Origin of the sequence: Cognatishimia activa, assembly GCF_026016445.1 — a bacterium.
GTDB classification, from domain to species: Bacteria; Pseudomonadota; Alphaproteobacteria; order Rhodobacterales; family Rhodobacteraceae; genus Cognatishimia; species Cognatishimia activa_B.
Map to the genome: position 1 here is coordinate 2,631,730 of NZ_CP096147.1, position 55,641 is coordinate 2,687,370.

Genomic DNA, 55,641 nt, shown 5'->3' on the forward strand with positions numbered 1-55,641 from the left:
AATCCCATGATCGTGGCGATGATTGCAGGCCTTTCTTGGTCTTCGATGGGCTGGGGCATACCGGTGGTCATGAATGAATTCTTATCAACGCTAGGTGCTGCCGCGACGCCCGGAGCGCTGTTTGCAATTGGCGCATCCCTTGCCAGCAAATCAACTGAACGCATGCACGTTGCCGGCTGGTTGAGCTTCTGCAAATTGATCTTGCACCCGCTGGCTGTGACAGGGTTCGCATTGTTTGTATTCTCACCAACACCGTATGACGCCGGGATAATCATTGCGGCATCCGCCCTGCCCGTCGCTGGCAACGTCTTTATGCTCGCGCAACACTATGGGGTTGCTCCACAACGTGTTTCAGCCTCCATCCTGATTTCGACGGTGATCTCTATTCTGACCTTTTCGATGATCGTTGGTTGGGCAACTGCCCTTTAATTGAAGTTCCTGCCGCAAATAGCGCGCCTCTCGCCGCGCTAGCCCTTGCCGCCTTAGGGGGTTCTGCGATAGCCCTGCCTTCGGACAAAGTAAGGATCACCATGGAAAGCCTATCTGAAAACAAGAGTTTCGGTGGTACCCAAGGCGTCTACAAACACGCCTCTACCAGTTGCAATTGTGACATGACCTTTGGTCTGTTCCTGCCTGAAGAAGCCAAGGACGGCCCGGTGCCGGTTTTGTGGTTCCTCTCTGGGCTGACCTGCACACATGAAAACGCCATGACTAAAGCGGGCGCTCAGGCTTGGGCGGCGGAGCAAGGCATCGCTGTGGTCTTTCCTGACACCAGCCCGCGCGGTGATGATGTTGCTGACGATGACGCCTATGATTTGGGCAAAGGAGCTGGCTTCTACGTGAATGCCACGCAAGCCCCGTGGTCACCCCACTTCCGCATGTGGGACTATATCGCGTCTGAACTTCCCGCCCTGCTGGAAGAGAAGTTCCCCCTTGATATGAGCCGTCAGGCAATCACCGGTCACTCTATGGGCGGCCACGGTGCTTTGACCTTGGCATTGTCTCTGCCCGGTCGCTTTAAATCAGTCTCTGCCTTCTCGCCGATTTGCAACCCAACTGGATCGGATTGGGGCCGCAAGCAATTGAGCGCATATCTGGGCGCCGATGAAGCGCTTTGGATAGGCCATGACGCTTCGATACTGATGCGTGAGAGAGGCTTTGATGGGCCAGTTTTGATTGACACTGGAACCGATGATCAATTCATGGACCTCCTGAAGCCTGAAACACTCGCGGCCGCCGTTGCAGAACGCCGCCAGGAGGCCAATCTACGTTTGCAGAAGGGCTACGATCACAGCTATTTCTTTGTCTCAACGTTCATGGAAGAGCACGTCGCCTTCCATGCTGATGCTTTGTACGGAGAGTAATCCATGAGCCACTTTGATCTTATCGTAATCGGCTCTGGCCCAGCGGGACGTGCAGCTGCGATTCAAGCAGGCAAACTGCAACGCAAAGTCCTGGTAATCGACCGCAAGGATCGCCTCGGCGGTGTGTCCGTCCATACCGGAACCATCCCTTCCAAAACTCTCCGCGAAACAGTGTTGAACCTCTCAGGTTGGCGGGAGCGGAGTTTCTACGGTCGCTCCTATCGGGTAAAGGATGAAATCAACGCTGACGACCTGAAAGCACGTCTGCACATGACACTCGACTATGAAGTCGACGTGCTGGAACACCAGTTCAATCGCAACCACGTGAGTACGCTGAACGGCGTTGCCAAGTTCATCGGCCCGCGTGAGATCGAGGTCGCAACTGAGGCGGGTGAAACCACCACTCTGACAGCTGACAACTTCTTGATTGCAACCGGGACAAAAACCTATCGCCCGGAAACCGTCCCATTCAACGGTACCAACATTTTGGATAGCGACGAGTTTTTGGACATGGCCAAAATCCCGCGCTCTTTGGTTGTTGTCGGGGCCGGTGTGATTGGCGTTGAATATGCCACCATGTTCTCGGCGCTAGATGTGCGCGTCACCCTGATCGAACCGCGGGACAGCTTCCTTGACTTCATCGATAAGACGCTGATTCAGGATTTCACCCATCAGATCCGCGAAAACGGTGTCGATCTGCGGTTGGGGTCTGCAATCGAGAAGATCGAAGAGCATGGCGAAATGGTTGAGGTGAGCCTTGAAAATGGACGGCATGTGCGAGCAGAGATGCTGTTGTTCGCAGCGGGCCGCATGGGCGCTACTGAAAAACTCAACCTGTCAGCAGTTGGACTCGAGACCGATCATCGCGGCCGCATTTCTGTGAACCGCAAAAACTACCAGACTGACATCCCGCACATCTATGCGGCAGGTGATGTGATTGGACACCCAAGCCTGGCGTCAACGTCTATGCAACAGGGCCGCGTCGCGGCATGTCACGCGTTGGAAACCCCAACTCTGCCAGAAAGCCCATGGTTCCCATATGGCATTTACTCCGTGCCGGAAATCTCTACCTGTGGCATGTCCGAGGAAGAGCTTCAGGAACGCGGCATTGCTTATGAAGTCGGCGTAGCCCGCTTCCGCGAAACATCGCGCGGTCACATCATGGGCCTTGAGCACGGGATGCTAAAGATGCTGCTCTCGCTGAAAACCCGTCGACTGCTGGGCGTTCAGATCGTAGGAGAAGGCGCAACCGAACTGATCCACATCGCGCAGGCGGTTATGAATCTGAAGGGCACAGTAGACTACTTTGTTGAGAACACTTTCAACTACCCAACGCTCGCAGAAGCGTATCGTGTGGCGGGGCTTGATGCATTCAATCGGATGCCCATCCCTGACGAGTTCAAGGTAAAGCGCGAAGAACGTATGGAAGAAAAGAAAGCCACCCGTGCGCGCTTGAAAGCCGAAGCGGAAGGTAAATCGTGACAGAGATCTACGTGGATGCGGACGCTTGCCCGGTGAAAGCCGAAATCGAGCGTGTCGCAACGCGCCATAAGATCAAAGTCTATGTTGTCAGCAATGGCGGCTTGCGCCCCTCGGCCAATCCATTGATCGAAAACGTCATTGTCCCCGAAGGGCCTGATATCGCGGATATGTGGATTGCAGACCGTGCCAAAACCGGTGATGTCGTCATCACAGGTGACATTCCGCTGGCTGCCAAATGCGTGGAAGCTGGCGCGAAAGTTCTGAAACACAACGGCGAGTCCTTAAATGAGCGCAATATTGGGCAAGCCCTCGCAGTGCGTGATCTGATGAGTGATTTGAGATCTGCGGACCCATTCCGGCAGGGCGGCGGGAAGGCTTTTTCAAAGTCTGATCGCAGCCGATTTCTGGATGCATTGGAACGCGATATTCGCGCGGCAAAAGCCAAGTAAGCAGGATTTAGAAAATGCCTATTGAAGCTGTAATATTTGATGTCGGCAACGTTCTGATCGAGTGGCAGCCAGAACGTGCCTACGATCGCCTGATCGGCGAAGAACGCCGCAAAGCCATGTTTGCAGAGCTGGACATGCATGACATGAACAATGACATCGACCTAGGGGCCCCTTTCAAAGAGCGTATTTATCAATTCGCGGAAGAAAACCCGAAATGGCGCGATGAAATCCGTATGTGGCATGACAACTGGTTTGACCTCGCGAGCCCTGCCATTGACCACTCTTGGCGCCTACTAAGAGCGTTGCGCGCAAAAGGCGTTCAGGTATTTGCCCTCTCCAATTTCGGCGTCGACAATTGGCCCCCTGCTGTCGAGGTCTACCCGGTACTCGGTGAATTTGACCGCGAATATGTATCAGGCCGTATGGGTCATGTGAAACCGTTCAACCGGATTTATGAAATGGTTGAAGAAGACTGTCAGGTCGAACCAGATCGTCTTCTTTTCGCTGACGACCGTGAAGAAAACCTGGTGACCGCGCGCGCACGTGGCTGGAAAACCCACCTATTTGAAGGACCGCAAGGCTGGGCAGACCGCTTGGTAACTGAAGGTCTGTTGACCGCGACGGAGGCGGCTTAGGCCGCCATAGCAGCAGGCGGCGTCCGCTTTTCGCGGATTGGAAGATGCACTATCGCGCTAAAGGCCCCCACACCTACGCCGATCCACCAGACCGCTTCATAGCTTCCATAGACGTCATACATGCGCCCGCCCAGCCACACGCCCAAGAAACTACCCAGTTGGTGGCTGAAGAAGACAATGCCATAGAGCGTGCCCATGTAACGCAGCCCATAAAGATGCGCGACGAGACCTGAGGTGAGCGGAACAGTTGCGAGCCAGAGCGAGCCCATCACAATTGAAAATATGATGACGGTTGTTGGCGTCATCGGCAACATTATGAACGCCGCGGCCGCTATTGTTCGACCTGTATAGATTGCCGCCAGTAGATACTTCTTGGAGTATTTTTTACCGAGATAGCCCGCATACAGCGTGCCGCCAATATTAGCTGCACCGATTAGGGCAATCGACCATGCACCAAGCTGTGAGGTGGTGCTTATGCCAACGGAGGCAAGTACGCCTTTCGGGTCAATGGCAGCACAGACCTCCGTCACAAACGCCGGGAAATGCGCGGTTACAAAGGCGAGTTGGTAGCCGCAACTGAAAAATCCGAGAAAGATAAGCGTGTAAGACGGATCTTTGAATGCACGCTTCAAAATGGTCCCCATGCTTTCTTCAAGTTCCGCTTTTGAAGCCGCAGGCGCACGCATCATTGGGAGCGTAATCAAGACTGCAAGGATACCGGCTGCAAAGATCAGAAATGTGTTTTGCCAACTCAGGAAGCCCAACATCCATTCAGCAACCGGCGCACCAAATACCTGCCCAGCGCTGCCTGCCGCCGTTGCAATCGCAAGCGACATCGAGCGGTTTTCATCAGAACTCGCGCGTCCGACGACCGCCAAGATTACACCAAAACCCGTACCCGCGATACCAAATCCAACCATCACTTCATAAAACTGATGCGCTTCAGGTGAAACAGCGAAGGAAGACAATACCAATCCAGCTGCGTAGACCAGAGCCCCCATTATGATCGCCTTGCGATCCCCGATGCGTTCTGCAATCGCACCGAAAATCGGCTGACCGATACCCCAGGCAAGGTTTTGAATCGCAATGGCCAGAGAGAATTCAGACCGCAGCCAGCCAAACTCTTCGGCAATTGGGATTTGAAACACCCCAAAGCTTGCACGGATCGAGAAGGACACGAGAATGATGATGCAACCGGCGATCAACACCGGTGTCATTAGAGGCGCGCGTTCCTGCATGGTACTCTCCTTGGGCAGCGCCCGCATGATGGGAGCGTCGGCTCAAGTGAGTCAATTCAGGAATTGTGCGCCTGATAGTCAAGATCTGTGATCTGTCAGCAATTATGCCCTATGGGCGCGGAATTGGCCCTGTATCTTTGGGCACGGCATATCCGCGCTGAAACCCTGGGCGGTCAGCCAATCTTAGGTACCAGTCGCGGACAGCTGGAAAGTCATTTAAATCGATCCTCTGAAATTCAAACCGAGATACCCAAGGCCAAATCGCAAATTCGCAAACCGAGAGATGTTTCAGTATAAAATCGCGGTGTTCAAGATGCGCATTCAAGATGCCATAGAGCCTTTGCGCCTCTTTGCCGAACCTTTCCTCCGCGTATGGCGCTTTGCCCGGATTGAACTTCAGGAAGTGGTGCGCCTGCCCCAGCATCGGCCCTTGCCCACCCATCTGCCACATGAGCCATCGCATCATTTCCCAATATTCCGGATCATGCCGCTCTGGTGTAAATTGGCCGGTCTTTTCGGAAAGATAGAGCAGTATTGCACCGCTTTCATTCACGACCGTCCCGTCATCGTCCACGAGCACCGGTATTTTGTGATTTGGGTTCAGCGCCAAAAAGGATGGATCAAATTGCTCGTCTGCGCTGATATCGACCGATTGCACCGTGTAGGGCAGGCCCATTTCTTCCAAAGCGATGGATATCTTACGGCCGTTCGGCGTGGACCAAGTATATAGCGTGATCATTGTTGTTCCCATCCGCTGAGCGCAGTTTGGTTATTGGCCGTGATATTGCCCGCAAATTTAGCGCACGAAAAGCAGACGTAACGGCGCAGCCTATATCGCGGCTTCCAACCCTCGCTTACAAAAGCTATGCAACAGTTATGACTGCGATACAGGACATCTACGACAACCTCGTTGCCACGGGCGAATTGACCCGCGACCCGGCGCAAGAGGCCGTTCTCCCCGAATTCGAACGCGTGCGCGCCGGCCTTGCTGAGCCTGCTCCGAAGAAAAAGGGGTGGTTTAAGAAAGCCAAACCAGAGGCCGTCAAAGGACTTTATCTTTGGGGTGGCGTTGGGCGCGGAAAATCCATGTTGATGGATATGTTTGTTGAGGCTGTTGAGGTCCCTTCCCGGCGCGTACACTTCCACGCGTTTATGCAGGAGATTCACGCCGGCATGCATCAGGCCCGTCAGGAGGGCGTCAAAGATGCGCTTGCGCCTGTTGCAGCTAAAGTGATCGAAGATGTTCGCCTGCTGGCCTTTGATGAAATGCAAATCACAGATATCACGGACGCCATGATTGTCGGACGTCTGTTTGAGATGCTTTTTGAGGCGGGCGTCACAATTGTCACCACCTCAAATCGTGTGCCTGATGATCTCTATAAAGATGGCCTCAACCGACAGCTCTTTCTGCCCTTCATCGACGTCCTGAAAGAACAGATGGTCATCTGGGAAATGGTCTCCCCTACGGACTACCGTCAAAATCGCCTGACAGGTCAACAGGTCTATTTTGTGCGTGGCTCTGGTGGCGCAAGGAAGCGTTTGTTGGAGCTTTGGAAAGACCTTGCGGGAACCGGTGCTCCGCCGCTCATTTTGACGGTCCAAGGCCGCGAGGTTGAGATCCCCAGGTTCCGCAACGGGGTGGGTAAAGCAAAATTCTATGACCTTTGTGGCAAGATGCTTGGCCCGGCCGACTACTTGGCAATTGCAGAGGCTGTACGCGTTCTGGTGATCGAAGATATCCCTCATCTCAGCCGCCACAACTTCAACGAAGCAAAACGCTTCGTGACATTGATTGACGCGCTTTATGAAGCGAAAGTCCGGCTGATTTGCACAGCCGCCGCGGAACCAGAGATGCTCTATGTTGAAGGCACAGGCACCTTTGAGTTTGAACGAACCGCCAGCCGACTGCGAGAGATGCAGGACGCAGATTGGGGCAAAGATACCTAAGCACGAATCACTGAATTCAAACGAATCGGGGGACGCCAATTGGCATCCCCCGGTCCCGATAGTCTTGCCTGTACTGGGCTTAAAGGCGCTGCTCGGCCACCTCTATCCCACTGCCTTTATTGAAAAAAGTCCTGCTGTAGCGACTATACGCCCTGTCAAACGAATCGGTCAAGTGGCTCCGAATCGGTTTTTTGATCTCGAGCACATAACGATTCGCAGAAGTGAGTCGTTTCAATCACTTAGCGCGGCAAAAAAATTCACTACCCGTTCTCGCGCAGGACCACCCCAGCCAGATAGAGCGAACCGCAGATCAAAACGCGGCTGCCCGGTGCGACTTTCAGAATGTCACGAAGCGCCACTTCAACGTTCTCAGCAATCTGAGCTTTCATGCCGACCTGAGTGGCAGCAAGCGCCGTCGCTTCTGCAGGTAGCGTGTTTGCTTCTCCTGGAATGGAGACGGCGGTCAGGCTCTCAACTTCTTTGGCGATGGGGGAGAGGTAGCCGCTAACGTCCTTAGTGTTCAGCATACCGCAGATCAGATGTGTGTCGCGCTTTGGAAGCGATTTCAGAAGCTCTGCAATCGCAATACCCGCAGCGGCATTGTGGCCACCATCAAGCCAAAGTTCAGCGTCGCCTGCGGCCTCAACCAGCGGGCCGGTTTTCATACGCTGCATACGCGCAGGCCATTCAGCATTTGCCATGGCTGCCTCGCAAGCCACCTCATCTGCCCCAAGATGACGCAAGACGGCCAACGCGGCACCCGCGTTTATAACCTGGTGCGCACCCAGAAGCGCGGGCATTGGAAGGTCCAGCAAACCACGCTCGTCCTGATAAATCAGACGTCCACGCTCCGTGCTAACATGCCAATGTTGCCCATAGGCCAGTAGCGGCGCGCCAAGACGTGTCGCAGTGGCTTCGATCACTTCCATAGCCTCATCTTCCTGAGGGCCAACAATGCATGGAACTCCACGTTTAATGATACCCGCCTTTTCGGCGGCGATCTTTGCAAGGGTGTTCCCAAGAAACTGTTCGTGATCGATCGAGACCGGCGTGATCACGGTGACTTCGGGTTCGATCACATTGGTTGCATCCAACCGCCCGCCAAGTCCAACTTCCAGCAAGGTGTAATCCGCCTTTTTGCGCGCGAAGGCGAGCAATGCGGCACAGGTGGTGATCTCAAAATAGGTGATGTCAATGCCACCATTCTTGGCGTAACACTCATCCAGCACCTCAGAGAGGTGGTCTTCCGAAATCAGCTCTCCCGCAAGACGGATGCGCTCATGAAAGCGCGCAAGGTGAGGAGAGGTGTAAGCGTGCGCAGTTCGCCCCATCCCCTCAAGCCCTGCACGGATCATGGCTTGCGTAGAACCTTTACCATTGGTGCCCGCAATATGGATCACAGGTGGCAGGTCTTTCTGCGGATTATCCAGCGCTTTCAATAGACGCCAAACGCGATCCAATGTCAGATCAATGACCTTTGGATGCAGGGACATCATGCGCTCTAGAATGGCATCGGAAGATTCGGTCGTCATGGCGTGTCTCAAATCAATTTCTGGCAGAATCGCTATATAAAAAACGCGCCCGGCTCAATGCGGGGCGCGTCATAAATGGTCGAAATTCCGTATAGGTTACTCGGCTTTTGCGGCTTCAGCAGGTTCTCCCGCCGCATCTGTGCCGTTTTCAGCGCTCGGGGCAGGTAAATCGCCTTTCACGGCAGGTGGCAGTTCCAGCAGCATCCGCACGATTGTGATCAGCTCTTCGCGCATCTCATTACGGTCTGTCACGCGATCCAGCATACCATGATCCAGCAGGTATTCTGCGCGCTGGAAGCCTTCTGGCAACTTCTCGCGAATAGTCTGTTCGATCACGCGGGCACCGGCAAAACCGATGAGAGCATTAGGCTCTGCGATTTGTACATCGCCAAGCATTGCGTAAGACGCCGTTACACCGCCCGTCGTCGGGTGGGTCAGTACAACAATGTAAGGCAGCCCTGCCTCTTTCAGCATTTGAACCGCGATGGTCGTACGCGGCATTTGCATCAGGCCCAGAATACCTTCTTGCATCCGCGCACCACCGGCAGCGGAAAACAGAACCAATGGGCGCTTCATTTCAACCGCGCGTTCCGCAGCTGCAACGATGGCGTTGCCAACATACATGGACATAGAACCGCCCATGAATGAGAAGTCTTGCGCACAGGCCACAATCGGGGTTCGTCCGATTTCACCCTCAGCGACCAGCATCGCTTCTTTTTCGCCGGTCTTCTTCTGAGCCGCCTTCATGCGTTCAGGGTACTTCTTCTGGTCTTTGAAGTGCAGCGGATCCGCGATTGGCGCAGGCACGTCGATCTCTGTGAAAATGCCGCCATCAAACAAAGACAGAAAACGATCGCGTGGCGAAATACCCATATGGTGACCGCACTGTGTGCAGACATTCAGATTTTCTTTCAGCTCACGATGGAACAGCATCGTCCCGCATTCACCACATTTCGTCCAAAGATTCTCTGGCACTTCGCGGCGCGAGAAGATGGAGTTGATCCGAGGACGGACGTAGTTGGTGATCCAGTTCATAAAAAGCCCCTGAAGACGCGTAACAGAAGTGAAATAAGCCGCAATTCAGGGAAATGCAATTAGCGCCTGATGGCAATTCGCGCCCCAAGCCACAAACACAGCAAAATTGGCCCTTCCAAGATCAAAGCAGCGCGCACCAAATCAACATCTTGTGGGCCATAAGGAACATGTAAGAGCGCCAGACCATCCCAATGGTGTTGCATGGCGACAATCATGATCGCCACGATATTGTTCACGAAATGCATAGCAATCGCTGGCCCAAGGGAGCCACTTCGCGCCGTCAAATCAGCGGCCGCGATGCCAAATGCGGTCGCCCACAAGGCGATGAGCATTGCATTTTCACCATATACTTCTGGGCTGAAATGCAAAAAGCCAAAAAAGATGCTTGGCAGGACCATCCAGACAAGAGGGCTTGCAAACCGAGCGGCCAATTGGCTTTGCAGATATCCGCGAAAGATAAGCTCTTCGGTTGTGACTTGGATAAACAGCCCTAGGAGTGCAGGCAAAACCAGTGGCAGCCACGCGGGAAAACCCAGATGCATTAGTGGTTGCTGGCCTGCAGGCGACGGCAAAACCAAAATGACAGCGACCAGCAGCAACACAATCCGGAACACGCGGAAGAAATCACGGAACGCAGGCTGAATTGGCCCTAAAAGACTCGTGAACGACCTATCATGCACGAGACGCACAACCACCCAGAGAGCCGCAGCAGGCATGATAAACGAGAACAATGTTACAAGCATCGCTCTCGCTGTGTTGCCGGTGATCAGCTCGTATTCAAGGCGATCCCACGCCTCAATAGACTGCAGTATCTGGAAAAGCCCGAGATTGAACGCAATTACCGCGATAAATAAAATGACAAGCCCCACAGATAAACGCGGCAGGCTCGCGCTGGCGCGGGCCGGGGCAATCATATTCTGATGGGCATCATAGGCAGACATGCCACAGCTCTAACGAGGTTTCAGCCATTGGGCTAGAGCTGACATTTACGAAACTTGCCGCCGTCGTTTTGGTCCGCTATCCAATCCAGACCTCTGGAAACGTAGCTAAATGTCCGCCATACCGTCAAAGATCAACATCGGTTTACTCTTCATTGCAGGTCAAATTCTGTTGGCCTGTTTGCCGGAGGTGAGTTCAACCGAACAACCGAGCGCCTGGACCAAATCTCACCGCTTAGGAAATGGCGACATCATCGCAACAGCCCCAGTTGGCTATTGCGTCAACCGCAGTGCAAGACCGACGGCTAACTTTGTCCTCATGGTGAATTGCGACGTTCTAACCGATCAAGCGCGGACGGCCCCTAAATCACGAGGGATATTGACGGTTAGCAGCAGTGGAAGACTAGGCGATCAGGCACAAGTCATTGATTTAGAAAAGTCTTTGGGCGAAGGAAGCACTCAATCCACAAAGGTGCCCGGTCTGGTTGTTCGACAGATGACTGAACAGACCACACCCCGGCTTCCCGGTGCTGCGCCGAACCATTGGCGAGGACTTCTCCAGTATAATAACCGGATCGTAAGCTTTGCAGCCTACGGACCAGAAGGTGGGTCTGTGACCGGCTCAGCTGGGAAACGCTTGCTTGAAAATTTGGCGAAAGAGACCGTGTCAGCAAGCCAACCTTCGGGTCAATAAAGCCGGTCTAAATTCTGGGCTCCTGCGGAAAAAGTTAAAATCTGCCGCTTTTGACGCCTCTAGACGTTTGTTTCAAATAAACCAATCGGCTACACAATACAGAAAGAAGTCGTGAATTGTTTCCAAATCGCGATCAGTAGGTGACTCGGAGCAGTATGGGTACTCGATCAGGTAAACTTTGGCAGCGCATGGTGCAGCGTGGGGTCACACGGTTTTGGGCGCAAGCGGCGCGTGAAGCATCCAATTCGAATCTAAGGGTTCTACGTCGCAGACGCTTGCTCGCACGAAAACTCCGCAATCATTTGGACACGTTGATATCGATAGCAGATGGACGCCTTGCGCTTCCAATAATCGGGTCCAATACCTTTCCCAAGCCTCATGGGACCGATTGGGCATGGCGCCCAACGGTCTGGCGCGACAGCCTGCCATCCAAAGGCATGGTGGCCGTTAAGTCCAAAGAAGGTCTAGGGCAGGAAGTGACACTTTTTCATGACTGCACAATTTCAGAACTTACTTTGCGCCAGCTTCGAAACACCCGCGCGAAAGATCTAGCGCCTTTTGGCCTGCGCATGGATGTTTTTCGCTTTGACGGCTCCTTCCTGTCTTTGGTTGTCGATTTTCCCAAAGAGGCCCTCCAGGACCTCAATCGTCAGTACCTGATCCGTATGGACACCATCGTTGAGATGGAAAAGCCGCTGGAAATCTTCGCCCGTTTCAACATCAAGCACGGCCCGAACACAGAACAGATTGTGAGAGAACTGCCCCTTCATGAAGAAGAAATCATGGTGGAATTCGATCTCGCCTATTCGAAACTCAATGAAAAGAGGATCGACAAAGCCTGGGTCGATTTGATCTTTGAAGGTCCAGAAATGAACCAAGTCATTTTGCGCGATGTCACCTTTAGCCGTCGCCCACGTGCCGAGATGTAAGGACTAAGAGATGAGCAACTATAGCATCAGCAAAACCCGTCTCTTTGAAGGCATCTGGGAAGGCATTGTTTCATCAGAAGACAAAACCGCCGATCAGCCGCATCTTGAAGCGAGCCATCTGGAAAAACCGCTTGAAAACCTAAAGCTTGTACAAGTTGGTGATGGGCGGTGGACCCTGCGCATTCCGATCCCAGCGCATATTCTGGCCGACGGCGTTCAGACGATTTTGATCCGGGATATCATGGCTCAGGAAACTCTAGAGGTGATCACCATCATCTCAGGAGAAGCCATTGCAGAAGACATCCGCGCAGAGATGGACCTTCTGCGCGCAGAACTCGATATGCTGAAACGTGCCTTCCGTCGTCACTGCCTTGAGACAATGTAGGAAGGTCAACCTCGGATCGCTTACGCAACGTTGGCCATGACAGCCCTCTTCAGAAACGGCAAAGTCTGACTCCGACAAATGGAGACAGCTATGACTCGCTATCCAAATCTATTTGAACCACTCGACCTTGGTTTCACGACACTGAAGAACCGCGTGTTGATGGGATCCATGCACACAGGTTTGGAAGAAACCAAAGATTGGAACCGAGTCGCAGAGTTTTATGCGGAGCGTGCTCGAGGCGGTGTCGCTCTAATGGTGACCGGCGGCATGTCTCCGAGTCCTGAGGGAGGGGTGTTTCCCGGAGCCGCTGGGCTGTTCAGCGACGAAGACATTTCCAACCACAAGATCGTAACGGATCGCGTACATGAAAACGGCGGTAAAATCGCTATGCAGATTTTGCACGCAGGTCGCTATGCCTATGGTCCAGATTGTGTAAGCGCCTCACCGGTCAAGTCGCCTATCTCCCCTTTTCCGCCAAAAGAATTGGATGAAGAGGGTATCAAAAAGCAGATCAACGACTTCATAATCGCAACCGTCCGCGCCAAAGAAGCAGGCTATGATGGCGTCGAGATCATGGGGTCTGAAGGATATTTTCTGAACCAGTTTCTTGTCACGCATACCAACAAGCGCACAGATCGCTGGGGCGGCGATTATGAGAACCGAATGCGTTTGCCTGTAGAGGTCGTGCGTCGATGTCGCGAAGCAGTTGGGCCTGACTTCATCATCATCTACCGCATCAGCATGATCGACCTTATCCCAAATGGCTCAACCCATGCCGAGGTCGTGCAGCTCGCTCAGGCCATAGAGAAAGCGGGGGCCACCATCCTGAATACGGGGATAGGCTGGCACGAAGCTCGCATCCCGACCATAGCGACCAGCGTCCCGCGCCGCGCCTTCGCCTGGGTGACAAAGAAGCTGATGGGCAAAGTGTCTATTCCGGTGATCACCAGCAACCGCATCAATACGCCGAAAGTGGCCGAAGAGGTTCTCGCCGAAGGCTGCGCAGATATGGTCTCAATGGCGCGCCCGTTTTTGGCCGACAGCCAGTTTGTGCTGAAGGCGCAGGCTGATCGCGCAGACACCATCGCACCCTGCATTGCCTGCAACCAAGCCTGCTTGGATCATACGTTCAGCGGCAAAATTTCGACCTGTCTCGTCAACCCACGCGCCTGTTATGAAACAGAGCTTCCGATCCTCCGCGCTCAAGAGACAAAGCAAATCGCAGTGGTGGGCGCTGGTCCGGCGGGCATGTCCGCTGCCATGACCGCAGCCGAGCGGGGGCACAATGTTACGCTTTTTGATCGCGACAGTTCCTTAGGTGGCCAACTGAACGTTGCCAAACAAGTGCCGGGTAAAGAAGAATTCTGGGGGCTGGTTGATTGGTTTGAAACCATGCTCAAAGAAATGGGAGTAGAAACAGCACTTGGCCAGACAGTCTCAGCCGGGGACTTAGAAGGATTTGATGAAGTCATCATAGCTACAGGAGTTGTTCCACGTGATCCAGCTATTCCGGGGCAAGATCATTCAAAGGTTTTGGGCTATCTGAATGTGCTGAAACACGGCGCTCCCGTGGGCAAAAAGGTTGCTGTCATTGGCGCTGGTGGCATTGGTTTCGACGTGGCTGAGTTTCTCGTTCAGGAAGGGGAAAGCCCATCGACCAATCTTCCAGATTGGATGGCAGAATGGGGTGTGACCGATCCCGAAAGTGCACCTGGTGGATTGGCTGAAGGCGGCGCAAAACCCGAAGCTGCGGCGCGCGACGTTATTCTGCTTCAGCGCAAAGCCAAGGCCTTGGGCAAAGGTCTTGGGAAGACCACCGGCTGGATTCATCGCATGAGCCTGCGCATGAAAAACGTCCGCATGATCGGTGGAGTGAACTATGAGAAAATTGACGACGCCGGGCTTCATATCTCTTTTGGCGAAGCGCGAGAGAATCCTGAAGTATTGGATGTCGATAACGTTGTGATTTGCGCCGGGCAGCTTTCAGAGCGCAGTCTTGCGGATGCTCTAGAAGCCAAGGGGATCAACTGCCATGTGATCGGTGGCGCCGACGTCGCGGCAGAGCTCGACGCAAAACGCGCAATCAATCAGGGCGTGCGACTGGCTGCAGAACTCTAATCACTGTCATGCGTTTTTAGGCTATCGGCCGGAGCTTCATCCCGTTCGGTCATACCGTAGTCCCGCAAAACGGAAGCCACTCGGAGGCGGTAATTCGCAAATATCCCAGTGCGGCCTCGAGATTGCGCGGCACGATGTTCGGCCACGGTGCGCCATTCGGCGACTGCTTTTTCGTCCCGAAAAAAGGAAAGCGATAGGAGCTTTCCTTCCTGTGTCAGACTTTGAAACCGCTCAACCGAAATGAACCCGTCGATCTGTTCCAAGAGTGGTTTCAGCTCTGCTGCGATATCCAAGTAGTCCGCTTTGCGGCCTTCTGCGATTTCAACTTCAAATATCACTGCAATCATCTCGCTTCCCCATGTGGCTCAGAGGCAAGTTTCAGAAAAGTTCGATCTTCCCGCAAGATGAAACGCTCTCTCTGCGCAAACTGAAAGTTTTCGCGCCCCAAGGGATCGGCGGACAAGCGAGCCCTGTAAGCTTCATAGTCTGCCAAGCTGGCGATATTGTAGATGCCATAAGCTAATGTACTGCTGCCTTCGTGGGGTGCGTAATAACCGATCAGATCAGCACCGTTCCGAGGAATGGCTTGGCCCCAATTGCGCGCGTATTGCTCAAACTGAGATTTCTTGGTCGGGTCGATTTGATATCGAATAATACAGGTAAGCATGACATCTCCTAGTCTTTGACCAGCAGCCTATCCTCTTGCTTTGCCTTTATGCTTCGGCCATGGTCGAAGTATGAAAGAAGGTCCTAACTTTTCTCAGATCGCCGCTCTGATCGGTGACCCGGCTCGTGGAAACATCCTGACGGCCCTGATGAGTGGCAAAGCCCTGACAGCCAGCGAGTTGGCGAGTGAAGCCGGTGTCAGCGCACAAACGGCCTCTGTTCACCTATCCAAGTTGCGAGAAAGCGCCTTGGTCTCAGAGCGGAAATCAGGCCGGCATAAGTATTTTACTTTGGCGAGCGACGAGGTCGCAGATGTTCTGGAGGCCCTCATGGGACTTGCTGCGACAACCGGAAACCTCCGAACACGCACTGGGCCAAAAGACGCCGCAATGCGTGATGCGCGGGTGTGTTACAATCACTTAGCTGGAAATATGGGTGTGCAAATGTACCGCGCCATGAGAGCACATGGGCATATTGTTGGAACAGAAGCTGAGCTTAAGCTTTCTGACTCCGGCAAAGTCTTCATAGCTGATCTGGGCGTCGACATTGAAAATCTGCCCAAAAGCAAATCTCCGTTGTGCAAATCCTGTCTGGACTGGAGCGAACGGGAATCTCACCTCTCCGGGCAGTTAGGCCGAGCATTGTTGACCAAATTCTATCAGTTGGGTTGGGCGCGCAGGTTGCCGGATAGTCGTGTGATTGAGTTCACAAAATCTGGAAAAATCGCTTTTGAACAACGGTTTGGCAGTGATAAAACTCCCTGATATGGCAGCATGTTTTTGGTATTATGTTGTTTCCACGCCTTGAACGATCCCTGACAAAACCCTGATATTGTCCGCCCCCTGCCCATTTCGCGCCTCATTTTGAGATCAGACCTAGGGTCAACGAGTTTTGACCACGAGGAATGCGAAATGGATCGCCTTACGGAAATGGAAGCCTTTGCCACGGTCGTTGACCAAGGTGGCTTCACCGATGCCGCGAAAAAGATGGGCATCTCCAAATCCGCGGTCTCCAAACATGTGTCCAGTCTGGAGGCACGTTTGGGTGCCCGCCTGCTGAACCGCACCACCCGTCGGGTGAGCCCGACGGAGATTGGCCTAGCCTATTATGACCGCGCACGCCGCGTTCTGAATGATGCTGGAGAGGCTGATGCATTGGTCACATCTATGCAATCAGCGCCATCCGGCCTGCTGCGCATTTCTGTGGCTACGGATTTTGGTGTGAACCACTTGAGCCCCGTACTGGGCGAATTCCTGGCTGACTTCCCAGAAGTCACGGTGAATATGGTTCTGAACAACCGCTATGTAGAGCTGATCTCTGAAGGCTTTGATATGGCCATTCGCGTTGGTGAATTGGAAGACAGCTCACTACGTGCCCGCAAGCTTACGGAAACCACAACCCGTATGATTGCGAGCCCTGAGTACTTTGAGAAACATGGTCGTCCCACAAAGATCGACGACTTGAACGATCATAAGCTGCTGCATTACTCCAGCCAATCCAATGGTGCGGTTTGGAAACTGACAGCACCATCTGGCGAAAAGCGCCAAGTGCGTACCGCTGGCTGGCTCAGCGTAAATGACGGTCAATCGTTGCTGAATGCTGCGATTGCAGGTCTCGGTATCGCTTACCTGCCAAGCTTCCTTTATGCAGACGCAATGGAACAAGGTCTGGTGATGGATGCGATCCCTGATCTGCCGATCGAGACACAAGGCATCTATGCCGTTTACCCACCAGGTCGTTTCACGCAGCCTAAAGTACGCGCATTCATCGACTTTCTGGTACATTCCTTCGCGGCCAAAGGCCCGACGGACTGGTAACCCTAAATTTTCCCAAGGCTAACCCAAGCCCACTTCCCCGGCCTACCCGCCGGGGTTTTTTGTTGCATTCAGATTGAAGAAAAGATGTGGCTTAGCCAGCTTTTTTCAGATCTGAGATCAGACCATCGATGTTGCCACGTCGCTTGTCGAGCATCGCACCGATTTCGCTTTTCTCGGTCAGTCGCAGGCTGATGCCTTCGATGATCATATCAAAGAAAAGGTCTTTGCCGGATTTGTCTGATACGAGGAAATTCAACTCGAAGGGTGACTGACCTTTGAGATGCGCGGTTCCCTGCACCTCGTAGAAGCTTTTGACTTTCCGCGTCCCGTTCACTTCAATCCGACCACCGACAAATTCGTTAAAGCGTTTGCCGTATTTTCGTGAGATATAGCCGGTGAATGCGCTGATATAGGCGCGTTCCTGTGCGCCGCTCATCCGGCGCGCATCGGCACCCAAGGCAGATCGCGCAATGATGCGCACATCACCATAGCGCTTAAAAATGCCTTCAAACTCACGGATCATGCCTGACAAAGATTTGCCGGAACCGATCACCTTGTTGATGTCTGCCACCACGTTATTCACCAGAACTTCCGCCTGACGGCTGTTCAAAGCCAAGGCGTGGCTTGGTAGTAAGGCTGCGGCAGCTACCGCGGTTAGAAATCCGCGGCGTTTCATCAAAAATTTATTCTGCATATGGGTCATCATACGGGTCCAAATAGGCATCCTCTCCGCTTACGCCAAGTTCGAAGCGGCGATTCTGCAGGTAAAGAATTCGTGCTTGGGCGTAGCTATCTGCGCTTTCGTAGAGAACGGAATCAATTGTTCCACGCAGTTCATAGCGGTCGCCCATACGGTCCGCGACGTTTGCTGTGGTCCCAATATAGCTTTCAGGGCTCGGCAAAACGACTGACACAGGGTCGAGCGCGAAATCCAAAATCGTCCCCATGGCATCGCGCTCTGTGGATGGCCCTAAGAGAGGCAGCTCAACATATGCGCCCTCTTTCATACCCCAGACGTGGAAGGTCTCGCCGAAATCGGTTTCACGACGTGGTATGTTCAGCGCATCCGATGGATCAGCAATGCCGCCTAGTCCAAAAATGGTATTAAAAACAAAGCGGAAGCTATTACTACCCGCACCCTTCAGATCGCCTTGTAGCAGGTTGTTCACAACGTCTGCAGGCAGCGAAAGGTGGTCTGCAAAATTGGACACCATCAAGCGCGCGTCTTCGTGAATGTAGCTCCCATAGCCGTTGGATACGGGACGGAACAGCACGCGATCAACTTTCAAGTTGAACTCGTGGACCTCTCTGTTTGAGGCCTCTTGTGGATCATAAATTTCAGCAGAGCTCACAACTTCGTTCTGAGAGGCGCAGGCACCTAACAGTGATAATGAAACCAACAAAATGAACGCGCGCCCCAGAATGCGGGGCGAATATGAGCTAGAAACAGGCACGGATATACTCGACTGTGAACAGACAACTCCCATTTAGATTACAGACTGAAATAGACTACACCTCAAGGTGTTTTCACTCGCTTGTTGTGGCTTGCTGGTCACAGGCGAAAATTTGCCGGATGATTTGGGCAGGTGTCATGACCAAACCGCTAAGAAATTGATGAAATTTTTTGTTCTTTAGAAACCTGCTTCTCAAATCTAAATGGGACGTCTAGCTTGCCGCTAACGACTCAGAAGGAGATAGACATGGGTGTTTTTGAAGCGAAACTGGCCGAAATGGGCATCACTTTGCCTGAGGCACCTGCTCCGGCAGCCAACTACGTGCCTTATGTGCAATCTGGCAACCTGGTCTATGTTTCAGGCCAGATCGCAGCCGGGCCAGATGGCTTCATCACCGGCAAGCTCGGAGATGACATGGACGCAGAAGCTGGCGCTGCGGCAGCCCGCACATGTGCCATCGCGCTTCTCGCTCAAGTAAAGGCCGCATGCGGTGGAGATCTGGATCGCCTGGTACGTGTGGTGAAACTGACTGGTTTTGTGAACTCCACACAAGATTTTACAGACCAACCGAAGGTGATCAACGGCGCGTCTGATTTGTTTGGAGAAGCTCTTGGTGACGCTGGCCTGCACGCCCGTGCAGCCGTGTCTGCACCGTCCCTGCCCTTTGGTGTGGCCGTGGAAATCGATGGTGTCTTTGAGGTCAAATGACCCAACTTGATCCAATATTCTTAACGACACCGATCGCGCATCGTGCTTTGCACGACGTGAAAAATGGCCGCCCGGAAAACAGCCGGGCCGCCATCCAAGCTGCGATTGATGCGGGCTATGGGATCGAAATAGATCTGCAATTGTCCCAAGACCAAATGCCAATGGTCTTTCACGACTATGATCTGGCACGCCTGGCTGAGTGCAAGGGCCCAGTTCAACAAAAAACGTCACAAGAGCTGGCATCGATTCCGCTGATTGGCGGTGATGAAACGATCCCAGATCTGAAAGAGGTGCTCGAACTGATCGATGGGCAGGTGCCATTACTGATCGAATTAAAAGACCAAGACGGACAAATGGGTGAAAACGTTGGTGCGCTAGAGGTGGCAACGGCGGACCTCCTGAGAAGCTACGACGGCCCCGTTGCACTGATGTCATTCAATCCAAATACCGTTGCCGCTCTGGCGCAGCTCTGTCCTAACATTCCAAGGGGTTTGGTCACGAGTTCTTACAAGCCAGATGTTTGGGCACCGTTGTCCGCAACAGTCTGTGACCGGCTGCGTGACATCCCTGACTACGATCGCGTTGGTGCAACTTTCATCAGCCACGAAGTCTCTGATCTGAAGCGCGCCCGCGTCGCAGAGCTCAAAGCGCAGGGTGCGCGTGTGCTTTGCTGGACAGTGACCTCGCCTAAATCTGAAGCACAAGCGCGTGAAGTAGCCGAGAACATCACCTTCGAACAGTATCTTGCACAACATCCCGCTTGAAGCCGCTGCCGACAACGCCAAGTATGGCTAAGTGGGAAGGGTGCATGTCAGACACTGCAATTGAAATTCAAGTTCACGCCAGTTTGGCAAGCATCAAAGCCAGCGACTGGGACGGCTGTGCTAATCCTGACAGAGGAGCACGCCCTGTTGATCCTTTCACCACGTACCGATTCCTGAAAGCTCTGGAAGATAGTGGATCTGTGGGACCTGGCACGGGCTGGCAGCCACAGTATGTCACTGCGCATGCAGATGGTGAAATGATCGCTGCCACTCCTCTTTATGCGAAAGGGCACAGTCAGGGCGAGTACGTCTTTGATCACAACTGGGCGCACGCCTATGAAAACGCAGGCGGACGATATTATCCGAAACTGCAAATTGCTGTACCGTTCACACCCGCCACGGGTCGCCGATTTTTAATCCGTCCGGGCTTTGAAGACGTCGGTCAAGCCGCATTGATGCAGGGCGCAATGGAGATCGCGAAGGTCAACCATGTGAGCTCTATCCACGCCACTTTCTGCACAGAGAAAGAGGCCAACGTCGGTCAGCGGCTGGGACTCCTAAATCGAACGGGGCAACAGTTTCACTGGATCAATCACTCTTACCCAGACTTTGAAGCCTACTTGGCCGACCTTAGCTCTCGCAAACGCAAGAACATTCGCAAAGAACGCGCTAGTGCTCAGGGGTTTGGTGGCAGCATTCGCAGCTACACTGGGGACCAAATAGAGCCTCATCATTGGGACGCGCTCTGGACGTTTTATCAGGATACCGGCAGTCGCAAATGGGGCTCGCCCTACCTCACACGCTCCTTCTTTGACTTGATGCACGAAACCATGCGCGACGATGTGCTGTTGATCTTCGCTGAACGCGACGGATTACCAATCGCAGGTGCAATGAATGTCATTGGCCGCCACACGCTTTTTGGGCGTTACTGGGGCTGCATTGAGCATCATAACTGCCTGCATTTTGAAGTATGCTATTATCAGGCTATAGACTGGGCCATCGCAAATGGGCTGGATCGGGTCGAAGCTGGCGCGCAGGGAGAACACAAACTGGCGCGCGGCTATTTACCGGTCAAAACCCACTCACTGCATTGGTTTTCTGATCCAAACTTTGCTGATGCGATTGCCCGTTACCTTGTTGCAGAGCGCGAGGCCGTGAACGATGAGATTGAAGTCCTTACCGAATACGGCCCCTTTCGCAATGAAACACGGGAGGAACAGGAATGACGGAAAAACTTAGCAATGCAGCACGGGAGGCAATGCTTGGACCTCTTTTAGAAAACGGCTGGCAGCTGGATCAATCGCGCGATGCGATTGCGAAGACGTTTAAGTTTGGCAGCTTTATCGAAGCTTTTGGCTGGATGACCCGTGCTGCCATATGGGCCGAGAAATGGAACCATCACCCGGAGTGGCGGAATGTGTACAACCGCGTCGAGGTGACATTGACCACGCATGACGTCGATGGGCTTTCCTCTCTTGATGTGAAACTCGCCCGTAAAATGGATACTTTGTAGGTTTGAACTTTGGAACGAAAAAGGGCGGGGATTTCCCCGCCCTTTTCTTTGTGGTTATCTCAAGACGTCAAATCTTTTCGAGCAGCTCCTCGCCGGTCGTCAGGCTACATACACCGGCTTCCTCTTCGAGATTCAAAACCTTCACAACGCCATCTTCAGCCAGCAAAGCAAAGCGTTTGCAACGGTTGAAGAAGCCTAGCGGAGGGACGTCAAATGCCAGTCCGAGCGCCTGAGTGAGTTCGCTCTGAGGGTCAGCAAGCATTGTTACGCCGGCCGCACCCGCTCCTGAGGCCTCGTCCCAACGCTGCATGACGAAAGGATCGTTCACTGCAATGCAAATCACTTCTTCAACACCCTTGGCTTTGAAGCCATCTACAGTGCGCATGAAACTTGGCAAATGCGCGCGGTCGCAAGTGCCAGTGAATGCACCAGGCAGGCCAAAAAGCACAACCTTCCGTCCCTTGGTCAGACTCTCAAGTTCAACAAATTGCTGACCGTCCGCTCCCATGGTTGAAAGGCTAGCATTCGGCAAAGTGTCACCAACTGAAATCGTCATTCCGCGTCTCCGTAATTGCGTTTCCTATTTCAAGGGATATAGGGTGAGCGCTGAAGTCGGCAACGCAAATTTCTGAGGTTTTGAAGATGTCACATGTGATTGTTGTTGGCGCGGGACAAGCCGGAGCTTCCTGTGTCGCTAAATTGCGCAGCGAGGGCTTTGACGGTGACATCACTCTGATCGGGTCTGAACCTGCTCTGCCTTACCAAAGACCACCACTGTCTAAGAAATACCTACTGGGTGAAATGGAGCTGGAACGCCTGTTTCTACGCCCTGAAACCTTCTACGAGCAAAACAATATTTCCTTGCGCCTTGGGGAAACCGTTGACGGAATAGATCCAATCGCGCGTACCGTTTCACTTGGAAAAACCACTCTTCAATATGACGAACTTGTCCTTGCGACAGGTTCACATCCGCGCCACCTGCCAGAGAGCATTGGTGGCACCCTCGATAATGTGTTTACCATGCGGGATCTGGCGGATGCAGATGCGATGGCACCCCATTTCGCTGAGGGAAAACACGTTCTCGTCGTGGGGGGCGGTTACATCGGTCTGGAAGCAGCGGCTGTGGCGGCTTCGAAAGGGCTAAAAGTCACATTGGTCGAAATGGCGGACCGGATTTTACAGCGGGTCGCCGCCGCCGAGACATCTGACTACTTCCGCACTCTACACAGCAGCCATGGCGTCGATATTCGCGAAGGGGTTGGCTTACAAAACCTTGTTGGGGATGAGCAAGTCACGGGAGCAGTTTTGTCTGATGGTTCCGAATTGTCCGTTGATTTTGTGATTGTTGGCGTGGGCATCACTCCGGGAGTGTCTCTAGCGGAAAAGGCCAAACTTGAAATCGACAATGGCATACAAACAGATGCTCATGGGCGGACGTCAGATGCTCATATTTGGGCCGCCGGGGATTGCGCCTCTTTTCCCTATCGCGGAGACCGCATTCGATTGGAAAGCGTGCCGAACGCCATCGATCAAGCAGAGGTCGTGGCGCAAAACATAATGGGCGCGGGCAAAGATTATGTGGCTAAGCCCTGGTTCTGGTCTGATCAATACGATGTGAAACTGCAAATCGCCGGCCTGAATGCGGGCTTTGACACAGTCATTGTTCGCGACGGCGATGAAGGCAGCCAATCGGTCTGGTATTACAAAGGTGATGAGTTGCTGGCCGTCGACGCCATGAACGCACCGCGCGACTACATGATCGGCAAGCGTTTGATCGAGGCTGGCAAATCCCCTTCTCCAGAGCGGGTCCGCAACCCTGAGACAGATATGAAGGCTCTTCTGAAAGCATGAGGATCGTTGCCGGACAATTCCGCGGGACGGCGCTGGCTGCTGTAGGCAAAGGCGACTCCGCCGCGCATCTGCGACCGACGACAGATCGAATACGTGAAAGCCTTTTCAACGTGCTGCAAGGTGGAAAATTCGGAAATCCAATTGCAGGTGCTCGCGTGCTTGACCTATTCGCGGGGACAGGCGCACTTGGCCTAGAGGCGCTGTCGCGCGGGGCGGAAAGCGTCTGCTTTGTTGACGATGGTCGCAAATCTCAAAACCTCATAAGGCAGAACATCCAAATCACACGCAGCAAAGCCTCTTGTACACTTCTAGGCCGAGACGCTGCGCGGCTACCTGCGAATTCTGATACGCCTTACGATCTGGTCTTTCTGGACCCTCCTTATGGAAAGGGACTGGGACTGAAAGCCCTGCAATCCGCTGTGAGCGGAGGCTGGATCGCCAATGACGCTTTGATCGTCTTTGAAGAAAACGCACCGCAAATAGCGTCAGAGGGTTTCACGCTTCTGGACCAGCGAAAATACGGCGACACCCATATCACCTTTCTCGAATTCGCCGGGGATTGAACCGCGTTCACGATCATTCTCGGCATTGTGACATCTCCGATCCGTTTCTGTGCTAAGCTGGTTCCAGGATCGCGGGCCAATCCGGAACTGACACGAAGGCCCGAGGAAACGACGCAATACCCATTGGGCGTTTGAAGGTTCCGTGATCTCGGCCTGCTTGAGTAATCAAGGAGGAGAAAATGGTTCAAACCATTGGGAACCCATTGTCTTGGGGCGCTAAGGCGCTCGGCAGCACTGGACGCACAGCTGGCGAAGTCGCGGCTCATCTGGGCGGCGATGCAGAAACGACGCCAAAGATTCAAAAGCTGAGCATGGACGATATCCGTGCGGCTCTCTCGTTAGGTTGGCAAGACGTATTGAAGTTTCGCAGCGACGTTCTGGCGCTTGTGGTGATATATCCGCTGATCGGATTTGCCTTGGCTTTTCTGGCCTTTGAGCAAGCGTTGCTACCCATGCTGTTTCCGATGGCGGCAGGTTTTGCGCTCTTAGGGCCAGTTGCCAGCATTGGAATGTATGAAATCAGTCGTCAGAACGAAGAAAACGGGTCAGCGAGTTGGGGATCAGCGCTGTCAGCTTTACGCGGCCGCGTGGTCGGACCCGTTATGACGCTTGGCTTCTTTATGCTGGGCTGGTTCATGCTTTGGATGGCGGCAGCCTTTGCGATCTACTCAGTAACACTTGGTCCGGCAATGCCGACGAGCACCATGGGTTTCATATCGGATGTCTTCACCACTTCGGCAGGGTGGAGCATGATCATGGCTGGAATGGCCGTTGGGGCTTTCTTTGCCGTGGTGGTCTTACTGGTTTCTGCCATCGGATTCCCGATGTTAATCGACAGGCCTGTCGGATTGCCGGTTGCTGTGGTCACCTCCGCAAGCGTGGTTCGGCAGAATTTAATGCCGATGATCGGCTGGGGTGTGACTGTGGCAGTCCTACTCGCCTTGGCATCTATCCCGGTCTTTCTTGGGCTGATCCTTGTACTGCCTTGGCTTGGTCACGCGACATGGCATCTCTACCGGATGGCTGTCAGTTACGACTAAAATCTAAGGGCGCCGTGAGGCGCCCTTTTCTTAGCTTTTGTAGGTCGGATGAAATGTCCCGGCGGGCGAGAGTGTGAATATCTCAAACCCGTCTGACGTGACCCCAATTGAATGCTCAAATTGCGCCGACAGAGATTTGTCGCGGGTCACAGCGGTCCAATCATCTGCAAGCACTTTGGTCTCTGGACGACCCAGATTGATCATCGGCTCGATCGTAAAGAACATACCTTCTTCCAGTACTGGACCTGTTCCCGGGCGTCCATAATGCAGGACATTTGGTGGCTCGTGGAATTGACGCCCGAGCCCGTGTCCGCAGAAGTCGCGTACAACGCTCATACGGTGCCCTTCTGCAAAGCTCTGGATAGCGTGACCAATGTCGCCAAAGGTATTCCCTGGCTTCACGGTTTCGATGCCCTTCATCAAGGCATCATGAGTGATTTGGATCAGACGTTCGGATTTCCGAGACAACCTACCCGCCACGTACATGCGGCTTGAATCGCCAAACCAACCATCCACTATCGTGGTCACATCGATGTTCAGGATATCGCCATCCTTCAGCTTTTTCTCGCCCGGAATACCGTGACAAACCACGTGGTTCACAGAAATGCAGCTGGCGTGCTGATAGCCTTTGTAACCGATGGTCGCTGACTTGGCACCTGCCGCTTCCACCTTTTCGGTGATGATCCGGTCGATCTCACCTGTCGTCTGGCCCGGATAAACATGCTCCGCGATCTCATCGAGAATCTTTGCAGTCACCTGACCGGCGGCATGCATACCGGCATAGTCAGCCTGCTGATAGATCTTGATCCCATCACGGGTTTGTCCTGCCCTACCAATCATATGGTGTGCTCCAAGTGGTCAAAGTTTCTTCTACTTAGGATGGATTGTCCTAAAGAACCAGAGGGGCCTTAGCGAATAAACGGCAATGATTTTCCGATGAGAATTTCCTGTGGAGTGATTTGGCAATCATACGCAAGAACCTGAACGCCAGCATCAATCGCTACATCAAACGCCGTCGCATAAGTCGGATCAATGTCCTCTGCCAATGTCACGTGATCGCAATCGGTTCGTTGGACGAGGTACAGCATCATGGCCTTATCCCCATTTCGCACAACTTCCGTTAGCTCTCCAAGATGCTTCGTTCCCCGCGAAGTCACGCTGTCAGGAAACTCCGCCTTTCCCGGCTCACGTGAAAGGGTCACCGATTTCACCTCGACATAGAGATCAGGCGCGGCTTCTTTTGTGAGTAGAAAATCGATCCGGCTGTTCTGGCCGTATTTCACCTCTGGTCTAATGGTCTGGTAATCCGCCAACTCTGGGAGTTCCTTCGCCATCAGCGCTGCCTTTAGAGCACGGTTCGGGACCGATGTGTCCACGCCAGTGAAATGACCATTTTCATGATCCACGATACGCCAGCCGTATTTGAGTTTCTTCTTGGGATCATCATTGGGTTCAAGCCAAATCCTGATCCCCGGATCCTTCAGCCCCATCATGGAGCCTGGATTGGCGCAATGAGCAGTTATCTCTGTTCCATCTTCCAGCCGCGCGTCAGCGAGGAAGCGCTTGTAGCGTTTGATGAGGGTGGCTGGGACAAGGTCTTGGGCAAAATTCATAGGCTTAACTGCCCCACACTTTGATCCAATCAAAGCACGGGGTTGCCGTTTGTTTCGAACTTTATATCTATCTAATGATAGACAACCAAAGTTAAGTGAGCCCGTGACACGTTCTGATACAGCCAATCGAATCTTAAATGTGGCAGAGAAAGCCGCGCGGGCTGGAGGCTATGGTGCCTTTAGCTTCCGAGAGATTGCCGCAGAAATCGGGATTAAATCCGCCTCTGTTCACTATCATTTCCCGACAAAGGAGGCCTTGGGTGAAGCATTGGCGGCCAGATACACTGATCGCTTTCTAAGTGCATTGGGTGATCCACACTCCGGTTCGCGGCATGAAAACTTGCAGTCCTATATCCAGAACTATGCAAAAGCACTGAAAGACGACGGGCTAATGTGTCTCTGCGGCATGTTCGGAGCCGAGATTCAAAAGCTGCCAGAATCTGTCGCCAGGCAAACCCAAGACTTTTTCAAACGCAACCTCGTATGGCTTGAATCTGTCTACATGGCGGCAGGTGCAAATGAGATCGAAGCGCGACAAAATGCTGCCAGCCTAATCTCTTGTCTAGAGGGAGCCATGATCCTTGCGCGTGCGATGGAAGATTCAGACCTATTTGACCAAGCAACTGCCCATCTTGGCTGAGCCCTTTTGACTTGTCTCATCGGATGGTCACGCTAATTTGCCAGCGATTGAAGGAGCCATCATGCAAAACCCAACCGCAGCAATGGTCGTTATCGGCGACGAAATCCTTTCCGGTCGCACGCGCGATGCGAATATGCATTTTTTAGCCTGTGAACTAACGCAAAAAGGCATCGATCTCAAAGAAGTTCGCGTGATCAGCGATGACGCTTCGATTATCACTGAAACCGTGAAACAAGTGGCGGGATCTTACGACCATGTGTTCACCTCAGGTGGTATTGGTCCGACGCATGATGATATCACCGCCGATTGTGTTGCCGCTGCCTTTGGTCAACACATCGATGTCCGCGCTGATGCCAGAGACTTGCTGCAAGCCCACTACGACAAGACCGGACGAGAATTGAATGAGGCCCGGCTTCGCATGGCGCGTATTCCAGATGATGCGACCTTGATCGAAAACCCGATTTCCATCGCGCCAGGTTTCGCAATCGAAAATGTCTATGTCATGGCAGGTGTTCCCTCGGTATTCAAAGCGATGGTTGCCAGCGTACTTCCCGGCCTTACCGGTGGGGCACCACTCCTTTCTGTTTCAGAAAGGATTGAGCGTGGAGAAGGTGATATTGCGGGGCCTCTGGCAGTATTGGCGGAAAAATACAGTGACCTGTCGATTGGCTCCTACCCGTTTCAGGACAATGGGCTTTATGGTGCGAACATCGTTGCAAGAGGCACGGACCAAGCTCAGCTTGATGCCTTTGTGACAAACCTAAAGAAAGTATTCGCGTGACCTTACCTACGATTGAAACGCTCTACGACGTCTGTGAAGCTACATGGCCCTGCGCTTCGGCGTCTGAAGCAGGTGGATTTGTCATCCGCGACGGGCAAGGCGGTGGAAAGCGCGTTTCTGCAGCGACTCTGGCTGGCGCATTGAAAGATGCAGATATTGGCGTCGCTGAATTAGCCATGGCCAGTTTGGATCAATCACCTCTCTTTCAAGTTCGTGAAGGTGAGGATACACTCGATGCCATCTTGGCTGACAACGGTTATGACATCATCGATCCGGTTAACGTCTATGCCGCACACGTGGATGTTCTGGCGACCGAACGCCCGCCTCGCACCGTCGCCATCCCTGCATGGGAACCCCTTCAGATCATGAAAGAGATGTGGGCTGCAGGTGGAATTGGCCCAAAGCGCATAGACGTGATGCATCGTGCAAAAGGTCCGAAAACTGGATTTGTCAGCCGTTGGCAGGACAAACCTGCCGGGACTTCTTATGCGGCAATCCACGAAGGCATCTCGATGATGCATGCGCTAGAGATTAAAGCAGAACAGCGACGGAACGGCCTCGCACGCTGGGCAATGCGACGCTTAGCCTATTGGACCATGGAAAATGGCGGCGAGACGGTTTCAGTCATCTGCACGCAGGAGAACGAGGCTGCAAACGGGCTTTATCAGTCGCTGGGCATGACCAAAATCGGTACTTATCACTACCGTATCAAAGCCTAGCGAGCGACACTTTGGTACAGTTGCATCCCTGATCGGCCTACCGCATACAGCTAATATGAACCGTTTGATTGCCATCATGGCCGTATCTTTGGCCACAACTCCTGCATTTGCGCTTGATCTCGCCATGCCAGCTGGCAGCGCATTAATCGCGGATGACGTGCAGGAAGACGGCAGTTATGCCTTGCCAGACGGGCCATACCTAGATGGCTATCTTTCCTCTCGGCAGGTGACTGGTCACCTCTCTCGACAAGCTTGGCATCTGGACGGCGAGACGCATACAACCGAGCAATTGATTGATCCACTCAGAAGTCAAATTCAAGCTGCCGGTTTCGCCATTCTGTTGGATTGCGACGCCCAAAGCTGCGGCGGTTTTGACTTTCGCTTTGCCACCGAAGTTCTGCCAGCGCCCGATATGTTCGTTGATTTGGTGGACTATCGTTTTGTGTCGGCCCTGAAGGAATCCTCGTCAGGTTCCGAAGCGATATCCGCTTTGGTCAGCACATCTGACACCAAAGGCTACATCCAGCTGATCGCTGTTCAACCCGGGCCGACCTCCGAGTCTCTCCCACTCGCCAAACCCGTTGAGGGCAATCCTGTGGAGCCGGTTTCAGTCAATCTGTCAGTACCCACTGACCTCGCCAAGGCACTCGATGTTGGCGGCCATGTCGTCCTGAGCGATTTGGAATTTGAAACAGGATCATCAAACCTATCCGATGGGCGCTTTAACTCCTTGCAGTCTATTGCGACTTATCTTTCTGATCATCCAGGGCGCCGGATCGCTTTGGTGGGGCATACTGACAACGTGGGCAGTCTGGAGGGCAATGTAGCACTTTCTCAAAAGCGCGCGCGGGCTGTGAAAAACCGCCTTGTCGAAACACTCGGCGTTTCAGAAGGTCAGGTTGAAGCGCAGGGCGTCGGTTACCTTGCCCCAATCGCATCGAACCTGTCAGAGGCAGGTCGCAACGCAAATCGTCGGGTTGAAGCCGTGTTGCTGACAGAGTGAACTGGCCAAGACGCTTAGTTCACGCCCAGAATACCCTTCAGCAACTGCTCCAATACATTCTCACGATTATTCTGACGTTTGGGCGGCAAAACGGTCGGCTTCGGTTTAGGTGTGAAAGCTGGCAGCGCGCTCGGTGACATTCCGTCAGTCACTCGCAACATGACTTCTTTCCAAATCTCGGCAGGCAACCCCCCTCCGGTAACGCCAGTCAGAGGTGTATTGTCATCGTACCCCATCCAAACGCCTGCCACATAGTCGGCGGTAAAGCCAATGAACCAAGCGTCCTTTGCGGCGCTGGTCGTGCCGGTTTTACCCGCAACCTGCCATCCTGGAAGCTGCGCCCGCGCGCCTGTGCCTTCAGAGACCACTTTGGACATCATATATATCAGCTCACGTGCCGCACCCTCAGTGATGACGCGCTCTCCGATACCGCCGCCTGATCCCATCAAAGGCTCAGGTTCACCCTGAAGCTTAAGTTCAACCAAGCCAAACGGCGTTACAGACGAGCCGCCATTCAGAATACCCGCATAGGCACCGGTCATTTCCAGAAGAGAAGATTCAGACGCACCAAGCGCTAGAGCTGGACCATCCGCCAGATCGCTTGCGATCCCAAAATCCCCTGCAACCTTGCGCACATTGTCTCGTCCGACAGACTCCGAAATCTTTACGGCCGGAATATTGAGTGAATTCATCAAGGCCCATTCCAGCGAAACTTCGCCATAATGTTTGTTGGTGTAGTTCCTTGGACACCATTCCCCCGAACCCGGGATGTTCAAGCAGTAAGGCGCATCAATAACTGTGTCGGTATGGTTGTACCCCAGATCCAAAGCCGTCGCATACACGAAGGGTTTGAATGCAGACCCGGTTTGACGCTTGGCCTGAACGGCGCGGTTGAACGCACCAGAGACCTTTGTCTTCCGCCCGCCTACCATCGCTCGAACAGCCCCATCAGATGACATGACCACAATTGCCGCTTCCGCTTTAGAGCCCTCACGTACCTTGTTCTCAAAGACCCACTGCAGACCTTCCTCAGCCGCCTTTTGAATGCGCTGATCCAAAGTTGTGGAAATGATTACATCTTCTGTCGTGTTGTTGGTGAAGAACTCCGGCCCGGTGGACATCACCCAATCAGCAAAGTAACCGCCCGCCTTCGCCTGTGCCGCCTGTGACAGCGTTGCCGGGTTGGCCTGCCACTTTGAAGTCTCAGCATCCGACAAGAAACCTTGCTCATTCATCAATCGCAAAACCGTGGCGCCTCGATCTTGCGAACGCTGCAGGTTGTTGGTTGGAGCCAGACGTGTCGGCGCTGTGAGCAAGCCAGCGATTATGGCTGCCTCAGACGGATTTAAAACTGCCGCGCTTTTTCCATAGTAGCGCTGAGCCGCTGCTTCCGCACCATAGGCACCGCCACCCATATATGCACGGTTCATATAAATTGAGAGGATGTCATCCTTTGAATATTTGGCTTCCATCGCCAATGCAAAGATCGCCTCTTTGATTTTCCGCGCCATCGATCCGCGCCGACAATCCGCCACATAGGCCGCTTCGCTGTCCCACTGGGTCTTATCGTATTCAACACCAAGGCACAGAAGCTTTGCAGTCTGCTGAGTAATCGTGGAACCGCCATGGCCCGACAAAGGCCCACGCCCTTCGCGCAGGTTAATACGCACGGCAGAGGCAACGCCCCGCGGACTTACACCCAAATGGCGATAGAACCGTTTGTCTTCAGTCGCGATCACAGCATTCTTAAGATGTGGTGAAACCGTTGCGGTGGTAACAACACCTCCGAATTGATCCCCACGCCAAGCAAAGACCTCTCCATTTCGATCTCGCAGCGTCACAGACCCCTGCGCTCGACCGTCCAAAAGCTCATCAAGTTCCGGAAGGGTCATATAGACGTAGGTGACAGCCAGACCGATAATCAAAGCCACGACCATGGCGCTCCGCCATGTCAGTTTCCAGATCAATCTGAAAAACCAGCGGATGATGTTGGTAAAGAACCCAATAATGCCGGTGCGCTTCGCCTTCGGACGACGCGCAGCACCTCTGGCACGTTTCTTGGTGGCTTTGGGTTTTGGACGTGGCTTAGCCTTCTTGCCCGCCGACGCCTTCGCCCCATAGCGCTTCTCTGCCACCAATGGAGGCTTTTTTCGTCTGGAATCACTCATTCCATTGTCTGCCCGAAATCGTCTGTTTTGCGGCAGTTTACCTAACACAATTGTAAATGTAGAGGCGAACTTCACGAGAAATCCGCTTCCAATTTCGATTAAAAAATAATCAACAAACCGCATTTGTGCAAAAATTGTGCGTTTTTCGTTGGTCAAAAGCCCATTTTTCCCGCGTTTTGCTTCGAAATGCCCGCTCTAAGCGCTTTTCTGCGGCTGCACAGTCGCGACGGCCTTCTGTGGGCCGTCCGTATTCAGAAAAGGGGAACCGGGTGAAACTGATTATAGCGACAATCAAGCCGTTCAAGCTTGAAGAGGTCCGCGAAGCACTGACCGACATCGGCGTGCGAGGCCTGATGGTGACCGAAATCAAGGGCTTTGGCGCCCAATCTGGTCACACCGAAATTTACCGCGGTGCGGAATACACCGTGAACTTTGTCCCGAAAGTGAAACTAGAGCTAGTCGTGGCTGAAGCCATGGTTGAGCAGGTTGTCGAGACCATCTCGAGCACTGCACGCACTGGCAAAATCGGCGACGGCAAAATCTTTGTTCTGGATGTGGCACAGGCTGTGCGCGTTCGGACAGGCGAAACCAACGAGGACGCGCTGTAAGGCGCCGGGGAAAGGGAACTCTACCAATGAAACTCGTAAACAAACTTGGGCTAGCTGCCGCGCTGACTGCGCTGCCAACCTTCGCCCTGGCTCAGGACGCAGCGCCGGGCTTCGACGAAATCGGCCCTTATATCATGACAACTCTGTTGTTCCTGGTTGGCGGCTTCCTCGTTTTCTGGATGGCAGCTGGCTTTGCCATGCTGGAAGCGGGCCTCGTGCGTTCCAAAAACGTTGCGATGCAGCTGACAAAGAACATGGCGCTCTTCTCTCTGGCCGCGATCGCTTACTGGCTGATCGGCTTTAACCTGATGTACCCAGGCGACGGCTGGCTGATCGGTGGCTGGCTTGGTCCATTCTTCTCTGTAACATCGCTCGAGCCAGTTGGCCTCGCAGCAGGTGACGCAGCACTGGATTACGCATCCGCTGGTTCTGACTTCTTCTTCCAGCTGATGTTCGTTGCAGCTACCGCATCTATCGTTTCCGGTACTGTTGCTGAGCGTATCAAACTATGGCCATTCCTGATCTTCGTGATCGTTCTGACTGGCGTTTTCTACCCAATCTCCGGTTCCTGGCAGTGGGGCGGCGGCTGGTTGTCCGAAGCAGGCTTCTCTGACTTCGCTGGCTCTACCATCGTACACTCCGTAGGCGGCTGGGCAGCTCTGACAGGCGCAATCATCCTGGGTCCACGTCTGGGCAAGTACAAAGACGGCAAAGTCTTCCCAATGCTCGCATCTAACCTGCCTCTGGCAACACTGGGTACATTCATCCTGTGGCTCGGTTGGTTTGGCTTCAACGGCGGCTCTCAGCTGGCGATGGGCACAGTAGGTGATGTTACTGACGTATCCCGCATCTTTGCAAACACCAATATGGCAGCCGCATCTGGCGCAGTTGCAGCCCTGATCCTGACACAGGTCGTGTTCGGCAAGGTTGACCTGACCATGGTTCTGAACGGCGCGCTGGCGGGTCTCGTATCCATCACTGCTGAGCCTCTGGCACCATCCCTGTTCGGCTCCCTGCTGATCGGTGGCGTAGGCGGCGTGATCGTAGTCTTCGCGGTTCCACTGCTGGACAAGCTGAAAATTGACGACGTTGTTGGTGCGATCCCTGTTCACCTCTTCGCAGGTATCTGGGGCACAATCGCAGTGGCCTTCTCTGGCTCCGCAACTCTGGGCGCACAGATCACAGGTATCGTTGCTTACGGTGTCTTCACAATCGTTGCTTCCGCAATCCTGTGGTACATCCTGAAACTGACCATGGGCATCCGCGTCTCCGAAGAAGACGAGATCAACGGTCTGGATAAAGCAGAGCTGGGTATGGAAGCATATCCTGAGTTCTCCAAAGGCTAAGGTCTAAGGACATAAGTCAAAGAAAGCCCGGGGCATATTGCCTCGGGCTTTTTGTTATTCAATTGCCGTGGCCCGGCTGAGGTGTCTATGTAGACTCAATGCGAAAGGACACATAATGGAAACCACTGTCTTTCAAGCCGAGGAACTGGCAGCGCAGCTTAAAGAGCGCGGGTCTCTGGTCATCCGTACGATTGCCATGCCGAGCGACACCAACCCGTCGGGCGACATTTTTGGTGGTTGGCTTCTTGCACAAATGGACTTGGCGGCAGGGAATATGGCGGGACAAATCGCACGCGGTCGCTGTGCGACTGTCGCGATCGAAGGCATCCAATTTGTCCGCCCGGTTCATGTCGGGGATGAGGTTACAATTTACGCCAAACTGATCAAACTCGGCCGTTCTTCCATTACGATGAACATTCAGGCCTGGGCCCGGCCGCGCGACGCTGAACATTCTGAAAATGTGATCAAAGCCAAGTTCATCTTTGTAGCCATCGATAAGGATGGCAATTCGCGTGCTCTCCCTGAGAATGCGCAAGAGAACCTTGTTTATACGCGTTTACCAAAGTCTTAGGTGAACTGTATCAAATCCCAAAGGTTTCCGTAGAGGTCTTTGAACACGGCAACAGTCCCGTAGCTCTCTTCTTTTGGCTCGCGCTCGAAGCTCACACCACGCTCTTTGAATAGTTTGTAGTCCCGCCAAAAATCATCGGTCTGCAAAAAGAACGATACCCGCCCGCCGGTCTGGTCGCCGATAAACTCTTCCTGTCGCGGATCACTAAGCCGGCCCAGCACAATCGAGCAGCCCTTGCTCCCTCTGGGGCGCACAACAACCCATCGCTTGTCTTGTTCAGGCTGATAAGTATCGGCGATCAAGTCAAAACCTAACGTCTCGACATAGAACGCGATGGCTTCGTCATAGTCACGAACGACCAGAGTGACGTGTACGAGATCCTGTTGCATGGTTGCCCCTTTTGTTTGGTCCTACCGCCATAGCAAAGAAAGAAAAGCCCAAGCAATGCTTGGGCTTTCCCTGCGCCAATCTGGGGATGCGCATATGTGGCGACTCGGGGGCGGGACAAGTCCCGTCACCACAACAGACTTCAATGCCTGTCATAGTCATACGCCGGTGCAATTGATTTCCGTCGAAAAAAAAGGCGCTCTTAAAAGAGCGCCCTTTCAATTCAGTCGAACCAAGTTTTAGACACCCGCGTCGATGATCGCTTTCGCCAGAACAGGCACGGTCTCTTTGTTCAGACCGGCGATGTTCATGCGGCTATCTCCGACCATATAGATACCTGCATCGACGCGCATTTTCTCTACCAGCTCAGGCGTAGTGCCAATCTGGCTGAACATGCCACGATGCTCAGCGATGAAACCAAAACGGTCAGAGCCAGACAGCTTCTGCAGTTCATCTGCAAGCTGCTGACGCAGCTCCAGCATGCCCAAACGTATCTCTTCCAGCTCTGCCGCCCAATCGGCGCGCAGCTCTGGATCATTCAGAATGGTGGTCACAACGCGCGCACCGTGATCTGGCGGGAAGGAGTAGTTCTGGCGGTTCAGAAAGTTCAGGTTCTGCTGAACAACCGGGATCTGCGCGGCGTCATCAGTGATCGCCATCAGAATACCTGTCCGTTCGCGATATACACCGAAGTTCTTAGAACAGCTTGCCGCAATCAGACCTTCTTTGATGGAGGATGCCACCAGACGGGTCGCAGCTGCGTCTTCATCCAGACCATCGCCAAAGCCCTGATAAGCGATATCGATCATCGCGATCAGACCATTTTCGTTGATCAGATCAACAACGGCCTGGAACTGCGTCAGGTTCAGATTAGCACCCGTTGGGTTGTGACAGCAGCCGTGCAGCAGAACCACATCACCTTCGTTAGCCTGTGCGAGATCCGCCAGCATGCCCTCAAAATCAACCGCGCGGGTTTCAGTGTCGAAGTAACGGTAAGCAACGGTTTCGATACCCAAATACTTCAGGATTGAGACATGGTTTGGCCAAGTTGGGTTAGACACGAAGACACGCGCATTTGGGTTAGCCAGTTTCACCAATTCAAACGCCTGACGCACAGCGCCTGTGCCACCCGGGGTGGCCACAGCTGCGATCTTATCGCGTGCTACAGCATCTCCTAGAACCAGATCAATCATGGCATCCGCGAAGGCGGGATCGCCTGGTAGGCCAACGTAACTTTTGCTGGTTTGCTCTTCGACCAAGCGGCGCTCTGCTTCCTTCACAGCGCGCATCACAGGGGTCACACCCTCTGCGTTTTTATAAACACCAACACCCAAGTCGATCTTTTGATCGCGCGGGTCTTCCTTGAACTTGGTCATCAAGGCGAGAATTTTGTCAGCGGGCTGAGTTTTCAAGTTGCCGAGCATAGTTAGGCTTCTCCAGTGGCAATTGGGACAGTTGGGAAGGCCCCCCATTCAGTCCATGATCCATCGTAAAGCGCATGGTCAGTCTTGCCGAACCGCTCCATGGCCAAAATCAATATCGCGGCAGTGATGCCAGAGCCGCAGCTGGTGATCGCAGGCTTATTCAGATCGACGCCCGCTGCTTCAAAAATCGCCTTGGTTTCTTCGGGCGACTTCATGGTCTGATCTGCATTCAACAACGACGAAAAAGGAACATTGCGCGCGTTTGGAATATGCCCAGAGCGCATACCCTCGCGCGGCTCTTCGACCTCTCCGCGGAAACGCTCAGCAGAGCGTGCGTCAATGATCGCGTAATCCTGCAATTTGGATGCATGAGACACCTGAGTGACGTCTTTCACCATCTCCTTTTGGAAGGTGACAAACATGTGTCTGTCACGAATTACCGCCGGTTCAGTTGTGATTGGACGATTTTCAGATTTCCATTTCGGTAAGCCGCCATCAAGCACAGCAACATCTTTGTGGCCCATCAACTTGAACAGCCACCAAACGCGTGGCGCAGAGAAAATCCCGCTGGTGTCATAGACAACTACCTGGTGGCCGTCGCCAACTCCCATTTCGCGCACACGAGACATAAATTTCTCAACCGGAGGCACCATGTGCGGCAGTGAAGATCGCAAATCCGCGATTTCATCGATGTCAAAGAAGCGCGCACCTGGGATGTGACCTGTGGCGAATTCCGCCTTTGGGTCTCGTCCAGATGTCGGCAGAAACCATGACGCATCAAGGATCCGAATATCTGGATCATTCAATTGCGTTTCCAGCCATTCGGTAGAAACCAGTGTTCTGGGATCATTCTTCGGCATGTTCGGCCTCGATCTGGGGGTTCGAGTCTTGCCTACAACTGCAACGAAATGGAGGCAAGACTAGTGGATGCCGTTTTGCCACCTAATGCCTAATATCGCGGGAATTTGGCTGTGCATCGCAGTATTGTCGGCCCATTGCCCATAGCAAAAGCGGAACATGTTTCCAGCGATGCCAAAGTTGTGAACAGAAAAACCTCCAAATTCCAGCGAATTTGGTATTATTTCATAAAGAGCCTCGACTCGGGGCAACGGAATACGAGTGCCAGGGAGTTATGAGTACCCCCATGCTACGACAGTGGCATGGGGTTTATTTATGTTGGATCACTCACCATGGCGCAACAGACGTTGCTTTTGGCGCCCCCAGTCACGCTTCGCCTCAGACGCACGTTTGTCGTGGTTCTTCTTACCTTTGGCAATGCCGATCTTCAGTTTCACCAGCCCTTTGTGATTGAAGTACATGACCAGAGGTACAATGGTCATCCCTTTGCGTTGGGTGTCATTCCAAAGGCGAGACAATTCTCTTTTGCTGACCAGCAGTTTGCGACGACGACGCTCCATATGGCTGAACATCGCGCGTTCATAGGGGGCGATGTAACTATTGACGAGCCACAGCTCGCCTTCGTTCACTTCAGCATAGCTTTCAGCCACATTGGCCGAATTCTCGCGCAAAGATTTGACCTCTGAACCTGTCAAAACAATCCCGCACTCAATGTCATCTTCGATGGCATAGTCATAGCGCGCGCGCCGGTTCTCGGCGATCACCTTATAGTTCGGATCTGTTTTGTCTTTTTTGGCCATAGTCGGGTTTGCTTACAGTGTGGCGTAAACCCTGTCCATCGGATTCACCGCCTCCAGATAGGTGACGGTGAATGTCGTTACAAACCCTAGTTTTGCAAAAGGCGGCTACCATGAGGGTTATCAATAACCATCTTCCAACTGCCATCTTCCTGACGGCGAGCGACCGCCACAGACAAACCTGACTGTTCGATATTTTGACCATCAGGAAGAACACCCGTCATAGCCCAGGGCGCGATATGGAGCGCGATATCGCCCTGAACAATGACCTCATGGCCAGAATAGGTGAAACGAGGGTCTACAGAGGCAAACTCTTCAAACGCCTTTATGATTGCAGTCTTGTCAGTGGTCGCTTTGCCCGGTTCAAACATGATTGTCACGTGAGGCTCATAAGTGGCCATTACTGATTCAAAGTCCTTCGCTTCAAAAGCTGAGGTCATGGAATTGATAAGGTCTAGGACATCGGTTTGTTCTGCATTCATTTTGCTTTCTCCTGCTGAGATTGAAGTGATCGATAGCGCGAGCGCCATCAGCCATGCGGCTGCATGTTTCATTGGGTTTCCTTTTTTGGGTGGGTGGTTAGCCGGCTCGTCCCGGCGGGTTGACGATGCGCAGCACATCAGATGCGATGTCGCGCCCCGTTTGAAGCGGGCCCGTTGCCTGCTGTAATTTTTTTGATATCAGCGCCGCATTGGTTCGAGCTGCTATCGCTTCGGCTTCAGAAAAGCTTGGCGCCAAAGCCAGGGTTGCCTCATTCTGCCCAATGCGCCCTTGTTCGGTCGCAGCCTCTAACCTGCGCGAGCAATGACAATTCGCAGTCTTAGAGGCCAGGCCACATGCACGGGCCGTGAATTCTTGTACTTTCTGACGCGCTCGGGAAAGTCTCTGTCGATACGTTGCGGGCGCTACCTCTAAGACTTCAGCCGCGGCGGCGTGTTCCATCTCAAGAATTTCACCCAGCACATAGGCAGCTCTATGGTTCGCATCTAGACACAAGAGCATTGCCATCGTGCACTTTAGGCGCAGTTCGTTAACGGCAATCGCATCTATTGCGTCAGGAGCGGTATCAGACAACCCGTTGAGCAAATCATCTTCAAAGGCTGAGAAATTCAAACCTGGATCTGTGTCCCGGATCTTTTTGGCGGTCAAAAGGTGGTTCATCGCCACCCGGTAGACCCAGGTTTCAAATTTGCTTTCACCTTTGAACGTAGAGAGCTTGGTGATGACACGCACCAATATGTCCTGCGTCGCATCTTCTGCCTGGGACACATCTGCCAGCATACGTAAGGCCAAACGATGCACCTGATTTTGTATAGAGCGCGCAATGGCTTCCAACGCCTTTGCATCTCCCCGCTGTGCTTTTTGAACCGTTTCCAGCATGTCTACCTCTTGAAGCCTATATTGAGTTAGACAGCTCCGAATGGGAATGTGTGACAAAGAATTTTAAAATTCGGAGATTCTTATGCCGATGCCTTGGACATACCGCCATTCACATAGGGAATGGCGCGCATTTTTGGATTATGCCAAGGATCAGATGTCGCTGCCATCAGACAACAACACCTACACAGCCATACAGGCAGTCCTAATGACCTTTCGAAGGCGTCTAACTCCGCAACAAGCATTGGACTTTGCAAATATCCTGCCCACGGTACCGAGAGCGATCTTTGTTGAGGGTTGGAGATTGGATGAACCCAGATTGCCATTTGGAACCCGAGAGGAGTTGACGCAAGAAGTCAAGGACTTGAGGCCACATCACAATCTGACCCCAGACAATGCCATCGAAGCGACCGCCTATGCTCTCTGGCGCCTAGTTCGACACGAAGACTTGGCCCGTGTCCTGAAAAGGATCGGAGATGACGCGATAGCCTATTGGCACGTTGAGGTAAGTGATCCACGCGATTTGGAACAGCGGATCGTTTAGCCCCGTTCAGAAGTGTTCGGCAAATTCATCGACAACTTGTTCATAGACCGCGCGTTTAAACGGCACGATATTTTCGACAAGCTCGCCGTAGGGCAGCCAGCGCCAAGCAGAGAACTCCTGATGATCGACCTCGATATTCACCTGATCGTCTGAGCCGTGAAATCTGAACAAAAACCACTTCTGCTGCTGTCCCCGGAAGCGGCCTTTCCAAATGCGGGGCACGATATCATGAGGCAAATCATAGGCTATCCAGCCCTTTGTTTCAGCCACCAACGTGACCAAATCTGGAGAGACCCCAGTTTCTTCTTCAAGTTCGCGCAGCGCTGCGGTTTTGGCGTCCTCGCCTTTGTCGATGCCGCCTTGTGGCATCTGCCAAGCAGGCACCTCGCTGTCTAATCTTTGACCAACAAACACACCGCCATCGGCATTGACCAGCATCACGCCTACGTTCTTGCGATAAGGCAGTTTGGCAATCTCTTCAGGCGTCATAGGGTGCTCCAGCTTTGCGCCCCTTAAAACGAATGCAGCGCTAAGGGGCAAGCAAAACGGGCGCCAAATGGCGCCCGCATGAGCGATTTTGCTAAAAGCACAATCGCGATATATCAAACGTGCCGCAGGCACACATTTTGACAACCGTTTACTCTGATGGTGCCAGAGCGGACAGGCCTTTCAGAATGTCGATGGCATAAGCCAACTGGTAGTCATCTTCGCGAAGTTGCGCCGCTGCTTCTGCCGCCGCACGATCATCTTCGATCTGGCGAATTTCATCTTCTGTCAGACTGTCATTGTTCAAGCTGCCGCGCAGGTCCGCTTCAGAACGATTGCGACCAGTTTCCTCTTCGGCCTCCTCATTCACGCGGCGGCGTGGCTGTTCCACCACGATGTCAGGCGATACGCCCAAAGCCTGAATAGAGCGACCTGATGGCGTGTAGTAACGTGCTGTGGTTAAGCGCATCGCACCTTCTCCACGCAGCGGCATCACGGTTTGAACCGAACCTTTACCAAAGCTCTTCGTGCCTACGACAATCGCACGACGATGGTCTTTCAGAGCACCTGCAACGATTTCAGATGCGGAGGCCGACCCACCGTTAATCAAAACAACAAGCGGCTTCCCATCGATCAGGTCACCCGGAGTTGCATTGAAACGCTCTCCGTCCGCAGCATCACGACCACGCGTGGAGACAATCTCGCCCTTCTCCAGGAATGCATCTGAAACACGGATTGCTTGAGTAAGCAGACCACCTGGGTTGTTGCGAAGGTCCAGAACCAAGCCATTCAGATTTTCCAGACCGCCAGCAGCCTCGATTTCTTTCTCGATGCCGTCTTTAAGATTCGGATAGGTCTGGTCGTTGAAGGTTGTGACACGCATCACCAGCGTATCGCCTTCGGTACGAGACCGGACGGCCGTCAGTTTAATGGTGTCGCGGATGATCGAAACGTCAAACGGTTCGGTTTCCCCTTCACGCGCGATTGTCACGATAATCTCAGAGCCCACTGGACCGCGCATCAAATCAACCGCAGCATCCAACGTGAGACCCAAAACGCTTTCGCCATCCACATGCGTGATGAAGTCGCCGGCCTCAATGCCAGCTTCATCCGCCGGAGTTCCGTCGATTGGAGAGACGACTTTTACAAAGCCTTCTTCCTGCGTGACTTCGATGCCAAGGCCGCCAAATTCACCACGTGTCTGCAGGCGCATCTGCGCTGCGTCATCCGGTGCAAGGTAACCTGAATGCGGATCAAGGGAGGTCAGCATACCGTTGATCGCCGCTTCGATCAGATCGGCTTCATCCACTTCTTCCACGTATTGTGCACGAATGCGTTCAAAGATGTCGCCGAACAGATCAAGCTGTTCATAGACGCTGCTTTGGCGTTCGTTTTCCTGAGCGATCAGCGGGCCCGCGATCTGGGTTGTTGCCAGTATGCCGGCCAAAGTGCCGCCCAACGCAGCCACGACGAATCTTCTCATCTTCATCCATCCTTATTGGTTTGGAACCAATCCTCCGGGTTGACCGGAGTCTTGCCCTGTCTCACCTCTATATAGAGCGTTTCCGTACGGTCCTGACCAGTGCCTTCACTTGACTGTGAAAGGATGGCATCGATCTTAGGATCATTTCCGCCCATTAGACCCACCGGAGCGCCGCTTGCAACCACTTGTCCCACGTCTCCGAACACCGTCTCAAGACCTGCAAAAACAAACAGAAGCCCCGGTTGCGGTTCAAGCACCATGACATTGCCAAAATCAAGAAGCGGCCCACGGTAGCGAATGGTGGCCGCAACGGGTGATGTGACAAGCGCATTTGGACGCGCCGCCAGAACCAGACCAGGGCGCACGAGACCCGCTGCATCCGCCTCGCCGGGCCGGCGCAGAATTTCGGCCTGAACTGGTAAAGGCAGGTTTCCTTTACGGTGATCAATGTCAGGCAACGCAGCCAGACCTTCTGGTTCAGGTGCCATTTCCACCAGCCCGCTGGCAAAGCCTTCCAGCGTTTCCGTGGACGCAATCAACAGTGCCGTCTGAACCGGATCTTCCGTAAACCGACGTGGTAGATCGGTGCGATCAGAAATCGCCTGGGACAAAGCCATGCGAGATGCCTGCGCACCGTTCAGACCTTCGGCGAGTGTATCCGCAGCGCTTTGTTGCAACCCTCTCAGGATTTTCACCTCTGTCAAAAGATCACGTAACTTGGCGGCTTCTGAATCCATCGCAGGCGTGACATCTGCGAGGATCATTCCGGCGCGCACGGTACCCTCTGGCCCGTTCGGATGCAGCAGCATTGTCGGACTTTCTGTGCGACCAACAGATTGCAAAACCCCCAACAGGCGCGCGATCTCTGCTTCTTTTGATTTGAGTTGCTGATCCAGCTGTTTTTCACGGATCGCAGCGCGGCGCAGACCTTCGCGTAAAGCAGCGAGACCTTCCTCATAGGCGTGCACCGTTTGAGTCAGCGCTTTTACCCGGTTGCGAGAGGTTTTCGCTTTATCCAATGACAGCGACGCTGCCTCCAGCTTTGCTGCAGCTTCGCGGGCCGCAGCAGAGGCATCGGTCTCAGCCGACAAAACCCCTGCGCTCGTTATGAGCGCTGCTAGAAGCAGGACAAACTTCATCGCTGGATCAAGCTTTCACCGGTCATTTCTTGAGGCTGCGGCAGGCCCATGAGGTCTAGCAGAGATGGAGCAAGGTCAGCCAAACGTCCAGCATTCAGAGACGCACCTTCAGGACCATTTACCAGAATAACCGGCACAAGATTTGTCGTGTGTGCGGTGTGTGGACCTTTGGTTTCCGGATCGATCATGACTTCGCAATTGCCATGATCCGCTGTCACAATCATCGCTCCGCCGACCTTTTCGAGTGCTGTACGCACAGCGCCAAGACCCTGATCAACTGCAGCACAAGCTGCCATGGCGGCGTTCACATCGCCGGTATGGCCGACCATATCAGGGTTTGCGTAATTCGTGACAATCAGGTCGTAACCCTGCTCGATGGCCGCCACAAATTTCTCAGTCACTTCGCTCGACGACATTTCCGGTTGCAGATCATAGGTCGCTACCTTCGGGGAAAGCGGCATGAAGCGATCTTCGCCCTCAGACGGGGTTTCTTCACCACCGTTCAGGAAGAAAGTCACGTGAGGATATTTTTCTGTCTCTGCGAGGCGGAACTGGGTTTTGCCTTGCTTGGCTACCCATTCCCCCAAAGTGTTCACGATAGCCTTTTTTGGATAGGCCGAAGTCATGAACTTCACGTGTTCATCCGAGTAATCCACCATGCCCAGCATGGTCAGCTTAGGCCGCTCGCCGGTGTCAAAAGCGTCAAATCCCGGCTGGCCGACGGCCGCGAGGATTTCGCGTGCGCGGTCGGCGCGGAAGTTCAGACAGAAATAGCCGTCGCCGTCTTGTGCCCCCTCAAAGCCACCGATAACGGTTGCCTTGATGAATTCATCGGTTTCATCGCGTGCATAGCCATCTTCGACGGCTTGCTTGGCGCTATCAACCTTCAGACCATCCGCGAAGATCATCGCGTTATAGGCCTCAGACACCCGTTCCCAACGGTTATCCCGGTCCATCGCCCAGTATCGTCCAATCACAGTGCCGATAGAAGCATTCTCCGGGAGCGCCTGTTCCAGGGCTTCAACGTAAGGCAGTGCTGACTTCGGAGCCACATCGCGACCGTCGGCAATCGCGTGTACTACTACAGGAACGCCTGCATCGGTCACCGCCTTCACCGCAGCAATAATATGGTTCAAGTGACCATGCACGCCACCATCAGACACCACGCCCATCAGATGTGCCGTACCGCCGGTGGATTTCAATTTCTCAGCGAAGGCAACGATCTCGGCATTTTCGTAGAAAGACCCGTCTTCGATGGCCAAATCAATCTGTCCAAGGTCCATGGCTACAACGCGACCCGCGCCGATGTTGGTGTGACCCACTTCCGAGTTGCCCATCTGGCCAGACGGCAGACCCACATCCGGGCCATGCGTGATCAAAGTTGCGTTTGGGCACCCCTGCATCATGGCATCGAAATTCGGTGTCTCTGCCAATACCGGCGCGTTGCCTTCGGTGGTGTCAGACAGGCCCCAGCCATCAAGGATACACAGGACAACGGGTTTAGGGGTGCTCATGCTCTCAGCTCCGGTCGCAAATTTGCCTGTCTTCTATCCTGCTATGCCGCGTGTTTGAACCGCTTAGTTGATGAGAGGTGCTTATTGACGACCTTCGCGCAACCAAGCGCCTATCACAAAGGCAGAAATGATCAGCAATATGATCCATGGCGGTAGCAAGGCAGTTCTTGAAACGCTGAGAGTTTCATAAGCTCTGCGCGGCGTCAGCCCAATCCAGCCATTTCCAGCCGCTGGGCGTCCTGGCCGCACATTACGAATGCTGGGCAATCCATCTTCAAGCGCCAGAATACCGCCCCGCATCGGAGAAATAACGGGCTCCATCGTAGCGCCCGTTGCAATCACTTCCGCATACTCGCGCGGAGCAGCCGGACCGAGTCCAATAACAGAATTCAGGTCTCCATTCGCCAAGCGATAGAGACCGATTTCAGGTCCTTCAAACTGCGCCTCAAAAAGTCCCGGTTCGATTTCCACCAATGGAAGCAGGACCTTGTCACCTGACGGTGTTTCCACTTCAACCGCGCCGACATCTGGAGCCAACGAGCGCCTGAAAATACGCATGTTCTGGCCATTGGCCTCACCCCAAAGAGCCTCTTCTTCAAGATCAGGTTCCGCCATCATCCAATGGGCCAATCGACGCAATAATTCGAGCTGCGGGCCACCGCCGTCATACCCACGCGCCCAAAGCCAGGCTTGATCTGACGCGAGTAACGCAACCCGTCCTTCACCAACGCGATCGAGCATCAAGAGCGGACGATCATCTGCACCCGTCATGACCACGTGGCCCTTTTCGGGCACAAGATCCACAAGCCGCAGCCATTCGCCCCACTGCTTGTCGCCTGATGGATCAATGCTTGGCAGCCCTGCAGTCACCGGATGCCTTTCGCCAATGTCGCTGACTTGCGGCACATAAGGTTGGTTCACGACCAAGGCCGTCGGTCCTGCCGGAAGAATTTCGGATAGGGGCGAACGATAAAGGCTGTCTGCACTGGCAAAATCCGGTCCAGCAGCCAGAAGAACAGCACCGCCATTGGTCACATATTCCGCAACGTTGCGCAGATAGAGCGCGGGGAGGATACCCCGCCGTTTGTAGCGGTCAAAAATGATCAGATCGAAGTCGTCAATCTTCTCTAAAAAAAGTTCACGCGTAGGGAAGGCGATCAGCGAGAGTTCATCTACTGGCACGCCATCCTGCTTCGCTGGCGGACGCAGGATGGTGAAATGCACGAGGTCTACCGAGCTGTCTGACTTCAACAGGTTCCGCCAGGTGCGACCACCTGGATGCGGTTCTCCTGAAACAAGCAGCACACGCAGACGATCTCTCACACCGTTGATCTGGATAATAGCGGAATTGTTGCGGTCCGTCAGCTCGCCGTCCGCTGATGGGACAGTGAATTGCAGCACGTTCCGCCCACCATGAGGCAGCGACACTGGGATTTCGATATCCTTGCCAATCGGAACACTGAACCTTTGGTTTTCACCACCATCCACCGAAACATCCAGTGGTGCTTCCGCGACGCCGGGGGCGGCTCCGGTGTCTTCGATACGTAGGCGCAATGTGATTGGCTCACCAAGAATGGCAAAGGCCGGCGCGTCCCGCACAGTCAGTCGGCGATCCCAATCTGTTTCCAGACCACTGTGCAACAAATGCAGCGGCGCAGGCAGTTCCGGCGCCTGGTCGATATCGTGCACGCGTCCATCAGAAATGGCGATCACACCTGCAACGCGCCCAGATGCCTCAGTAGCCAAGGCATCTTTGAGCGCCGTCATCAGCGCTGTTCCCTTGTCGCCCTCGTCATCGCCCACTTTGATCCGCCGCACTTCTGTCATTCGGCGCGCTTCGAGACGCGCAGCCAAGTCATCGGCTGCGGTTGCAGATCGCACGGCCCGGTCAGACAGCTGTTGGCTCGATGTTTGATCTTCCAGCAACAGAACTATGTCCGCGAGCTCTTCACGGTCCTCACGCTGCAACACGGGCCCCATCAAAGTGGCGAGAATGACCGCAGCCCCAATTGACCGCAACCACCACCCGGAAAGCCCGCGCCAAAGCGCAAACCCACAGATTGCCGCCATCAGCAATGCCAAGGCAGCGATGACACGAATGTCGATCAGGGGATCAAAGAAAATCTCGCTGCTCATTGGCCCAACCTATCCAGCAAGGCAGGCACGTGAACCTGATCCGATTTATAATTCCCGGTGAGCACATGCATGATCAGGTTGACGCCAAAGCGGTAGGCCAGCTCGCGCTGCCTCTCGCCGGTCACGCCGCGACCCACAGGGAAAAGATGCACGCCTGTTGTGTTTGTTGCCCAGGCCGAGGCCCAATCATTGCCGCCGATAATCACCGGCGTCACACCGTCATTTAGGTTGCGAAACGGCATACCTTCAACCTGTTCGGCATCTGGCGGCGCGGCCTCAACCCAAACCTCTCGGCTGGCGTAACGCCCTGGGAAATCCTGCAGCAGATAGAACGTCCGCGTCAGCACATGGTCCGATGGGATCGGCTCTAGCGCCGGAATGGTCAATCCACCCGCGATTTCCTGTAGGCGTTTGCCGGTCGGACTCGATCCTCCAAAGCGCGCGACGTCTGAATCCCGCGTGTCAAATAGGATCATGCCTCCAGACCGGAGATACGCATTGAGCTTCTCCATGGCCTGCGCAGATGGCATTGGCTGGCTCGCCGTCATGGGCCAATATAGAAACGGGAAGAAGGCGAGTTCATCGCTTTCTAAGTTCACACCAATTGGGTTCACTGGTTCCACGGATGTGCGCAGATACAGCACATCGCTGAGGCCATAGAGACCGGCGTAAGACACCTCATCCACTGTCCTGTCACCCGTCAGGACATAAGCCAGCGCAATTTCATCGGTCAGCTCGTTTGGGGACAGTTCCTGCGCATCTGAAACGTTAGGCGTCATCAATCCGACCAGCAGGGCAGCAGTCGCTCCGATACCTCGTAGACGTCCGGACAGGAACAGCGACGCAAGCGTGTCCAAAACCAGCAACACCAAAGCCGCCACCAAAAGGATCCACTTCAAATCCACAGTCGATGGTTTTTCAAACCCGGTGACTGATACACGGGCTGGCCATTCAAAAGCGCTGAGGTCCTCATCCGGTTTAACCGCGTTTCGTGCAAAACTGTTTTTGCCGTTCTGATAAAGGCCCGGTCGCAGCTCCGGCCCAGTCGCTCGATCCAAAAGTGCAACACCATCCACACCCGGCAACGTCTGTCCATCGCTCAAACGCCCCTGCCCGTTCAGAACTTGGATTGGTTGCCAAATCGTACCCTTCATCGAGGCTGTTTCATTGCTACCGCTGGCGGAAATCACCGCCAAACGATCCAGCATTTGCACGAAGAGACCAGACAGCGGCACGTCAGACCATTCCGCATTTGCTGTCACGTGAAACAAAACCACCTGACCCTGTTCAACTTCTTTACGCGTTACAAGCGGTGTGCCGTCGCTGAGCTCCGCCAAGACCCGCTCTGCCAGATTTGGATCAGGTTGCGCAACAACTTGAGCGGTTACGCGCAAGTCTTCCGGAATGCTGAGACCCGCAAAGGGGCTATCAATGTGAAAAGGGGCCAGCGCTTTGGGCTCCCCCCAACTCATCGCTCCGCCAACAGAACGCCCTCCGGCGCGCAGACGCACGGGCATCAAGGGATCTTCGGTGGTTCTGCTCAGGTCGCTCGCAGCCAATTGTGGTCCAGCAAAGCGTAAAAGCAATCCGCCGCCTTCAACCCAGTTCAAAAGGTCTGATTTCTCAGATGGCGCAATATTGGCGACATCCGCCAGAATTATAACGTCTGGATTCGCTGGCAGAATATCAGGCAGTGCACCTTCCAAAATGTCCGCTGTTTCGATCAGAGCCTGCTTCAGATAATGCGTCGGAGACAAGAGCTCCAACCCTTCACGCGCGCTGTTTGGGGTGATCAACGCAACTTCCCGGCGACGAATACTGTCATCGGTCAGATACACCGCCCCCGCCGAATTCACGCCTTCAAGTGTCACACGAGAAACGCGTCCGCGAAGCTCTGCTGGAAGCGAAAAGGAGGCCTCTGCCGTATTTGAATCATAAGATAGGCTGCCCTTGGCAAAGACGCGATCGACCCCTGTGGGGTCTTTGCCGATGATTTGAACCGCGTGCGGCGCACTGACAGTGCCGGAACTGCGCGAGGTCACAACCAACTCGCCGTCTTTCAGTTCCAAGTTGATTAGGGCAACCACCGCCCCGATGTCTTGCAAAACCTGAACGTCGCCAGCGCCCTCAAGCGCAACAAGCAATGCATCGCGACCGTCATACGCCAGCCCGTCCGAGACCCAAAGCGCATCAAATTCCGTGTCAGAAAGAGCATCTAGAACCGCATCAACCTCAGGCTTGGATGGCCGCCAAGCATTTGGCGTAAATTCTGGAACACGGCTTGCCCAAATGGCGGCGGGAAGGAACGAAATCTCTTGTGGGTCGGTCACTTGTAAAATGGCTGCACTGCGGCCCTGTCGATCGGCCTCTTCCAAAGTGGCAACCAAGAAGTCGCTTTGTTCTCGCCAAGATGCTGCTGACGCCCAACTGCCGTCTAGCAAGACCAGCAAAGGGCGATCAGACTTCGTTTGCGCCTCCGGGTTTAGAACTGGTCCTGCCAAGGCAATGATCGCGCAAGCGACAATCAGCATGCGCAGCAGGAGCAGCCACCATGGCGTCCTGTCCATCACGCTTTCGTCGTCCTTTAGGCCAAGCAGCAAAATGACGCCTGGAAACCGTCGTCGGATCGGCGCGGGAGGCACTGCGCGCAAAAGCAGCCAGAGCACCGGCAAGCCAATGAGGGCTGTAAGAAGCCAGGGGGTCGCGAACGCAAGGGGTAAACCAAACATCACCGTCCCCTTTCCAGCGCCCGGTAAATCCACAGCAAAGCGCTCTGAACCGGGGCATCGGTTAGGTGGCAGTCATATTGCCATCCGGTAATCCGTGCGAGTTTACGCAGCGCCGCCTTTCGATCTTGCAGGCGGGCTACGTACTGATCGCGCAGGTCATTTGCCTTGCGCGTTTCATGCATGACCTGCGCCTTCATGCTTTCAAAAATGGCGCGGCCCGAAAACGGAAAGGCCTCTTCTGCAGGATCGAGGACCTGTAGAATAACGCCACGAACCCCACGATCGGCCGCTTTATAGAGAGCGTGTTCAACGCTTTCGAAGTCACCCATGAAATCTGAAATGAACAAAGCTCTTGAATTCGGGATCATGGCACGGGCTTCGGGCGAACCATAGTCCGCCTGCTCAGAGTCATCCAACAGAGCCTGTGAAAGCCGCCAAATCTGGCCTTCTCCACGTTTGGGAGGCAGAGATGTGCCTGCAAGACCAACACGTTCACCGGCGCGAATTGTAAGAATGGCGATGGCCAATGCCAGCAGTCGCGCGCGGTCAGACTTCGGAGCAATATCTTTGCGGCTCGCGTAATCCATTGACGCGGCGTTATCGATCCACATCGTGACCGACTGCGCGATCTGCCATTCCTTTTGACGCACATACTGCGCATCGGTCTTAGCCGACTTGCGCCAGTCGATCAGGCGGTAGCTATCACCCGGTTGCACCGCGCGATATTGCCAGAAGTCATCCCCAAGACCGGACCGCCGCCGGCCATGTTCCCCCAGCAAAACCGTGTTTGCCAAATTGTCAGCCCGCGCAAGCAAAGGCGGCAGCCGAGACGCGGCAGCCTCCGCTCTGCGTCGGAGCTGAGGGTGGGCGCTCACGCAGCGGCCTCCGTTGCGTCTGTCGCTGCGACGACCGTTTCAATCAATTGCCCAAGGTCATCACCGCGCGCGCGCGCAGCAAAGTTCAATGCCATGCGGTGGCTCAAGACAGGGGCAGCCAAATCAGCCACGTCATCTGCCGATGGCGCCAAGCGACCATCAAGCAGTGCCCATGCCCTGGTCATCATCATAAAGGCCTGTGCCGCCCTTGGTCCCGGCCCCCAAGCCACCACATCTTTGACCTGATCACTTGCGGTTTCATCTTCGGGTCGGAATGCCCGCACCAGATCAAGAATGCGCTCCATCACGCTTTCGCCAACAGGCATACGGCGCAACAATTGCTGCGCCGCGATCAGCTCTTCAGCCGTGAACACCTGTTTCAATTCTTCTTCCACAACGCCGGTCGTCGAAAGCAAGATATCCCGTTCCGTGTCGCGATCCGGATAGGGCACGTCGATCTGAACAAGGAAACGGTCAAGCTGCGCTTCCGGCAACGGATAGGTGCCTTCTTGTTCAATCGGGTTTTGCGTCGCCAAAACGTGGAATGGTTCATCCAGCGCGCGATCTTCGCCCGCAACCGTGACTTTCTTTTCCTGCATCGCCTGCAGGAGCGCCGATTGGGTGCGAGGGCTGGCCCGGTTGATCTCATCTGCCATGAGCAACTGACAGAAAATCGGGCCGGGCACGAAGCGGAATTCTTTGAGGCCACCTTTGGCCTTCTCAAGGATTTCGGACCCGAGAATATCGGCAGGCATCAGGTCAGGCGTGAACTGAACCCGGTTGCCATGTAGCCCCATCACAGTCGACAACGTTTCTACCAGCCGTGTTTTCCCAAGACCGGGCAGGCCGATCAAAAGCGCGTGGCCGCCGCACAAAAGCGACGCCAGCGTCAGATCAACCACACGCTCTTGGCCGATAAAGCGATGAGTGATTGCAGCTTTGGCCTGTCCCAGCTTTTCGCCGAGCGTTTCGATTTCACCCAGCAAGCTGTCGGGATCGGTCATGACAAATCTCCTGCTTTCTCTATATTTAGGAGAAGTGTATCGCCTGCAGCGGAAATGGCAAAAACTATGACGTCACAAAATGTTGTAAACCTTTCGGCAGACGGAATTGCTGCAAGTGCGAAAAAGGCCAAGGGGCGCGGATTGCCCCCGGTGCACCTGTGGAATCCGCCGTTTTGCGGTGATCTGGACATGCAAATTCTGAAAGATGGTTCATGGATTCACGAGGGTGGCAAAATCAACCGCCCTGAGATGGTTAAGCTGTTTTCATCGATATTGCGCAAAGAGGGTGAGTCGTATTTCCTTGTCACCCCGATCGAAAAGGTCGGAATCACAGTCGAAGACGCGCCCTTCGTCGCCACCGATTTTAGCCACACAGGCGACGCTGACGAGCTGGTACTGACATTTGAAACCCATGTCGGTGACGTCGTTGTTGCCGACAAAGAGCACCCTATCCGGGTTGAGACAAATCCGGACAACAATGAACCTGCCCCCTACGTGATGGTGCGCGCGGGGCTTGAGGCGCGGATTGATCGCAAGACCTTCTATCGCATGGTGGACTTGGGCTGCGAGCAAGATGGCTGGTTCGGCGTCTACTCAAGCGGCGCGTTTTTTCCGCTGATTAGCATGGACCAACTCTGAGCATCATGCCGAAATCTGACAGCGCTTTCAGATAGGTCTTAGCTCCATTCAAATCAGGAGCATTCAGAATGACCTATCCCGTGAAAGACACTGTTGTATGGTGTGAAATCCCCGTAACCGACATGGACGCCGGTGTTGCGTTTTACAGCGCGGTATTTGATTCCCAGATGGAAATCACCGAAATGGGTCCAAACCCCTCTGCGTTCTTTCCAAAGCAAAATGAAGAAGATGTGGCGGGTCACATTTACCCCGGCAAACCAGCGCAAAACGGTGAAGGTATGACAGCGCATTTACATGCGCCGGACACATTGGAAGCCACAGTTGGCCGCGCCCAAAAAGCTGGGGCCCAGATCATCGGACCCATCGTGGATCTACCCTTTGGCCGCTTTCAATATGCGATTGATCCCTTTGGCAACTCGCTGGGGATTTACTCCAAGCTGCGGTGAAGCGCTTAGTGCGCTTCAGACCAGTTGTCGCCTATCCCGGCATCCACAACCAAAGGCACATCCAGTTTCACTGCTGGATCTGCCGCCCCCTGCATGACCTCACGCGCAGCTGCAATAGTGTCATCGACTGCATCTTCAGCCACTTCAAAGATCAATTCGTCATGCACCTGTAGCAACATCTTGGCTGGCAGGTCTTTGATAGCGCTCGGCATACGGATCATCGCGCGGCGAATGATATCTGCAGCTGTGCCTTGGATCGGTGCGTTGATCGCTGCACGCGCTGCAAAGCCAGCATGCGGCCCCTTGGCATTGATTTGCGGCATGTGGATTTTGCGCCCAAAGAGTGTCTCAACATAGAGGTTTTCTTTTGCGAAAGCCTTGGTGTCATCCATGTAAGTACGAATGCCCGGGAAACGCTCGAAATAGCGTGTAATGAACGCTTGCGCCTCTCCACGCGCGATATGCAGATTGCGCGCCAACCCAAAAGCCGAGATGCCGTAGATCACACCGAAGTTGATCGCCTTGGCCTGACGGCGCACGTCTGGCGTCATTTCATCGAGTGGCACGTCAAACATCTCGGACGCAGTCATGGCATGGATGTCATGGCCGTCTTTGAACGCCTGTTTCAACGCGTCGATGCCAGCGATATGTGCCAGAATGCGCAATTCGATCTGGCTGTAGTCGAGACTGATCAGCTTATTGCCCGGCGCGGCCACAAAGGCTTCACGGATGCGACGGCCATCTTCAGTCCGCACAGGGATGTTCTGCAGGTTCGGATCGTTTGAAGAGAACCGCCCGGTGTTGGCACCGATCTGCGAATATGACGTGTGCACGCGACCTGTATCCGGATCTATGTGTTCCTGCAGTGCATCCGTGTAGGTCGATTTCAACTTTTGCAACTGACGGTAATCCAAAACCCGACGTGGGAAATCATGCTGTGCTGCAAGGTCTTCCAAGACATCTGCAGGTGTCGACCATTGGCCGGTTTTGGTTTTCTTGCCGCCTTCCAATTCGAGGTCTTCAAACAGGATTTGACCAACCTGTGCCGGGGATTGAACGTTGAACGACTTGCCCGCCATCTCATGTAATTCGGATTCATATTGCGCCATCTTCTGGGCAAATGAATTGGACATACGGCTGAGCGTGTCACGATCCACCTGCACCCCGTGCATCTCCATTTCAGACAGCACCGGCACCAATGGTCGTTCCAGCGTCTCGTAAACTGTCGTGACTTTCTTCTGGTGCAATTGCGGCTTCAGGAGTTGCCAAAGACGCAAAGTGATGTCCGCGTCCTCTGCCGCGTATTTGACGGCATCCTCAAGCGGTACCTTGTCGAAGGTGATCGCGGATTTACCAGTGCCTAGCAGGGATTTGATCGAGATTGGCTTATGGCTTAGGTACGTCTCGCTCAGCGTATCCATCCCGTGATTATGGATGCCCGCATTCATCGCGTAGGACATCAGCATAGTGTCATCAATCGGCGCAACCGACACGCCGTAGCGTTTGAAAATCTTGCAGTCGTATTTCGCGTTCTGGAAGATTTTCATTACTGCTGGGTCTTCAAGAAGTGGCTTCAGCATCGCCACAGCTTCTTCCAGATTCATCTGCCCTTCAGCCAACTCATCGCTGCCAAAGAGATCGTCGGCGTCGCCCTTCTTGTGGGCCAAAGGAATGTAGCAGGCCTCTCCGGCTTCAACGCAAAGTGAGATGCCCACCAAATCGACCTGCATTTCGTTGAGACCAGTGGTTTCCGTGTCCACTGCAATCCAGCCGCGTTTGTGCGCCTTGTCAATCCAGGTTTCCAGCTCTGCCGCGGTGCTGACGTGCTGGTACTTCTCAACGTCAATTGGCAAAGCTTCTGGCGCGTCAGCCACACTTTCAGATTTCGGCGCTTCCGCGATAACCGGTGCTTCGACCCCCAGTTGATCTGCGATGCGTTTTGCGAGCGTGCGGAATTCCATCTCGGCGAGGAAATCCATGAGCTGCTCCGACATTGGATCCTGCACTTCGAGGCTTTCCAATGTGAAGTCGAGATCCATCTCGCAATCAAGTTGAACAAGGCGTTTGGACAATTCGATCTGATCACGTTTCTCGATCAGTGTCTGGCGGCGTTTCGGCTGTTTAATTTCTTCGGCGCGGTCCAGAAGGGTTTCCAGATCGCCAAATTCATTAATCAGCAGCGCGGCCGTTTTGATCCCAATACCAGGTGCGCCTGGCACGTTATCGACACTGTCACCTGCAAGCGCCTGTACGTCGACGACGCGCTCTGGTCCGACGCCGAATTTCTCATGAACTCCGTCACGATCAATGCGCTTGTTCTTCATGGCGTCGAGCATCTCGACACCATCGCCGACCAACTGCATCAGGTCTTTGTCGGAACTGATAATCGTGCATCGCCCACCGGCATCGCGTGCCTGACAGGCCAATGTTGCAATGATGTCATCGGCTTCAAAGCCTTCAACTTCTTTGCAAGCAATGTTGAAAGCACGCGTGGCGTCGCGAGTCAGCGGGAACTGCGGCACAAGATCTTCCGGCGCTGGCGGACGGTTCGCTTTGTATTGATCATACATCTCATTGCGGAAGGACTTGCCTGAATAGTCAAAAATCACAGCCACATGCGTTGGCGCATCCGGCCCTGTGTTTCCTTCCACATAGCGATGCAACATGTTGCAGAAACCCGCTACGGCACCAATCGGCAATCCGTCAGACTTTCGTGTCAACGGCGGCAGCGCGTGATAGGCGCGGAAGATAAAGGCCGAACCGTCAATCAGATGCAGATGGCAGCCTTTGCCAAACTTAGTTTCGCCCGTTTCCGCCATGTCGCGCTCCCTGTTTGCCGGAACCACTTTTGCCATGCATAACCGCGCTCGGCCAGTGCCGAATTGCGACTGAATAGCTGCTCCTGACAACTTCTGGAAAACCACTTTGTCACAACGCATTCGAAATCAGTTTGAAATCGCCCCTGCCTTTGATCTATGCCAGTTCAACAACTAGGAACCACATCATGACACATCTTTGGGTACGAGCAGAACAACGCGACAATGAAGACCGGGTTGGCCTGACGCCAGAAGGTGCTGCAGCCCTGATCGGAGCAGGGATCCGGGTGTCTGTCGAAGAAAGCGGGTCGCGCATTGTCCCAATTGAGGGATACCGCGACGCGGGGTGTGAGATTGTCGCTGAGAACTCCTGGCCCAGCGCACCGCAGGATGCGATCATCTTTGGGCTGAAAGAG

58 protein-coding genes (2 of these 58 cut by a window edge) are annotated in these 55,641 nt (G+C 53.9%); 30 read left to right on the forward strand and 28 right to left on the reverse strand.

The features are described 5' to 3' along the window. From M0D42_RS13135 to M0D42_RS13155, 5 genes are all read left to right on the forward strand, one after another. Positions 1-429 carry the final stretch of an AEC family transporter gene (locus M0D42_RS13135; RefSeq protein ID WP_265019063.1) on the forward strand. 501 nt of this gene lie to the left of the window's left edge, so the window shows 429 of its 930 coding nt (coding positions 502-930); its start codon lies off the left edge, out of view; it ends in the stop codon at positions 427-429. 101 nt (positions 430-530) lie between these two features. Further along, complete coding sequence (gene fghA / locus M0D42_RS13140) at positions 531-1,364, forward strand: S-formylglutathione hydrolase (protein ID WP_265019064.1); 834 nt, start codon at positions 531-533, stop codon at positions 1,362-1,364. 3 nt (positions 1,365-1,367) lie between these two features. Continuing rightward, positions 1,368-2,846 carry a Si-specific NAD(P)(+) transhydrogenase gene (gene sthA / locus M0D42_RS13145; protein WP_265019065.1) on the forward strand — a complete coding sequence of 493 codons (1,479 nt, stop codon included), beginning with the start codon at positions 1,368-1,370 and terminating at the stop codon, positions 2,844-2,846. After that, entirely contained in the window at positions 2,843-3,295 is a 453-nt protein-coding gene (locus tag M0D42_RS13150; protein ID WP_265019066.1) for a YaiI/YqxD family protein, read from the forward strand. The genes sthA and M0D42_RS13150 overlap by 4 nt, the downstream gene beginning before the upstream one ends. A gap of 14 nt (positions 3,296-3,309) precedes the next feature. Further along, positions 3,310-3,930, forward strand: a complete 621-nt coding sequence (locus M0D42_RS13155) for an HAD family hydrolase (protein ID WP_265019067.1) — start codon at positions 3,310-3,312, stop codon at positions 3,928-3,930. Here the strand turns inward: M0D42_RS13155 and M0D42_RS13160 are convergent. Beyond that, entirely contained in the window at positions 3,927-5,168 is a 1,242-nt protein-coding gene (locus tag M0D42_RS13160) for an MFS transporter (protein ID WP_265019068.1), read from the reverse strand. The genes M0D42_RS13155 and M0D42_RS13160 overlap by 4 nt on opposite strands. A 109-nt stretch (positions 5,169-5,277) precedes the next feature. Continuing rightward, positions 5,278-5,907 carry a glutathione S-transferase family protein gene (locus M0D42_RS13165; RefSeq protein WP_265019069.1) on the reverse strand — a complete coding sequence of 210 codons (630 nt, stop codon included), beginning with the start codon at positions 5,905-5,907 and terminating at the stop codon, positions 5,278-5,280. A gap of 137 nt (positions 5,908-6,044) precedes the next feature. Between M0D42_RS13165 and zapE the strand changes: the two genes are divergently transcribed. Then, the gene (zapE, locus tag M0D42_RS13170) at positions 6,045-7,115 is read left to right on the forward strand and encodes a cell division protein ZapE (RefSeq protein ID WP_265019070.1); all 1,071 of its coding nucleotides are present in this window, start codon (positions 6,045-6,047) and stop codon (positions 7,113-7,115) included. A 260-nt stretch (positions 7,116-7,375) separates the two neighbouring features. Here the strand turns inward: zapE and M0D42_RS13175 are convergent, their stop codons facing one another. The 3 genes from M0D42_RS13175 to M0D42_RS13185 all read right to left on the reverse strand — a co-directional run bounded on the left by M0D42_RS13175 (position 7,376) and on the right by M0D42_RS13185 (position 10,623). Then, positions 7,376-8,647 carry a bifunctional folylpolyglutamate synthase/dihydrofolate synthase gene (locus M0D42_RS13175; RefSeq protein WP_265019071.1) on the reverse strand — a complete coding sequence of 424 codons (1,272 nt, stop codon included), beginning with the start codon at positions 8,645-8,647 and terminating at the stop codon, positions 7,376-7,378. 96 nt (positions 8,648-8,743) lie between these two features. Further along, positions 8,744-9,682, reverse strand: a complete 939-nt coding sequence (gene accD, locus M0D42_RS13180; RefSeq protein ID WP_265019072.1) for an acetyl-CoA carboxylase, carboxyltransferase subunit beta — start codon at positions 9,680-9,682, stop codon at positions 8,744-8,746. A gap of 59 nt (positions 9,683-9,741) precedes the next feature. Continuing rightward, on the reverse strand, positions 9,742-10,623 hold the full coding sequence (locus tag M0D42_RS13185; protein ID WP_265019073.1) for a CPBP family intramembrane glutamic endopeptidase: 882 nt from the start codon (positions 10,621-10,623) through the stop codon (positions 9,742-9,744). Between the two features lie 109 nt (positions 10,624-10,732). On the opposite strand from M0D42_RS13185, the gene M0D42_RS13190 reads away from it, so the two are divergent. The 4 genes from M0D42_RS13190 to M0D42_RS13205 all read left to right on the forward strand — a co-directional run bounded on the left by M0D42_RS13190 (position 10,733) and on the right by M0D42_RS13205 (position 14,746). Further along, positions 10,733-11,314, forward strand: coding sequence for a hypothetical protein (locus M0D42_RS13190; protein WP_265019074.1), 582 nt, complete (start codon positions 10,733-10,735; stop codon positions 11,312-11,314). Between the two features lie 155 nt (positions 11,315-11,469). Further along, positions 11,470-12,243 (forward strand): DUF6478 family protein, encoded by a 774-nt coding sequence (locus M0D42_RS13195; RefSeq protein ID WP_265019075.1) that lies wholly within the window; start codon positions 11,470-11,472, stop codon positions 12,241-12,243. A gap of 10 nt (positions 12,244-12,253) precedes the next feature. Then, entirely contained in the window at positions 12,254-12,628 is a 375-nt protein-coding gene (locus tag M0D42_RS13200; protein WP_265019076.1) for a hypothetical protein, read from the forward strand. Between the two features lie 90 nt (positions 12,629-12,718). Further along, positions 12,719-14,746 carry an NADPH-dependent 2,4-dienoyl-CoA reductase gene (locus tag M0D42_RS13205; RefSeq protein ID WP_265019077.1) on the forward strand — a complete coding sequence of 676 codons (2,028 nt, stop codon included), beginning with the start codon at positions 12,719-12,721 and terminating at the stop codon, positions 14,744-14,746. Here the strand turns inward: M0D42_RS13205 and M0D42_RS13210 are convergent. Together M0D42_RS13210 and M0D42_RS13215 are read right to left on the reverse strand one after the other, a co-directional pair. Next, positions 14,743-15,093, reverse strand: coding sequence for an antibiotic biosynthesis monooxygenase family protein (locus tag M0D42_RS13210; RefSeq protein WP_265019078.1), 351 nt, complete (start codon positions 15,091-15,093; stop codon positions 14,743-14,745). The two genes, M0D42_RS13205 and M0D42_RS13210, sit on opposite strands and share 4 nt — an antisense overlap. Then, positions 15,090-15,413 carry an NIPSNAP family protein gene (locus M0D42_RS13215; protein WP_265019079.1) on the reverse strand — a complete coding sequence of 108 codons (324 nt, stop codon included), beginning with the start codon at positions 15,411-15,413 and terminating at the stop codon, positions 15,090-15,092. The genes M0D42_RS13210 and M0D42_RS13215 overlap by 4 nt, the downstream gene beginning before the upstream one ends. A 70-nt stretch (positions 15,414-15,483) precedes the next feature. On the opposite strand from M0D42_RS13215, the gene M0D42_RS13220 reads away from it, so the two are divergent. Together M0D42_RS13220 and M0D42_RS13225 are read left to right on the forward strand one after the other, a co-directional pair. Further along, positions 15,484-16,176 carry an ArsR/SmtB family transcription factor gene (locus tag M0D42_RS13220; protein WP_265019080.1) on the forward strand — a complete coding sequence of 231 codons (693 nt, stop codon included), beginning with the start codon at positions 15,484-15,486 and terminating at the stop codon, positions 16,174-16,176. A gap of 147 nt (positions 16,177-16,323) precedes the next feature. Continuing rightward, positions 16,324-17,229 (forward strand): LysR family transcriptional regulator, encoded by a 906-nt coding sequence (locus tag M0D42_RS13225; protein WP_265019081.1) that lies wholly within the window; start codon positions 16,324-16,326, stop codon positions 17,227-17,229. Positions 17,230-17,320: 91 nt separating this feature from the next. Here the strand turns inward: M0D42_RS13225 and M0D42_RS13230 are convergent, their stop codons facing one another. Then, entirely contained in the window at positions 17,321-17,923 is a 603-nt protein-coding gene (locus tag M0D42_RS13230; protein ID WP_265019082.1) for an MlaC/ttg2D family ABC transporter substrate-binding protein, read from the reverse strand. Beyond that, a complete protein-coding gene (locus tag M0D42_RS13235; protein ID WP_265019083.1) occupies positions 17,913-18,581 on the reverse strand; it encodes a VacJ family lipoprotein in 669 nt (222 codons plus the stop codon). The genes M0D42_RS13230 and M0D42_RS13235 overlap by 11 nt, the downstream gene beginning before the upstream one ends. A gap of 348 nt (positions 18,582-18,929) precedes the next feature. Here M0D42_RS13235 and M0D42_RS13240 point away from each other — a divergent pair, with 348 nt between their 5' ends. From M0D42_RS13240 to M0D42_RS13255, 4 genes are read left to right on the forward strand one after another with little or no spacing between them, the layout of a single operon-like run. Next, positions 18,930-19,391, forward strand: coding sequence for a RidA family protein (locus M0D42_RS13240; RefSeq protein WP_265019084.1), 462 nt, complete (start codon positions 18,930-18,932; stop codon positions 19,389-19,391). Further along, positions 19,388-20,155, forward strand: coding sequence for a glycerophosphodiester phosphodiesterase family protein (locus M0D42_RS13245; RefSeq protein ID WP_265019085.1), 768 nt, complete (start codon positions 19,388-19,390; stop codon positions 20,153-20,155). The genes M0D42_RS13240 and M0D42_RS13245 overlap by 4 nt, the downstream gene beginning before the upstream one ends. A gap of 44 nt (positions 20,156-20,199) precedes the next feature. Further along, positions 20,200-21,381 (forward strand): GNAT family N-acetyltransferase, encoded by a 1,182-nt coding sequence (locus M0D42_RS13250; protein ID WP_265019086.1) that lies wholly within the window; start codon positions 20,200-20,202, stop codon positions 21,379-21,381. Then, complete coding sequence (locus M0D42_RS13255) at positions 21,378-21,668, forward strand: 4a-hydroxytetrahydrobiopterin dehydratase (RefSeq protein WP_265019087.1); 291 nt, start codon at positions 21,378-21,380, stop codon at positions 21,666-21,668. The genes M0D42_RS13250 and M0D42_RS13255 overlap by 4 nt, the downstream gene beginning before the upstream one ends. Positions 21,669-21,735: 67 nt before the next feature. Here M0D42_RS13255 and M0D42_RS13260 read toward each other — a convergent pair whose 3' ends face one another. Further along, positions 21,736-22,224, reverse strand: coding sequence for a peroxiredoxin (locus M0D42_RS13260; protein ID WP_265019088.1), 489 nt, complete (start codon positions 22,222-22,224; stop codon positions 21,736-21,738). 86 nt (positions 22,225-22,310) lie between these two features. Between M0D42_RS13260 and M0D42_RS13265 the strand changes: the two genes are divergently transcribed. From M0D42_RS13265 to M0D42_RS13275, 3 genes are all read left to right on the forward strand, one after another. Beyond that, entirely contained in the window at positions 22,311-23,519 is a 1,209-nt protein-coding gene (locus M0D42_RS13265; RefSeq protein ID WP_265019089.1) for an NAD(P)/FAD-dependent oxidoreductase, read from the forward strand. After that, the gene (gene rsmD, locus M0D42_RS13270; protein WP_265019090.1) at positions 23,516-24,082 is read left to right on the forward strand and encodes a 16S rRNA (guanine(966)-N(2))-methyltransferase RsmD; all 567 of its coding nucleotides are present in this window, start codon (positions 23,516-23,518) and stop codon (positions 24,080-24,082) included. The genes M0D42_RS13265 and rsmD overlap by 4 nt, the downstream gene beginning before the upstream one ends. A 179-nt stretch (positions 24,083-24,261) precedes the next feature. Continuing rightward, positions 24,262-25,122 carry a DUF2189 domain-containing protein gene (locus M0D42_RS13275; protein ID WP_265019091.1) on the forward strand — a complete coding sequence of 287 codons (861 nt, stop codon included), beginning with the start codon at positions 24,262-24,264 and terminating at the stop codon, positions 25,120-25,122. 30 nt (positions 25,123-25,152) lie between these two features. On the opposite strand, the gene map is transcribed toward M0D42_RS13275, so the two are convergent. Both map and sfsA read right to left on the reverse strand, forming a co-directional pair. Next, positions 25,153-25,962: a type I methionyl aminopeptidase gene (gene map / locus M0D42_RS13280; RefSeq protein WP_265019092.1), complete on the reverse strand. Its 810-nt coding sequence runs from the start codon at positions 25,960-25,962 to the stop codon at positions 25,153-25,155. 68 nt (positions 25,963-26,030) lie between these two features. Continuing rightward, positions 26,031-26,735, reverse strand: a complete 705-nt coding sequence (gene sfsA, locus M0D42_RS13285) for a DNA/RNA nuclease SfsA (protein WP_265019093.1) — start codon at positions 26,733-26,735, stop codon at positions 26,031-26,033. A gap of 103 nt (positions 26,736-26,838) precedes the next feature. Between sfsA and M0D42_RS13290 the strand changes: the two genes are divergently transcribed. The 4 genes from M0D42_RS13290 (at position 26,839) to M0D42_RS13305 (ending at position 29,878) form a co-directional block, all read left to right on the forward strand. Continuing rightward, positions 26,839-27,375, forward strand: a complete 537-nt coding sequence (locus M0D42_RS13290; protein WP_265019094.1) for a TetR/AcrR family transcriptional regulator — start codon at positions 26,839-26,841, stop codon at positions 27,373-27,375. 61 nt (positions 27,376-27,436) lie between these two features. Continuing rightward, positions 27,437-28,156 (forward strand): competence/damage-inducible protein A, encoded by a 720-nt coding sequence (locus tag M0D42_RS13295; RefSeq protein WP_265019095.1) that lies wholly within the window; start codon positions 27,437-27,439, stop codon positions 28,154-28,156. Further along, a complete protein-coding gene (locus M0D42_RS13300; RefSeq protein ID WP_265019096.1) occupies positions 28,153-28,875 on the forward strand; it encodes a GNAT family N-acetyltransferase in 723 nt (240 codons plus the stop codon). The genes M0D42_RS13295 and M0D42_RS13300 overlap by 4 nt, the downstream gene beginning before the upstream one ends. A gap of 55 nt (positions 28,876-28,930) precedes the next feature. After that, entirely contained in the window at positions 28,931-29,878 is a 948-nt protein-coding gene (locus tag M0D42_RS13305) for an OmpA family protein (protein ID WP_265019097.1), read from the forward strand. 14 nt (positions 29,879-29,892) lie between these two features. On the opposite strand, the gene M0D42_RS13310 is transcribed toward M0D42_RS13305, so the two are convergent. After that, complete coding sequence (locus tag M0D42_RS13310; protein ID WP_265019098.1) at positions 29,893-32,046, reverse strand: transglycosylase domain-containing protein; 2,154 nt, start codon at positions 32,044-32,046, stop codon at positions 29,893-29,895. Positions 32,047-32,315: 269 nt separating this feature from the next. On the opposite strand from M0D42_RS13310, the gene M0D42_RS13315 reads away from it, so the two are divergent. The 3 genes from M0D42_RS13315 (at position 32,316) to M0D42_RS13325 (ending at position 34,571) form a co-directional block, all read left to right on the forward strand. Beyond that, positions 32,316-32,654, forward strand: a complete 339-nt coding sequence (locus tag M0D42_RS13315) for a P-II family nitrogen regulator (protein ID WP_265019099.1) — start codon at positions 32,316-32,318, stop codon at positions 32,652-32,654. Positions 32,655-32,680: 26 nt separating this feature from the next. Further along, entirely contained in the window at positions 32,681-34,000 is a 1,320-nt protein-coding gene (locus M0D42_RS13320; RefSeq protein WP_265019100.1) for an ammonium transporter, read from the forward strand. 115 nt (positions 34,001-34,115) lie between these two features. Continuing rightward, positions 34,116-34,571, forward strand: coding sequence for an acyl-CoA thioesterase (locus M0D42_RS13325; protein WP_265019101.1), 456 nt, complete (start codon positions 34,116-34,118; stop codon positions 34,569-34,571). Here the strand turns inward: M0D42_RS13325 and M0D42_RS13330 are convergent. From M0D42_RS13330 to M0D42_RS13355, 6 genes are all read right to left on the reverse strand, one after another. Beyond that, the gene (locus M0D42_RS13330; RefSeq protein ID WP_265019102.1) at positions 34,568-34,960 is read right to left on the reverse strand and encodes a VOC family protein; all 393 of its coding nucleotides are present in this window, start codon (positions 34,958-34,960) and stop codon (positions 34,568-34,570) included. The two genes, M0D42_RS13325 and M0D42_RS13330, sit on opposite strands and share 4 nt — an antisense overlap. A 237-nt stretch (positions 34,961-35,197) precedes the next feature. Next, on the reverse strand, positions 35,198-36,382 hold the full coding sequence (locus M0D42_RS13335; RefSeq protein WP_265019103.1) for an aromatic amino acid transaminase: 1,185 nt from the start codon (positions 36,380-36,382) through the stop codon (positions 35,198-35,200). Positions 36,383-36,384: 2 nt separating this feature from the next. Beyond that, a complete protein-coding gene (sseA, locus tag M0D42_RS13340) occupies positions 36,385-37,242 on the reverse strand; it encodes a 3-mercaptopyruvate sulfurtransferase (RefSeq protein ID WP_265019104.1) in 858 nt (285 codons plus the stop codon). A 321-nt stretch (positions 37,243-37,563) separates the two neighbouring features. Then, positions 37,564-38,040 carry an SsrA-binding protein SmpB gene (smpB, locus tag M0D42_RS13345; RefSeq protein ID WP_265019105.1) on the reverse strand — a complete coding sequence of 159 codons (477 nt, stop codon included), beginning with the start codon at positions 38,038-38,040 and terminating at the stop codon, positions 37,564-37,566. Positions 38,041-38,126: 86 nt separating this feature from the next. Next, a complete protein-coding gene (locus tag M0D42_RS13350; protein WP_265019106.1) occupies positions 38,127-38,591 on the reverse strand; it encodes a YybH family protein in 465 nt (154 codons plus the stop codon). Between the two features lie 25 nt (positions 38,592-38,616). Next, positions 38,617-39,417 carry an RNA polymerase sigma factor gene (locus tag M0D42_RS13355; RefSeq protein ID WP_265019107.1) on the reverse strand — a complete coding sequence of 267 codons (801 nt, stop codon included), beginning with the start codon at positions 39,415-39,417 and terminating at the stop codon, positions 38,617-38,619. An 82-nt stretch (positions 39,418-39,499) separates the two neighbouring features. On the opposite strand from M0D42_RS13355, the gene M0D42_RS13360 reads away from it, so the two are divergent. Next, positions 39,500-39,958 (forward strand): DUF2267 domain-containing protein, encoded by a 459-nt coding sequence (locus M0D42_RS13360; RefSeq protein ID WP_265019108.1) that lies wholly within the window; start codon positions 39,500-39,502, stop codon positions 39,956-39,958. A gap of 6 nt (positions 39,959-39,964) precedes the next feature. On the opposite strand, the gene M0D42_RS13365 is transcribed toward M0D42_RS13360, so the two are convergent. The 8 genes from M0D42_RS13365 to M0D42_RS13400 form a co-directional block, all read right to left on the reverse strand. Next, entirely contained in the window at positions 39,965-40,447 is a 483-nt protein-coding gene (locus tag M0D42_RS13365) for an RNA pyrophosphohydrolase (RefSeq protein WP_265019109.1), read from the reverse strand. A gap of 148 nt (positions 40,448-40,595) precedes the next feature. Further along, positions 40,596-41,927: a S41 family peptidase gene (locus M0D42_RS13370; RefSeq protein ID WP_265019110.1), complete on the reverse strand. Its 1,332-nt coding sequence runs from the start codon at positions 41,925-41,927 to the stop codon at positions 40,596-40,598. A 2-nt stretch (positions 41,928-41,929) separates the two neighbouring features. Continuing rightward, positions 41,930-43,066: a murein hydrolase activator EnvC family protein gene (locus M0D42_RS13375; RefSeq protein WP_265019111.1), complete on the reverse strand. Its 1,137-nt coding sequence runs from the start codon at positions 43,064-43,066 to the stop codon at positions 41,930-41,932. Further along, positions 43,063-44,580 carry a 2,3-bisphosphoglycerate-independent phosphoglycerate mutase gene (gene gpmI / locus M0D42_RS13380; protein WP_265019112.1) on the reverse strand — a complete coding sequence of 506 codons (1,518 nt, stop codon included), beginning with the start codon at positions 44,578-44,580 and terminating at the stop codon, positions 43,063-43,065. Before gpmI ends, M0D42_RS13375 begins: the two co-directional genes overlap by 4 nt. Before the next feature lie 81 nt (positions 44,581-44,661). Continuing rightward, entirely contained in the window at positions 44,662-46,716 is a 2,055-nt protein-coding gene (locus M0D42_RS13385; protein ID WP_265019113.1) for a hypothetical protein, read from the reverse strand. After that, positions 46,713-49,445: a DUF4159 domain-containing protein gene (locus tag M0D42_RS13390; RefSeq protein ID WP_265019114.1), complete on the reverse strand. Its 2,733-nt coding sequence runs from the start codon at positions 49,443-49,445 to the stop codon at positions 46,713-46,715. The genes M0D42_RS13385 and M0D42_RS13390 overlap by 4 nt, the downstream gene beginning before the upstream one ends. After that, on the reverse strand, positions 49,445-50,320 hold the full coding sequence (locus M0D42_RS13395; protein ID WP_265019115.1) for a DUF58 domain-containing protein: 876 nt from the start codon (positions 50,318-50,320) through the stop codon (positions 49,445-49,447). Before M0D42_RS13395 ends, M0D42_RS13390 begins: the two co-directional genes overlap by 1 nt. Then, entirely contained in the window at positions 50,317-51,324 is a 1,008-nt protein-coding gene (locus M0D42_RS13400; protein WP_265019116.1) for an AAA family ATPase, read from the reverse strand. The genes M0D42_RS13395 and M0D42_RS13400 overlap by 4 nt, the downstream gene beginning before the upstream one ends. Before the next feature lie 66 nt (positions 51,325-51,390). Here M0D42_RS13400 and M0D42_RS13405 point away from each other — a divergent pair, with 66 nt between their 5' ends. Both M0D42_RS13405 and M0D42_RS13410 read left to right on the forward strand, forming a co-directional pair. Beyond that, on the forward strand, positions 51,391-51,963 hold the full coding sequence (locus M0D42_RS13405) for a DUF1285 domain-containing protein (RefSeq protein WP_265019117.1): 573 nt from the start codon (positions 51,391-51,393) through the stop codon (positions 51,961-51,963). 68 nt (positions 51,964-52,031) lie between these two features. Beyond that, on the forward strand, positions 52,032-52,409 hold the full coding sequence (locus M0D42_RS13410) for a VOC family protein (RefSeq protein ID WP_265019118.1): 378 nt from the start codon (positions 52,032-52,034) through the stop codon (positions 52,407-52,409). Positions 52,410-52,414: 5 nt separating this feature from the next. Here M0D42_RS13410 and polA read toward each other — a convergent pair whose 3' ends face one another. Then, positions 52,415-55,228, reverse strand: coding sequence for a DNA polymerase I (gene polA, locus M0D42_RS13415; protein ID WP_265019119.1), 2,814 nt, complete (start codon positions 55,226-55,228; stop codon positions 52,415-52,417). A gap of 185 nt (positions 55,229-55,413) precedes the next feature. Between polA and M0D42_RS13420 the strand changes: the two genes are divergently transcribed. Next, a protein-coding gene (locus M0D42_RS13420) for a saccharopine dehydrogenase (protein ID WP_265019120.1) crosses the window boundary here: on the forward strand, positions 55,414-55,641 show its 5' end (the start). Its footprint extends 828 nt past the window's final position; only the first 228 of its 1,056 coding nucleotides appear in the window; the start codon lies at positions 55,414-55,416; its stop codon lies off the right edge, out of view.

Excerpts from the sequence above, each read along its gene's own strand:
- fghA (WP_265019064.1), top strand. The coding sequence starts at position 531 with ATGGAAAGCCTATCTGAAAACAAGAGTTTCGGTGGTACCCAAGGCGTC.
- sthA (WP_265019065.1), top strand. The coding sequence starts at position 1,368 with ATGAGCCACTTTGATCTTATCGTAATCGGCTCTGGCCCAGCGGGACGT.
- M0D42_RS13155 (WP_265019067.1), top strand. The coding sequence starts at position 3,310 with ATGCCTATTGAAGCTGTAATATTTGATGTCGGCAACGTTCTGATCGAG.
- M0D42_RS13160 (WP_265019068.1), bottom strand. The coding sequence starts at position 5,168 with ATGCAGGAACGCGCGCCTCTAATGACACCGGTGTTGATCGCCGGTTGC.
- M0D42_RS13165 (WP_265019069.1), bottom strand. The coding sequence starts at position 5,907 with ATGATCACGCTATATACTTGGTCCACGCCGAACGGCCGTAAGATATCC.
- zapE (WP_265019070.1), top strand. The coding sequence starts at position 6,045 with ATGACTGCGATACAGGACATCTACGACAACCTCGTTGCCACGGGCGAA.
- M0D42_RS13175 (WP_265019071.1), bottom strand. The coding sequence starts at position 8,647 with ATGACGACCGAATCTTCCGATGCCATTCTAGAGCGCATGATGTCCCTG.
- accD (WP_265019072.1), bottom strand. The coding sequence starts at position 9,682 with ATGAACTGGATCACCAACTACGTCCGTCCTCGGATCAACTCCATCTTC.
- M0D42_RS13185 (WP_265019073.1), bottom strand. The coding sequence starts at position 10,623 with ATGTCTGCCTATGATGCCCATCAGAATATGATTGCCCCGGCCCGCGCC.
- M0D42_RS13190 (WP_265019074.1), top strand. The coding sequence starts at position 10,733 with ATGTCCGCCATACCGTCAAAGATCAACATCGGTTTACTCTTCATTGCA.
- M0D42_RS13195 (WP_265019075.1), top strand. The coding sequence starts at position 11,470 with ATGGGTACTCGATCAGGTAAACTTTGGCAGCGCATGGTGCAGCGTGGG.
- M0D42_RS13200 (WP_265019076.1), top strand. The coding sequence starts at position 12,254 with ATGAGCAACTATAGCATCAGCAAAACCCGTCTCTTTGAAGGCATCTGG.
- M0D42_RS13205 (WP_265019077.1), top strand. The coding sequence starts at position 12,719 with ATGACTCGCTATCCAAATCTATTTGAACCACTCGACCTTGGTTTCACG.
- M0D42_RS13210 (WP_265019078.1), bottom strand. The coding sequence starts at position 15,093 with ATGATTGCAGTGATATTTGAAGTTGAAATCGCAGAAGGCCGCAAAGCG.
- M0D42_RS13215 (WP_265019079.1), bottom strand. The coding sequence starts at position 15,413 with ATGCTTACCTGTATTATTCGATATCAAATCGACCCGACCAAGAAATCT.
- M0D42_RS13220 (WP_265019080.1), top strand. The coding sequence starts at position 15,484 with ATGAAAGAAGGTCCTAACTTTTCTCAGATCGCCGCTCTGATCGGTGAC.
- M0D42_RS13225 (WP_265019081.1), top strand. The coding sequence starts at position 16,324 with ATGGATCGCCTTACGGAAATGGAAGCCTTTGCCACGGTCGTTGACCAA.
- M0D42_RS13230 (WP_265019082.1), bottom strand. The coding sequence starts at position 17,923 with ATGCAGAATAAATTTTTGATGAAACGCCGCGGATTTCTAACCGCGGTA.
- M0D42_RS13240 (WP_265019084.1), top strand. The coding sequence starts at position 18,930 with ATGGGTGTTTTTGAAGCGAAACTGGCCGAAATGGGCATCACTTTGCCT.
- M0D42_RS13245 (WP_265019085.1), top strand. The coding sequence starts at position 19,388 with ATGACCCAACTTGATCCAATATTCTTAACGACACCGATCGCGCATCGT.
- M0D42_RS13250 (WP_265019086.1), top strand. The coding sequence starts at position 20,200 with ATGTCAGACACTGCAATTGAAATTCAAGTTCACGCCAGTTTGGCAAGC.
- M0D42_RS13255 (WP_265019087.1), top strand. The coding sequence starts at position 21,378 with ATGACGGAAAAACTTAGCAATGCAGCACGGGAGGCAATGCTTGGACCT.
- M0D42_RS13260 (WP_265019088.1), bottom strand. The coding sequence starts at position 22,224 with ATGACGATTTCAGTTGGTGACACTTTGCCGAATGCTAGCCTTTCAACC.
- M0D42_RS13265 (WP_265019089.1), top strand. The coding sequence starts at position 22,311 with ATGTCACATGTGATTGTTGTTGGCGCGGGACAAGCCGGAGCTTCCTGT.
- rsmD (WP_265019090.1), top strand. The coding sequence starts at position 23,516 with ATGAGGATCGTTGCCGGACAATTCCGCGGGACGGCGCTGGCTGCTGTA.
- M0D42_RS13275 (WP_265019091.1), top strand. The coding sequence starts at position 24,262 with ATGGTTCAAACCATTGGGAACCCATTGTCTTGGGGCGCTAAGGCGCTC.
- map (WP_265019092.1), bottom strand. The coding sequence starts at position 25,962 with ATGATTGGTAGGGCAGGACAAACCCGTGATGGGATCAAGATCTATCAG.
- sfsA (WP_265019093.1), bottom strand. The coding sequence starts at position 26,735 with ATGAATTTTGCCCAAGACCTTGTCCCAGCCACCCTCATCAAACGCTAC.
- M0D42_RS13295 (WP_265019095.1), top strand. The coding sequence starts at position 27,437 with ATGCAAAACCCAACCGCAGCAATGGTCGTTATCGGCGACGAAATCCTT.
- M0D42_RS13305 (WP_265019097.1), top strand. The coding sequence starts at position 28,931 with ATGAACCGTTTGATTGCCATCATGGCCGTATCTTTGGCCACAACTCCT.
- M0D42_RS13310 (WP_265019098.1), bottom strand. The coding sequence starts at position 32,046 with ATGAGTGATTCCAGACGAAAAAAGCCTCCATTGGTGGCAGAGAAGCGC.
- M0D42_RS13320 (WP_265019100.1), top strand. The coding sequence starts at position 32,681 with ATGAAACTCGTAAACAAACTTGGGCTAGCTGCCGCGCTGACTGCGCTG.
- M0D42_RS13325 (WP_265019101.1), top strand. The coding sequence starts at position 34,116 with ATGGAAACCACTGTCTTTCAAGCCGAGGAACTGGCAGCGCAGCTTAAA.
- M0D42_RS13330 (WP_265019102.1), bottom strand. The coding sequence starts at position 34,960 with ATGCAACAGGATCTCGTACACGTCACTCTGGTCGTTCGTGACTATGAC.
- M0D42_RS13335 (WP_265019103.1), bottom strand. The coding sequence starts at position 36,382 with ATGCTCGGCAACTTGAAAACTCAGCCCGCTGACAAAATTCTCGCCTTG.
- sseA (WP_265019104.1), bottom strand. The coding sequence starts at position 37,242 with ATGCCGAAGAATGATCCCAGAACACTGGTTTCTACCGAATGGCTGGAA.
- smpB (WP_265019105.1), bottom strand. The coding sequence starts at position 38,040 with ATGGCCAAAAAAGACAAAACAGATCCGAACTATAAGGTGATCGCCGAG.
- M0D42_RS13350 (WP_265019106.1), bottom strand. The coding sequence starts at position 38,591 with ATGAAACATGCAGCCGCATGGCTGATGGCGCTCGCGCTATCGATCACT.
- M0D42_RS13355 (WP_265019107.1), bottom strand. The coding sequence starts at position 39,417 with ATGCTGGAAACGGTTCAAAAAGCACAGCGGGGAGATGCAAAGGCGTTG.
- M0D42_RS13360 (WP_265019108.1), top strand. The coding sequence starts at position 39,500 with ATGCCGATGCCTTGGACATACCGCCATTCACATAGGGAATGGCGCGCA.
- M0D42_RS13365 (WP_265019109.1), bottom strand. The coding sequence starts at position 40,447 with ATGACGCCTGAAGAGATTGCCAAACTGCCTTATCGCAAGAACGTAGGC.
- M0D42_RS13370 (WP_265019110.1), bottom strand. The coding sequence starts at position 41,927 with ATGAGAAGATTCGTCGTGGCTGCGTTGGGCGGCACTTTGGCCGGCATA.
- M0D42_RS13375 (WP_265019111.1), bottom strand. The coding sequence starts at position 43,066 with ATGAAGTTTGTCCTGCTTCTAGCAGCGCTCATAACGAGCGCAGGGGTT.
- gpmI (WP_265019112.1), bottom strand. The coding sequence starts at position 44,580 with ATGAGCACCCCTAAACCCGTTGTCCTGTGTATCCTTGATGGCTGGGGC.
- M0D42_RS13385 (WP_265019113.1), bottom strand. The coding sequence starts at position 46,716 with ATGAGCAGCGAGATTTTCTTTGATCCCCTGATCGACATTCGTGTCATC.
- M0D42_RS13390 (WP_265019114.1), bottom strand. The coding sequence starts at position 49,445 with ATGTTTGGTTTACCCCTTGCGTTCGCGACCCCCTGGCTTCTTACAGCC.
- M0D42_RS13400 (WP_265019116.1), bottom strand. The coding sequence starts at position 51,324 with ATGACCGATCCCGACAGCTTGCTGGGTGAAATCGAAACGCTCGGCGAA.
- M0D42_RS13405 (WP_265019117.1), top strand. The coding sequence starts at position 51,391 with ATGACGTCACAAAATGTTGTAAACCTTTCGGCAGACGGAATTGCTGCA.
- M0D42_RS13410 (WP_265019118.1), top strand. The coding sequence starts at position 52,032 with ATGACCTATCCCGTGAAAGACACTGTTGTATGGTGTGAAATCCCCGTA.
- polA (WP_265019119.1), bottom strand. The coding sequence starts at position 55,228 with ATGGCGGAAACGGGCGAAACTAAGTTTGGCAAAGGCTGCCATCTGCAT.